At 59.8% G+C, this 57,671-nt stretch carries 49 protein-coding genes and 3 pseudogenes (2 of these 52 running past the window's edge); 22 read left to right on the top strand and 30 right to left on the bottom strand.

Annotated elements, in window-relative coordinates; all coding sequences use genetic code 11:
• Positions 1 to 585, bottom strand: the 5' portion of a protein-coding gene (locus tag LOZ77_RS02350; RefSeq protein WP_230280614.1) for a flavin reductase family protein. 372 nt of this gene lie to the left of the window's left edge; 585 of the gene's 957 nt are visible here — the first part of the coding sequence; it begins with the start codon at positions 583 to 585; its stop codon lies beyond the left edge, outside the window.
• A gap of 419 nt (positions 586 to 1,004) precedes the next feature.
• Between LOZ77_RS02350 and LOZ77_RS02355 the strand changes: the two genes are divergently transcribed.
• Positions 1,005 to 2,450 carry an amidase gene (locus LOZ77_RS02355; RefSeq protein WP_230280615.1) on the top strand — a complete coding sequence of 482 codons (1,446 nt, stop codon included), beginning with the start codon at positions 1,005 to 1,007 and terminating at the stop codon, positions 2,448 to 2,450.
• 327 nt (positions 2,451 to 2,777) lie between these two features.
• Here the strand turns inward: LOZ77_RS02355 and LOZ77_RS02360 are convergent, their stop codons facing one another.
• From LOZ77_RS02360 to LOZ77_RS02400, 9 genes are all read right to left on the bottom strand, one after another.
• Positions 2,778 to 5,315, bottom strand: a complete 2,538-nt coding sequence (locus LOZ77_RS02360; RefSeq protein WP_230280616.1) for a TonB-dependent receptor — start codon at positions 5,313 to 5,315, stop codon at positions 2,778 to 2,780.
• Positions 5,316 to 5,412: 97 nt separating this feature from the next.
• Positions 5,413 to 5,727, bottom strand: a complete 315-nt coding sequence (locus LOZ77_RS02365) for a dienelactone hydrolase family protein (protein WP_230280617.1) — start codon at positions 5,725 to 5,727, stop codon at positions 5,413 to 5,415.
• Positions 5,728 to 5,753: 26 nt separating this feature from the next.
• Entirely contained in the window at positions 5,754 to 7,004 is a 1,251-nt protein-coding gene (locus LOZ77_RS02370; protein ID WP_230280618.1) for an MFS transporter, read from the bottom strand.
• A 103-nt stretch (positions 7,005 to 7,107) separates the two neighbouring features.
• Positions 7,108 to 7,464 (bottom strand): nuclear transport factor 2 family protein, encoded by a 357-nt coding sequence (locus LOZ77_RS02375; RefSeq protein WP_230280619.1) that lies wholly within the window; start codon positions 7,462 to 7,464, stop codon positions 7,108 to 7,110.
• A gap of 199 nt (positions 7,465 to 7,663) precedes the next feature.
• On the bottom strand, positions 7,664 to 10,090 hold the full coding sequence (locus tag LOZ77_RS02380; protein WP_230280620.1) for a TonB-dependent receptor: 2,427 nt from the start codon (positions 10,088 to 10,090) through the stop codon (positions 7,664 to 7,666).
• A 326-nt stretch (positions 10,091 to 10,416) separates the two neighbouring features.
• Complete coding sequence (locus LOZ77_RS02385) at positions 10,417 to 11,373, bottom strand: zinc-binding dehydrogenase (protein ID WP_230280621.1); 957 nt, start codon at positions 11,371 to 11,373, stop codon at positions 10,417 to 10,419.
• On the bottom strand, positions 11,373 to 12,740 hold the full coding sequence (locus tag LOZ77_RS02390) for a phosphotransferase (protein WP_230280622.1): 1,368 nt from the start codon (positions 12,738 to 12,740) through the stop codon (positions 11,373 to 11,375). Before LOZ77_RS02390 ends, LOZ77_RS02385 begins: the two co-directional genes overlap by 1 nt.
• Positions 12,741 to 12,824: 84 nt before the next feature.
• Complete coding sequence (locus tag LOZ77_RS02395; RefSeq protein WP_230280623.1) at positions 12,825 to 13,262, bottom strand: limonene-1,2-epoxide hydrolase family protein; 438 nt, start codon at positions 13,260 to 13,262, stop codon at positions 12,825 to 12,827.
• 17 nt (positions 13,263 to 13,279) lie between these two features.
• Entirely contained in the window at positions 13,280 to 14,092 is an 813-nt protein-coding gene (locus LOZ77_RS02400) for an SDR family NAD(P)-dependent oxidoreductase (RefSeq protein WP_230280624.1), read from the bottom strand.
• A gap of 291 nt (positions 14,093 to 14,383) precedes the next feature.
• Between LOZ77_RS02400 and LOZ77_RS02405 the strand changes: the two genes are divergently transcribed.
• The 3 genes and pseudogenes from LOZ77_RS02405 to LOZ77_RS02415 all read left to right on the top strand — a co-directional run bounded on the left by LOZ77_RS02405 (position 14,384) and on the right by LOZ77_RS02415 (position 18,701).
• A complete protein-coding gene (locus LOZ77_RS02405; RefSeq protein ID WP_230280625.1) occupies positions 14,384 to 15,607 on the top strand; it encodes a cytochrome P450 in 1,224 nt (407 codons plus the stop codon).
• Positions 15,608 to 15,699: 92 nt separating this feature from the next.
• Positions 15,700 to 15,957, top strand: a pseudogene (locus LOZ77_RS02410) (ATP-binding protein); the annotation flags it as partial.
• Positions 15,958 to 17,351: 1,394 nt separating this feature from the next.
• Positions 17,352 to 18,701: an IS1380 family transposase gene (locus tag LOZ77_RS02415; protein ID WP_230279774.1), complete on the top strand. Its 1,350-nt coding sequence runs from the start codon at positions 17,352 to 17,354 to the stop codon at positions 18,699 to 18,701.
• Between the two features lie 104 nt (positions 18,702 to 18,805).
• On the opposite strand, the gene LOZ77_RS02420 is transcribed toward LOZ77_RS02415, so the two are convergent.
• Positions 18,806 to 19,189, bottom strand: a complete 384-nt coding sequence (locus LOZ77_RS02420) for a hypothetical protein (RefSeq protein WP_230280626.1) — start codon at positions 19,187 to 19,189, stop codon at positions 18,806 to 18,808.
• A gap of 39 nt (positions 19,190 to 19,228) precedes the next feature.
• Here LOZ77_RS02420 and LOZ77_RS02425 point away from each other — a divergent pair.
• Positions 19,229 to 19,357, top strand: a pseudogene (locus LOZ77_RS02425) (ATP-binding protein); the annotation flags it as partial.
• Between the two features lie 184 nt (positions 19,358 to 19,541).
• Here the strand turns inward: LOZ77_RS02425 and LOZ77_RS02430 are convergent.
• The 16 genes from LOZ77_RS02430 to LOZ77_RS02505 all read right to left on the bottom strand — a co-directional run bounded on the left by LOZ77_RS02430 (position 19,542) and on the right by LOZ77_RS02505 (position 39,386).
• The gene (locus tag LOZ77_RS02430; RefSeq protein ID WP_230280627.1) at positions 19,542 to 19,931 is read right to left on the bottom strand and encodes a type II toxin-antitoxin system death-on-curing family toxin; all 390 of its coding nucleotides are present in this window, start codon (positions 19,929 to 19,931) and stop codon (positions 19,542 to 19,544) included.
• A gap of 1 nt (position 19,932) precedes the next feature.
• Positions 19,933 to 20,160 carry an AbrB/MazE/SpoVT family DNA-binding domain-containing protein gene (locus LOZ77_RS02435; RefSeq protein ID WP_185885927.1) on the bottom strand — a complete coding sequence of 76 codons (228 nt, stop codon included), beginning with the start codon at positions 20,158 to 20,160 and terminating at the stop codon, positions 19,933 to 19,935.
• A gap of 502 nt (positions 20,161 to 20,662) precedes the next feature.
• Positions 20,663 to 21,925, bottom strand: coding sequence for a chromate efflux transporter (chrA, locus tag LOZ77_RS02440; protein ID WP_230280628.1), 1,263 nt, complete (start codon positions 21,923 to 21,925; stop codon positions 20,663 to 20,665).
• 233 nt (positions 21,926 to 22,158) lie between these two features.
• Positions 22,159 to 23,493 carry an MFS transporter gene (locus LOZ77_RS02445; protein ID WP_230280629.1) on the bottom strand — a complete coding sequence of 445 codons (1,335 nt, stop codon included), beginning with the start codon at positions 23,491 to 23,493 and terminating at the stop codon, positions 22,159 to 22,161.
• Positions 23,494 to 23,575: 82 nt separating this feature from the next.
• Positions 23,576 to 24,184, bottom strand: a complete 609-nt coding sequence (locus tag LOZ77_RS02450; RefSeq protein ID WP_230280630.1) for a transmembrane anchor protein — start codon at positions 24,182 to 24,184, stop codon at positions 23,576 to 23,578.
• Between the two features lie 24 nt (positions 24,185 to 24,208).
• Positions 24,209 to 24,865, bottom strand: a complete 657-nt coding sequence (locus tag LOZ77_RS02455) for a HupE/UreJ family protein (RefSeq protein WP_230281952.1) — start codon at positions 24,863 to 24,865, stop codon at positions 24,209 to 24,211.
• A gap of 136 nt (positions 24,866 to 25,001) precedes the next feature.
• Complete coding sequence (locus tag LOZ77_RS02460) at positions 25,002 to 28,157, bottom strand: efflux RND transporter permease subunit (protein WP_230280631.1); 3,156 nt, start codon at positions 28,155 to 28,157, stop codon at positions 25,002 to 25,004.
• A gap of 14 nt (positions 28,158 to 28,171) precedes the next feature.
• Positions 28,172 to 29,410, bottom strand: coding sequence for an efflux RND transporter periplasmic adaptor subunit (locus LOZ77_RS02465; RefSeq protein ID WP_230280632.1), 1,239 nt, complete (start codon positions 29,408 to 29,410; stop codon positions 28,172 to 28,174).
• 2 nt (positions 29,411 to 29,412) lie between these two features.
• Positions 29,413 to 30,636: a TolC family protein gene (locus LOZ77_RS02470; protein ID WP_230280633.1), complete on the bottom strand. Its 1,224-nt coding sequence runs from the start codon at positions 30,634 to 30,636 to the stop codon at positions 29,413 to 29,415.
• Positions 30,637 to 31,186: 550 nt separating this feature from the next.
• Positions 31,187 to 32,188 (bottom strand): ImmA/IrrE family metallo-endopeptidase, encoded by a 1,002-nt coding sequence (locus LOZ77_RS02475; RefSeq protein ID WP_230280634.1) that lies wholly within the window; start codon positions 32,186 to 32,188, stop codon positions 31,187 to 31,189.
• 18 nt (positions 32,189 to 32,206) lie between these two features.
• Positions 32,207 to 32,923 (bottom strand): cupin domain-containing protein, encoded by a 717-nt coding sequence (locus LOZ77_RS02480; protein ID WP_230280635.1) that lies wholly within the window; start codon positions 32,921 to 32,923, stop codon positions 32,207 to 32,209.
• 60 nt (positions 32,924 to 32,983) lie between these two features.
• Entirely contained in the window at positions 32,984 to 33,775 is a 792-nt protein-coding gene (locus LOZ77_RS02485; RefSeq protein WP_230280636.1) for a PepSY domain-containing protein, read from the bottom strand.
• Positions 33,718 to 34,431: a PepSY domain-containing protein gene (locus tag LOZ77_RS02490; RefSeq protein ID WP_230280637.1), complete on the bottom strand. Its 714-nt coding sequence runs from the start codon at positions 34,429 to 34,431 to the stop codon at positions 33,718 to 33,720. The genes LOZ77_RS02485 and LOZ77_RS02490 overlap by 58 nt, the downstream gene beginning before the upstream one ends.
• 27 nt (positions 34,432 to 34,458) lie before the next feature.
• Complete coding sequence (locus tag LOZ77_RS02495) at positions 34,459 to 37,275, bottom strand: TonB-dependent receptor (RefSeq protein ID WP_230280638.1); 2,817 nt, start codon at positions 37,273 to 37,275, stop codon at positions 34,459 to 34,461.
• Between the two features lie 57 nt (positions 37,276 to 37,332).
• Positions 37,333 to 38,025, bottom strand: coding sequence for a UTRA domain-containing protein (locus LOZ77_RS02500; protein ID WP_230280639.1), 693 nt, complete (start codon positions 38,023 to 38,025; stop codon positions 37,333 to 37,335).
• Entirely contained in the window at positions 38,022 to 39,386 is a 1,365-nt protein-coding gene (locus LOZ77_RS02505) for a formimidoylglutamate deiminase (protein ID WP_230280640.1), read from the bottom strand. The genes LOZ77_RS02500 and LOZ77_RS02505 overlap by 4 nt, the downstream gene beginning before the upstream one ends.
• Before the next feature lie 92 nt (positions 39,387 to 39,478).
• On the opposite strand from LOZ77_RS02505, the gene hutI reads away from it, so the two are divergent.
• Genes hutI through hutU form a run of 4 tightly spaced genes read left to right on the top strand, consistent with a single transcriptional unit; the run spans position 39,479 to position 44,693 of the window.
• Entirely contained in the window at positions 39,479 to 40,678 is a 1,200-nt protein-coding gene (gene hutI, locus LOZ77_RS02510) for an imidazolonepropionase (protein WP_230281953.1), read from the top strand.
• The gene (gene hutH / locus LOZ77_RS02515) at positions 40,675 to 42,204 is read left to right on the top strand and encodes a histidine ammonia-lyase (RefSeq protein WP_230280641.1); all 1,530 of its coding nucleotides are present in this window, start codon (positions 40,675 to 40,677) and stop codon (positions 42,202 to 42,204) included. Before hutI ends, hutH begins: the two co-directional genes overlap by 4 nt.
• A complete protein-coding gene (gene hutG / locus LOZ77_RS02520) occupies positions 42,201 to 43,025 on the top strand; it encodes an N-formylglutamate deformylase (RefSeq protein ID WP_230280642.1) in 825 nt (274 codons plus the stop codon). Before hutH ends, hutG begins: the two co-directional genes overlap by 4 nt.
• Positions 43,026 to 43,028: 3 nt before the next feature.
• Positions 43,029 to 44,693, top strand: coding sequence for a urocanate hydratase (gene hutU, locus LOZ77_RS02525; RefSeq protein ID WP_230280643.1), 1,665 nt, complete (start codon positions 43,029 to 43,031; stop codon positions 44,691 to 44,693).
• Positions 44,694 to 44,813: 120 nt separating this feature from the next.
• On the opposite strand, the gene LOZ77_RS02530 is transcribed toward hutU, so the two are convergent.
• Positions 44,814 to 45,095: a hypothetical protein gene (locus tag LOZ77_RS02530; RefSeq protein WP_230280644.1), complete on the bottom strand. Its 282-nt coding sequence runs from the start codon at positions 45,093 to 45,095 to the stop codon at positions 44,814 to 44,816.
• Positions 45,096 to 45,115: 20 nt separating this feature from the next.
• Positions 45,116 to 45,586 (bottom strand): DUF411 domain-containing protein, encoded by a 471-nt coding sequence (locus LOZ77_RS02535; protein WP_230280645.1) that lies wholly within the window; start codon positions 45,584 to 45,586, stop codon positions 45,116 to 45,118.
• 99 nt (positions 45,587 to 45,685) lie between these two features.
• On the opposite strand from LOZ77_RS02535, the gene LOZ77_RS02540 reads away from it, so the two are divergent.
• The 9 genes and pseudogenes from LOZ77_RS02540 (at position 45,686) to LOZ77_RS02580 (ending at position 53,992) form a co-directional block, all read left to right on the top strand.
• Complete coding sequence (locus LOZ77_RS02540) at positions 45,686 to 45,970, top strand: hypothetical protein (RefSeq protein WP_230280646.1); 285 nt, start codon at positions 45,686 to 45,688, stop codon at positions 45,968 to 45,970.
• Positions 45,967 to 46,407 carry a periplasmic heavy metal sensor gene (locus tag LOZ77_RS02545; RefSeq protein WP_230280647.1) on the top strand — a complete coding sequence of 147 codons (441 nt, stop codon included), beginning with the start codon at positions 45,967 to 45,969 and terminating at the stop codon, positions 46,405 to 46,407. Before LOZ77_RS02540 ends, LOZ77_RS02545 begins: the two co-directional genes overlap by 4 nt.
• Before the next feature lie 6 nt (positions 46,408 to 46,413).
• Entirely contained in the window at positions 46,414 to 46,968 is a 555-nt protein-coding gene (locus LOZ77_RS02550) for an RNA polymerase sigma factor (RefSeq protein ID WP_230280648.1), read from the top strand.
• 33 nt (positions 46,969 to 47,001) lie between these two features.
• A complete protein-coding gene (locus LOZ77_RS02555) occupies positions 47,002 to 48,810 on the top strand; it encodes a copper resistance system multicopper oxidase (RefSeq protein ID WP_255671159.1) in 1,809 nt (602 codons plus the stop codon).
• Positions 48,810 to 49,910 (top strand): copper resistance protein B, encoded by a 1,101-nt coding sequence (locus LOZ77_RS02560; protein WP_230280650.1) that lies wholly within the window; start codon positions 48,810 to 48,812, stop codon positions 49,908 to 49,910. The genes LOZ77_RS02555 and LOZ77_RS02560 overlap by 1 nt, the downstream gene beginning before the upstream one ends.
• A 112-nt stretch (positions 49,911 to 50,022) precedes the next feature.
• Positions 50,023 to 50,768: pseudogene (locus tag LOZ77_RS02565) on the top strand (IS5 family transposase).
• Between the two features lie 217 nt (positions 50,769 to 50,985).
• Positions 50,986 to 53,316: a heavy metal translocating P-type ATPase gene (locus tag LOZ77_RS02570; protein ID WP_230280651.1), complete on the top strand. Its 2,331-nt coding sequence runs from the start codon at positions 50,986 to 50,988 to the stop codon at positions 53,314 to 53,316.
• Positions 53,313 to 53,738, top strand: coding sequence for a Cu(I)-responsive transcriptional regulator (gene cueR, locus LOZ77_RS02575; protein ID WP_230280652.1), 426 nt, complete (start codon positions 53,313 to 53,315; stop codon positions 53,736 to 53,738). Before LOZ77_RS02570 ends, cueR begins: the two co-directional genes overlap by 4 nt.
• Positions 53,739 to 53,857: 119 nt before the next feature.
• Positions 53,858 to 53,992 (top strand): DUF411 domain-containing protein, encoded by a 135-nt coding sequence (locus LOZ77_RS02580; protein WP_230280653.1) that lies wholly within the window; start codon positions 53,858 to 53,860, stop codon positions 53,990 to 53,992.
• Between the two features lie 25 nt (positions 53,993 to 54,017).
• Here the strand turns inward: LOZ77_RS02580 and LOZ77_RS02585 are convergent, their stop codons facing one another.
• Positions 54,018 to 54,605, bottom strand: a complete 588-nt coding sequence (locus LOZ77_RS02585) for a DUF305 domain-containing protein (RefSeq protein WP_230280654.1) — start codon at positions 54,603 to 54,605, stop codon at positions 54,018 to 54,020.
• 467 nt (positions 54,606 to 55,072) lie between these two features.
• Here LOZ77_RS02585 and LOZ77_RS17910 point away from each other — a divergent pair, with 467 nt between their 5' ends.
• From LOZ77_RS17910 to LOZ77_RS02600, 4 genes are all read left to right on the top strand, one after another.
• Positions 55,073 to 55,174 (top strand): DUF6538 domain-containing protein, encoded by a 102-nt coding sequence (locus tag LOZ77_RS17910; protein WP_370638094.1) that lies wholly within the window; start codon positions 55,073 to 55,075, stop codon positions 55,172 to 55,174.
• Positions 55,175 to 55,627: 453 nt separating this feature from the next.
• A complete protein-coding gene (locus LOZ77_RS02590; protein WP_230280655.1) occupies positions 55,628 to 56,140 on the top strand; it encodes an RNA polymerase sigma factor in 513 nt (170 codons plus the stop codon).
• Positions 56,137 to 57,132, top strand: a complete 996-nt coding sequence (locus tag LOZ77_RS02595) for a FecR domain-containing protein (protein ID WP_230280656.1) — start codon at positions 56,137 to 56,139, stop codon at positions 57,130 to 57,132. Before LOZ77_RS02590 ends, LOZ77_RS02595 begins: the two co-directional genes overlap by 4 nt.
• 126 nt (positions 57,133 to 57,258) lie before the next feature.
• On the top strand, positions 57,259 to 57,671 hold the 5' end (the start) of the coding sequence (locus tag LOZ77_RS02600) for a TonB-dependent receptor (RefSeq protein ID WP_230280657.1). Its footprint extends 2,773 nt past the window's final position; only the first 413 of its 3,186 coding nucleotides appear in the window; it begins with the start codon at positions 57,259 to 57,261; the stop codon falls past the right edge of the window.

Here is a 57,671-nt window from a genome sequence, read left to right on the forward strand (position 1 = left end):
GACCTGAGACAGGCCAAGACCGCTAGCCTCGAGCCGGACATCATCGGTGAGCATGAAATAGGCGCGCGCGATAAGATAGTTGAGATCGCGGCGATTTTGGCCGTCGCCGCCGCCGGGGAACGTCTTGCGCGCATATTTCCCGCGGTGGAACAACAGAGGTTCCTTCTCCGACTGCTCGAGATCCAGGACTTCGCCGACAAAAATGATGTGATCGCCGCCATCGTATCGATAGGCCGTCCGGCATTCGAAGCGCGCAGCACAATCTTGCAGGAGAGGAACCCCACCTGCGCTCGTTTCGAACTCCACTCCCTCGAACTTGTCGATCCCGGGAGTGGCAAACCGGTTCGATAGCGCTTCCTGATCGGCCCCGAGAATATGTACTGCGAAGGCATCGACACTCGTGAACGCCTCGATGTTTGACGACTTCTTCGCCAGGCTCCACAGCACAAGAGGCGGATCGAGTGACACGGAATTGAAACTGTTCGCAGTCAGCCCGACATTTCGCCCGTCGTGGCTGGTTGTCACGATGGTCACACCGGTAGCGAAATTACCCAGTGCATCTCTCAATGATTTCGCTTCGATCACTGTTTGCCTCTCGACTCGTGGAAGGTCCATGCCGCCCCGTAGTTGGCCTTATTCTACAGAGGCCTCCCGATCCTTTACCTTCCGAGCGATAGGAACAGAGCTGCCGAAAAATTCCGCGATACCGCCCTTTTAACAATCGCCCTGCCTGTCGACAGGAAAGGCTATCCGAACTCTCTGACAAAACAACAGCTGTTCATTGCGATGACCTGTCGATCGATGTGCTTCGAAGTCGAACGGGTGCCTCGCTAAATAGCTCGGATTGCGATGCGTCTCCCGCTCGTCGCTCATTGCTCGGAGAAATCATGCGTAAGCTGCCCGCACATCTCACCCGCCGCAAAGCGCTTCACGGTCTGGCCGCCGGGACCGGTGCCTTGGCACTTTCCAGTTCAACGGCCGCACTGGGTAAGGCAACGGGCTTAATGAGAACAGAGCAAAGCCTGGCCTGGACGCCGGCATGGCAGCTTCGGGAAATGATGGCCGACAAGTCGCTGTCGCCGGTCGAACTGACGCGCTATTTTCTTGATCGGATCGACCGTATCGATCCACTTATCCACGCATACATAACCGTCGATCGCGAAGGCGCGCTTGCGCAGGCCGCATTGGCCGAAAAGGCGATATCGAACGGCGACACGCTGGGTCCGCTTCACGGAATCCCGATCTCAATCAAGGATCTTTACGCGACCAAAGGCCTCGTCACCACACAGGGGTCGATGGCGATGAAGGACCTTGTCCCTACCGTTGACGAGATCCTTGTCGAACGCCTCCGCAATGCAGGGGCCATCATCGTGGGCAAGACGAATGCGCCAGAATTCGCAACTTTCCCGCGGACGAAAACGCTCCTTGCCGGCGAAACGCTCAATCCATGGGATCGCAAGCGTATTTCCGGCGCGTCAAGCGGGGGTGCCGCCGCATCCGTTGCTGCCGGAATTACGCCCTTTGCCATCGGCAGCGATGGAGGCGGGTCGACAAGAATACCTGCAGCACTGAATGGCGTGTTCGGGTTCCAGCCCAGTGCCGGGCGCATTCCTTCGCGCAGTCCGGTAAGCGTCCACATGTCGTCGGCGGGTCCCATCACGCAGGATGTCCGCGACGGCGCCATCATAATGCAGGTGCTGGCAGGCCGCGATGCGCGCGACCCAAGCGCCATCGACGAGCCGTCGCCAGACCTTGTGTCTGCGCTTGGCGCCGGTGTGGCCGGAAAGCGGATTGGGTGGAGCCGGGACTGGGGCGTCGTTACCGGCGGCGATCCGCGCGCCATCGATGTGGCGGAGAAAGCTGTCAGGCTGTTCTCTACCGCAGGCGCAAATGTCGAAGTCGCGGACGTTACGCTGCCCGATTCCGCGGCCTGGCCCGTGTTCATCGGGATGAATGAATATTCCTATCGACGCACGGGCCGGCTGCTTGGCTTCAGTGCTGAAAAGCAGGCGCTTTTCACGCCGCCGGTGAAGGCCATGCTTGCCCAGATCAAAGCGATGGGTGGAGAGCTGTTTTCGGCTGACGATTATATGCGGCTGTTCGAGACGCGGGCAGAACTGGTGCGTTGGATTGATACGGTGTTCGAGCGCCATGATTTCATATGCACGCCTACGGTCGGGATGATTGCTCCGTTGATCCCGGATGGTGAATGGGACCAGCCCTACACTGACAAATACTCGATCGACCACATAAGCACCAACTACACATATATAGCCAATGTGCTGGGCTTGCCTGCGGCATCGGTGCCATGTGGGTTCGTCGACGGCATGCCCGTCGGACTGCAGATCATCGGGCCGAGGCTGGCCGACGCGGAAGTATTCGCGGCGGCCCATGCTTTTTCCCGGATTCAGCCCTGGGCTGGGCAGCATCCCTCGATTGCGACAATTTAACACGGCTCACTAGACCGGCGGTGTAAATGGGCATGGCCGGTTTAGTGACCTAACGCTGGCTCTTGCTGAAAGGTCGCCGAATGGCGGCCTTTTATGCGTTTTACGGCTCGCGAGAACGTGATCGAGGCCGGGGCGGTGAGTGCTTGCGCCAGAAGAGTCCCCCGTTGGTAGTTTCAGCGGGACATGTTCTGAACCGCTTGCGCCGAGCGCGCACTAGCACAAAGATATTGCCGCTTTGGGAAGTCGATTTTCCAGAAAGAAAGGGAGCGAACCGAAGTCCGCCCCCCTGCCGGTCCGCTTAAAGCCGGACCGCTTACATGTCAGTGATCAGAAGCTGTACTTGGCTTCCACGCCCCATGTGCGCGGCGGCCCCAGATAGAGGCTGTTGTAAGGTGCAGCAGGCAGAATCACGGAAACGCCGGCCTGATATTCAACATCGAACATGTTCTTGAGATAGAACCCAAGGTCGAAGCCGGAACCGCCGATACCCTTCAGGTCAATGCGGCCATTGGCCAGCGAATAGCCTTCCAGCTGGAAACCCTGCTGCCCGCCGTAATCGGCGGTCATATAGAGATCTCCGCTAAAGATCAGGTCAGCATCTGCCGGCTTGACCGGTGCGATCCAGCTTGCGCTGAACGTACCGGCGAATGTCGGGGTCAGCTTGTTGATCTGCCCCCTGCCAAAAGAGCCCACATTGGGTCCAAGTTCTCCATTGGTGTTTACTGGCAACTGCTTGTCGATGTCAGTCTGGGTTATCGCGCCGTTGAAACCGAGGGTGAAGTTGCTGTCGGGCGAGACGCTGGCGTCGATCTCCACACCATAGATGCTGAGGTCGGCGGCGTTGATGATGAGCGACGACGGCGGCGCATCCAGTGTTCCACGTGGGAAGGTAAAATTGCCCGAATTCGACAGGAACTGCGTTGCATTCTCATACTTCGAATAGAACGCAGCCACGTTGATCCGGCCGCGCCCGCCGCCGAGATTGAAATTCAGCTTCTCGCCGATTTCCACGTCGGTCACGCGTTCCTGCTTGATCGTCTGGTACCCGGTAAGATCGACACAGGATGTCGAATAGTTCCCCGAAGGACAGGTCACCGGATCGGATTCGAACAGCGGGAAGTTCAGGTTCTTCGGACGGACGCCGCGACGGCTGGTAATATAGACCATGAAGTCTGGATTCACCTTATAGTCGAAACCGACGGTCCAGGTGGGATAATCGTCCTTTACCGAGGAGCGACCGAAACCATCGCTGAATTCGGTCGGCGTGCCGACACGGTCCGCAATATTCTGCTTACACTCGTCGAAAGAAACCGATTCAAACGTCGCCGCGTTGCCCGGATTATAGCAGAACTGTGCCTTGTCCCAGCTGTAGCGACCACCGACGTTGAAATTCAGCTTTTCGCTAAGCGGAATCGTGAACTGGCTGTAGATCGCAAAGCTCTGGTTCTTGACGTGCGTCGTCGTGGGCGGAATGCGGCCCAGCGAAGAGAAGGTGGTGAACTGATCGCCTGAAGGACCGGCCGGACCATCGACGCTGTAATATGCGCCGAGAATCCCGTTGAAGCCGCTGTCACTATCGTAGATGAGCTGAAGGTCGTTATCGATATAGTCGCGCACATAGCGCTGTTCGGCATAATAAACGATAAACGGTTGGGTGACGAGCCCACCCAGAAACGGATTGGAAAATCCGCCTTGGTCGAGGATCGGCACGGCGCCCGTGTTGATCCCTTGATCGTTTGTATTTTTGCGATAACCGAAGATGTTGCGGATCGAAAGGCTATCGCTCAAATCCACATCGGTCGTGTTCACGACAGCGATCGACTTGCGATAGGCGCGGCCGCCGTTGATGCCGCCATCAAATGCCCCGCGCGGATTTTCTTGAGCGTAGTCGGCTGCCAGATCAGCGAGAGCGACAGCAGTAGCTGCCCGGGCCGGATCACCCATCAGGGGCAGGAAGGCCGTGTTCTGGAATGGCGCGAAGTCGGCCTTGTAAAGAAACAGGCCTGCCGCTCGTTCATCCGCTTTAAAATATTCGACCACGGTGGTATTCGAAATTCCATCGGTCGGCTGGATCGTCAGCGAAGCGCGGACGCTGTCATTCTTGATGTTATCGAACCCTGGGTAGCTGTCTGCATTCGGGTCGGTGACCCCCAGCGCCTGAACCTCTGGAAGGGCGAAGAAATCGGCGTCGAGTGAACGAATTCGTTCATCCTGCCGGCGAATCTGCCCCGCGACGCGCAGTGCGACGGAGCCGGGGATGATCGGGATATTGAGCGCGCCTTCCAGAGCGCGATAATCATACCGGCCATAGGTGCCACGGACATAGCCTTCGAAGTCGTACAGGTCCGGCTGCGCAGTGTTGACAAGGATCGCGCCGCCAAGCGTCGATTTCCCGAAAAGCGTTCCCTGTGGCCCTTTCAAAACCTGGATATTCGCGATGTCGTATGTCGGGATGCTCGAGCCGAGGCTGGGGATCGCGATATTGTTGAAATAGGTGACCACGCCGGGTGTCGTGAGTCCGACGGGAAGCTGCCCGATGCCGCGAAGGCTGACGTTGGTCGTGCTCTTGCCGCCTTCGGAATTGAAGTTCAGACCCGATGCGATCGATCTGACTTCGGCCAGTTCCTGCACGGTGCTGCGTTCCAGCGCCTGATCGTCGAACGCCGTCACAGCAACTGGCACGTCTTGCAGTCGTTCAGCGGTACGGCGCGCGGTTACAATGATTTCGCCTTGCCCTGCGGGTGCAGATTCGGCGAGTTGCACCTCGGCAATGTCCTGATTTTCAATGTCCTGCGCGTGCGCGGGAAGCGCGATTGCAAGGGCGGCGCTAGACGCCAACAGAGCAGGATGAAGTAATTTACTCATTGACCATCTCCCATGGAATTAAGATTTCTGTGTCTGTTGCGGTGGTAGATAGGTCGAATGTCTCGGCGTTGACCTATCTTAAGGTGGGGACCCTTTTTTATTGGTCATTGGGGGGGATTTGCGTGAACTCGCGGCTGATGCAGGCGCGCGCCACGGTCAACATGGCCTTACCGGCGCCGGGCATCTCACCGTCGCGTCCGAACAAGGAGGGCATGTACACGGTCAGCCCCGCATCGCGGACCCAGCGAGCAAAACGCGCCACATAGAGTGTGATCCCGGGAATTTCGGAGATCACGATCACGGCGGGACTGCTTCCGGCCACATACACGGTCTTGGTCTTCCCCAGGAGCGTCAATTGACGCTTGTAGAAATCGTCTAGCGGGTCACCGATCTCGGGAAGAAATTCTCGCATGTTTCCCTTCCCCCTTGCGGAACCTGCTAATCTGCCACAGGCAATTCCGTGCCCTGTTGTCCGATCCGGATGGACCGCGTAGCCAGCAGAAGGTGCAATCCCCCCCAAGCTACGAAGATCATCGCAAAACCGATGCCCCAAGCAACGCCTCTCGTCCCGCCTACCGCTTCACTTACGGCGCCAATCAGATATGTGCCGGCGCCCACCCCGATAAGGTTGGCCCCCAGTTGCACCAGCGATACAGCCAAACCGCGCAGGCGCGGTCCGGCCTGGTGTACGATCACGGAATAGACCGGCCCGTTATAGGATGCGCTGAAGAAGCCGCACATCAGCATGGCCGCGATGACCTGCGCCAGATTGCCGAAATACACCGTTCCAAGTCCCGTGAGCGCGGTGGCAAAGGGGATCATCGCCCCGAACAGAGCGGTCCGCACGGGATTGAAACCGCCTTTATGCCGGTTCAGCTGATCCACCGCCCATCCAGCTGCAAGGCCGCCCGCCGAACCGAGCACCCCATATGATATCGCGATGAGCAGTCCCGCATCGGCAATCGGAAAGCCATGCACACGAATGAGAAATGTCGTCAGCCATGTACTCATCCCATAGATGCCGGTGGCGATCAGGATGATTGCGAAGATGCAATGGGCAAGTCCCGGTCGCGCCAGCAATTCGCCAACGCGGGAACGCAGACCGGCCTCCGACGCAAGTTCGTTGCTGGCCGGATCTTCGCTGGCGTCCATGCCCCCACGCACCGGTTCGCGCACGCCGAACAGCAGGACCGGTGCCAGCAGGATCCCGGGAATACCAGCCGCGATGAATGCCCAGCGCCACCCGAAATTCTGTACGATCGCGCCGCCCGCGACGAAGGCTATCGCCAAACCAACACCCGAACTGAGATACCAGATGCCGATTGCGGTAGCGCGGCGGTTCTTGTCGAAATAATCGCTCAGGATGGAAATACCCGTGGGTGATCCGGCCGCTTCAGAAACCCCAACCACGGCCCTGCTGGCGAACATCGACCAAAATCCGACCGCAAGACCACATAACGCGGTCGAGGCGCTCCAGATGGTCAACGCGGCGGCCATGATATTGCGCCGATTGAAGCGATCGACCGCGACGCCGAACGGAATCGCGGCCATCGCAAAGAAAATGCCATATGCAAATCCCGCAAGAACGCCGAGCCGGCCATCGCTCAATCCGAACTCCCTACCCATCGGTTCAAGGATCAGGCCGATGATTGCCCGGTCGATGCCATGGGTCGTCTGAACCGCCGTCAAAATGGCAAGAACGCACCAGCTATATGCGGGGGAAGGGGCCGCCGACTGAGGTGGCTCTCCGGATTTCATCGAAGTTCGCCTGTCGTTCGCTTTCCTTGGGCACTCACTTCGCGGGATCCCTGTGGAAATATCTTACGCGCAGACTATCCCTGTCGGTATGATAGGTTTCGATGCTGGGCAGAACCGTTTGGCCCGTCTCGCCTGCAATGATGTTATGCACCAAGGCCGCGGCTTCGTTGCCGTTGACCAGCAAATGCACGAGTTCGGTTGTGCAGCTTGGGCCGTATGTTTCCCACATCTCTTGGACAGCCGCTGTGCCTTCAATGGGTTCGCTGCCGACATATTCGACCGTGAAGCCGCCAGGACCCAAAGCCTCGAATGCAGCTAACACGCCGCCAAGGTTCTTGGAATTCCACTCGCTATAGATCGCGCGTATATGCGGTTCCATCTCTCTATTCATTGGACACTCCACTCCAAACTACTCAAGCCGGCATCGCGCTCGCCGGTGCAAATCGCGGTCGTATTCTTAATTTTTATTCAGGATGGATGGCACCGAGCGGCGATGAACCTTTCTTAAGAAAGGCACATCACTGCGTTCGATTCCTGCGAGAACCTGGGCGGGCGTTGCAATAGCAACCGTACGCCTAGGCCAAGCGATGCTAATTTCCGAAGGAAACCCGCAGTTCGACACCATACGTGCGGGGCGCGCCATAGAACCCGCTATTGATCCCCAGCGCGTTCGATCCGACGTTTGAAGAGGCCAGATAGTCCTTGTCGAAGACATTTCGCATGAAGAACGCGGCATCGATCGAGCTACCGGCAATGCGTTCAACGTCCAGACGGGCGTTTACGAGGTCATAGGCAGGCAGGATCGCGTCAGAGGAGCTTACCTTGCTGGAGTGGTAGTAGTCTGCCCCCAACTTGAACGTGCCGAACGCGTCCGGAACCGGCAGGGTCCAGTCTAAACCGGCGGTCACCGTGGTCGTCGGCACAAGGTTGAAAGGCACTTCCGGGGTAGCGAGATAGGCGGCGAGAAATGGCTCGACGGTAAGCGAGCGCGACTTCAGGTCGAGGAATGTGGCTCCGATATCGAAGGAGAGGGACCGGCTGGGCGCGGCCCGAGCCGACAGGTCGATACCTGCCACACGTGTCTTGCCCGCATTAACTAGCAACGTGCCGCCACTGGGGTCGTTAGAGGCATCGCAATCGCCATCCGGCGAAGAGAAGGGGGGATTGGTTCCACCCGGCCCGGTACCGCATGCGGCATTGGTATTCAGGCCGGAAATCGGCACCTGTACGTTGTCGTACCAACCGATAAAGGGTGACGCGTTCAGTCGGACGCGCAGGTTTCCCGCTTCGAAATCGGAACGAACGCCCGCTTCGAGGTCAGTAACTTTTTCCGGCGCAAAGGACTGGTAAGGCGTCAGGAGCCCCGCAAGTGTTGGCGTGTTAATGCCGCCTGCGCGGTAACCGCGGCGGGTGACTACATATAAAAATAGATCCGGGTCGATCTGCCAATCCAGACCCAGCGTCCACGTCGGTGCCTTGGACGAGGTCTTGTTGATACTTGAATTGACGATATCGCTCGTTCCGGTACGGCATTCCGCCGGAGAGACTTCCGGCTGGTTCGTGGTGCCGCCGCCGACGCAAGCCTCGATGTCGTCCCAAGTGTACCGGAACCCCGCGTTGAGACGCAGCCCATCTGTCACACCATCCAGCGACAGGCCGAGATTGGCGAAGAGCGCCTTGCTCTCTTCTGTGTAGAAGCTGTAGTTGAATGGCGCGTCCGTAATGCCCGGAAGGATAAACACGGGAATATAGGATCCGCTCGGCCCGACCGGCTTGCTTTTCAGATAGAAACCGCCAACCAGCCAGTCCAACCGGTCGTCGATCAGCTTGCCCTTGAACTGCACCTCGTTGGAGAACTGTTCGACGTCAGACGTTTGTCGCCCCCCGACCACGGTAACGGGAAGTCCGGCCGGAATTGCGCCTGAGCCGTCCGAAATAAGAGTTGGCAGGCCATCGACACTGGAGAAATAGTCGACATCGGTACTGCGGTACCCGAAGATGTTCACGAAACTGACGTCAGGTCCAAATTCGACTTCCGTCCGGTTGGTCACGCCGATCCGCTTTACGCGTTCGAAGGCATCGACATCCGAATTGATAACCCGCGGCCCGCGAGCCTCTTGCAGAGCCAACTGCTCTTGTGCGGCCGCCAGTGTACCAGTGGCGGTCAGCGCGTTGGGTCCATCCAGTACGTTGTAGAGCACCGACGCGCCGCCGGTGGAACGGTTGCGGTAGTAATCGAAAATCGTAGTGTTGCTGAATCCGTCAAAAGGTTCGAGCAGGAGGGACGCGCGGAATGCGCGCGAGTTTAAATCGTCGGCATCGTCGCCGATGCCGATGTTCTTCGTCCACCCGTCACGCTTCTGGTACTGCCCCGCCACGCGCAACGCGGCGATGTCGGCGACCACCGGAATGTTCAGAGCGCCTTCCAGGATGCGCGAATCGTAGTTACCGTAAGTCGCGGTCACGTAGCCGCCGATGTCGTAATTCGGAGCTGTCGGGTAATAGAGGATCGCGCCGCCGGTAGTGTTACGGCCGAACAAGGTGCCCTGAGGGCCCTTCAGCACCTGCACCGACGAGAGGTCGTAAGTCGGGATGCTGGACCCAAGCGTTGGCGCGGGCACCTCGGCGAAATAGCTGATTACCCCCGGCGCGCTGTTCCCCGCGAGCGCCTTTGATTGACCGCGGATCGAAAAGTTGGTGTTTTCGCGCCCTCCCGAACCGGCAAGAAATATGCCAGGGGTTTTAACCAGCAGATCCTGTGTGTCGCGGATCGTGGCGCTGCGCAGGGTATCGGCATTAAATGCCGTGACTGACACGGGTACCGACTGGATGTCCTCTTCGGTACGGCGAGCGGTAACGACGATCTCGTCCCCGTATCCTAATTCTTTGGCAGAGCTGTCGTCGTCCCTTGCCTGATCGTCCACCGTCGCGTCTTGCGCGAAAGCCCCTTGGGCGGCGATAGTGGTCGAAAGCAGAACGGAAACGACAGTGCGAGTGGATAGGGTCCTGATGCGCATCGATACCTCCCTTTGGCGGTCGCTATCGCCGCCTTGGGTTTGATGTGCACGGGGCGGCTACCATTCTGACCTATCGGGGGGAGGGGTTGTCCCCGGCACGATCAATCGGCGCCATCATCGTCGAAATTGTAGACAGTTACGTCGGGAAGGGCGCGGATCGCCTGGTACGTCAGGCGCTCTGGAGCTACAGCACCTGTAGCTTCTATTGGAATGTTCTTGCGGGCAGCGTCTCGCGCAGCTTGGGCGTATCGGCGATCCGAAAAAGGAGAGCCAGCACATCGACACCGTGGGGCTTCAATTCGGCCCAGGCATGGGGTTATTCCTGTTTATTGGGCGATGGAATTGCTGTGCGATCGGGAGGCTTGGTCCACATGCAGCACCACCTTGCCGTGAGAACTGTCACTCAGCAGCGCCCAGGCTTCGGCAATGCGTTCGAGTGGGAATGACCGAATTGACACCGAAAGCTTTCCTTCTCGATGCCATGCAATCAAACGGTCGAAAGCGGCGCGGCGCTCGGCGACCGGTCTCTGCCCGGTGCCAATTCCGTGAACCGACTTGCCGACCAGTTCGGCCAGCGAGACGTTGAGGTGCATGCCGGCTCCGACGCCGATGCTCATCATGCGCCCTCCCGCCGCCATCGCGCGCACCGCCGCTTGGGCAGGAGCGCCGAATACGCAGTCGAGAACAATTTCAAATGGACCGGCAACGCTCAGTGCGGCGTCGTCATTCCCGGTTCCTATTTGGACGACCGCGTCGGCGATACCGCGGTCGATCAGGATGGACAGCGCATCGGCGCTACGTCCCGCGCCCACAACTCGCCCTGCACCCAGTTGCCTCGCCACTTGCAATGCGATCTGGCCAAGCGGGCCGGTTGCGCCCAGCACCAGTACGGTTTCCCCGGGCTTCACCTTGGCCTCTTGGAGGGGGATCAGCGCGCCGGTTCCCGAAATGGCTAGCGAAATAGCCTGCTCTGCTTGGACATCTTCGGGCAACGGCCAGATTTCCTCGTCAGCTACTGCAGTCCACTCGCAGGCCGAGCCATAGCCCGCGATCGAGTGCCCGAAATAAACGCGTCGACCGTACTCAAGAAAACCGACGCCTTCGCCTCCGATAACATAGGGGGGACTGGGCGGATTATAGTCGCCCTTCGACCGCATGATGTCGGTCGGCTGTAACCCGGCCGCAAGAACGCGCACAATCGAGGTGCCCGGCTGCGCGGGGGGAGCCGGAAACTCTCTGATTACCGGATCGCCGCCCAATTCACTGATGATCGCTGCCAGCATCAGCGGGTCTGCGGCAGTCGAACGTTCAGCGCAGCTTCGCCGATGGAAGTCGGCCCGAACACTTGAAGCCGCCGTCCCTCGATCCGGGCTATCAGTTGGATCAGCGCCATGTCTTGATCAGGTCCGGCTTCCAGAACGCGATGTTCCAGCGCAGCCTCTGCGCTGGGCCAGTCGGCGAAGTCTTCTCCCAACAACTGCGTTACATCGGCAATATCCTGCCTGACGACCTCCGCCCCGTAGGCATCAGCACGCTCCGCCCACTCCACAAGTTCGAGGGCTTGAGCCCTTTGGGACCCCGCGAGCTCATCCGACGGGGTGATCGAGCCGACTGTATCGGCAAGCTTGGCCATCAAGGCAGCATGATCGCCCTTGCGCCCTGGAAGTTCGGGGAGATCCGGCAAGGGAACGTCGGCGAGCTTCGACAGGGCCAACAGGATCGAACGGCGCAGGGCGAGATCGAACTGCAGGTAGACGGAGTGGGGATCAGCCGGTTCAGGGCTTGCCACCGTGCCGGTGAACTGCATCGTACCGAGCAGCGAGAACTGAAGCACATGGAAAAGGATCGCGTCGTGATCCACCGGCTGTCCGCTCGCTTCCTCGTAATATCGCACGAGTTCGGGCAGCGGTGCGCCTAACGGCTCAATGGTATTGCGCATGCCCATTGTGGCAAGGTCGACCATGGGGTCGCCGATCATGCTGAATTCGAAATCGTAGAGCTTGGTCATCTTGCCGTCCTCGACAAGAAACTGGCCCGAATCGAACTGGATAAAGCTGGCCTTGTCGCGGTGGCGAGGGACGTTGCGGCGGATCCACTGGATGACGAACTCGAGCAGCGGCTCGGGCCGTGCTTTCGTGCGCCTGTACTGCGGCATATATGCCTCAAGCCCAACCAAAGCGATGGCTTGAGCGTCTTCCGGTCGGTCCATACCGATAGCGACAAATGGCTCAAGGGGCAGGGCGTGCATGGCGGCCACGGCCTGCATGTATTCACGTCCGACGTTGCGTTTCTCATCGTCGGTCAAATCGGATAGGTCCCGTGTGCCCTTGATCGATTCCATAACAATGCATGGCGGGTCAGCGACATAAGCATAGACCTGCGGCACGGGGATGCCGTGATCATAGAGCACCTCGATTATGTCGGCCTCCCGCTTCAGGTCCGGAAAGATCGCGACATTGCCGCCCCGGTCTCCGCGGAGGTGGATGGTCTCGGTCGCTCCTTCCTTCTCGACCGTCACAAACCACGCAGGCCGCCAGCGGACTTGCCGCTGGGAGGAAACAATGCGACCGCCGACTGCCTCCTCCACCACAAGGTGAATGCGCGCCAATGCGTCATCACTGTAGGCCGGATCGCCATGCGTAGAGCTCATGTCGCTGGGTCCTTGGATAAGCTGGGCAATCCGGCACAATTCGCTGCAGCTTAGCGTTCATGCCGGCGCCGTATCATGACGAACCTAGGCAGAAAGTTCGTCGGTTCCGGCAAAATCCTGACTCACGCCCATCTTCTTCGTCAGATCGGCCATGTCGAGATACTCGCGCCACTTCGCGATCTTGCCATCGTCGTCGAATTCGTAGATCGCGACCATCTGGTGCGGGCACCAATTTCCCATGATATAGGCGGTATCCGAACGTTCCTGCATCACCATGCGTTCGTTAGACAAGATGTTGACTTCGTTGCATTTATTATGCGTGGCGACTCTACTTTGCTGCTCGATCTCCTTTCGAAGCGCTTCCTGTCCTTTGATGACCGGTCCCCCCGGCACCCATAGTTGCCACTCGGCATCATCGGACATCATCGACAGGATCTTATCGATGTCGGGCTTGGTTTCCGCCGTGCCATCGCCCCATGCGGCGTGGAATTCGCGGACATAGTCTTCCTGCTTCTTGCCCATGAGGCGATCTCCCGGTTTCAGGCCTTTGCCTGCATCTTGCGTGTAACGCTTATGAAAGGAACGGTGCAGCTCTGGCCGCCGTCCACCGAATAGAGCTGTCCATTGACATATCTCGACTCGTCGGAGGCGAGGAAAAGCGCCATGGCGGCAATATCCTCTGACTCCCCGATGAAAGGTGTATTGAGTACATCCATGAAAGCCTCGTCCATTTCGGGCGTGGACCATTTTATCTTGGACGGGGTCTGGGTAGGGCCAGGCAAGATTGCGTTGCTTCGGATCCCTTGTTTGCCATAAGTCGCGGCGATTGCCTGAACGAACCAGTTCAACGCGGCCTTTGACGATCCGTAGCTGTACGCCGTGACGTCTCCGCCGAGCGAACTGCCCGACGACGTCGCGATGATGGATCCGCCGCCCTGTTCCAGCATATAGGGAATGGCGAACTTGCTGGCCATCACCGCGCCGATCACGTTCACCCTTAGATTGGCGAGAAATATCTCCGGGTCGAAGGCCAGAAAGTCGGCATCGCGCATCGCCATTTCGGAGTTCACGAACAGGGCGTTGTTGAACAAGACGTCGACCCGCCCAAATTGCGAAACGGTTGTATCGATCATAGTCTTGGCAGCTTCGGTATCACTGATGTCCACCGTCATCGCCATCGCCTGACCGCCGTTGGCAACGATCCTATCGGCAACGCGCCTTGCACTTTCCGCGACGATGTCGGCGACAACGACGGTCGCGCCTTCCGAAGCGAACATCGTGGCGCTGGCATCGCCGATTCCGCTGCCACCGCCGGTCACGATCGCGACCTTACCTTTTAGGCGATCCATCATCCTCTCCGTATGCCGCTCCTGCTTATCGCGGAAAGTGCGTGCCCTTAGATGGTATGCAACCTACCCGATGGCCGGTTGCTGTTGGGGCTGAACGACGATGTTGGTGCAACGGCACGATGTGGTTCGGCTGCGCATACCTATCTTAAGAGAGGTTTTTACCTGGGGCGTGAGGGCACATCGTCGGCCGCTATAGGACGCGTCAATCTTCAGTCGCGCAGGCCCGCAAGATGTCGGCAGGGTTATCGATGACCCGAAGCGGCGGCAACAAAACAAGAATGGTGGAGAACTCGGATGGCTAGCGCTGCAACCCAGGAAATCCCGGCCCATGTACCCGCCAAAAAGGCGATGCGCCTTCCGTTTTTCGCACGTGAGGAAGTCAAGGACTGCCCACAGGAAAAGATGATCCCCGAAATGCACAAGTCTCTGGGGCCAATCACCTATGTCACGAACATTTTCCCCGGCGACAAGCCGGGATGGCTACTTACCGGCTATCAAGACACGATGGCACTTCTGCGCGATCCCGAAAATTTTACCAAGAACGGGATGGGGCAGTGGTCGCAAAGCATCGATGAAAACTGGCTGGTGGTGCCTACGGAAATTGATCCGCCGAGCCACAACTTCTATCGAAAGGCGCTCAACCCCCAATTCTCGCCGCAGAAGATGGCGGCAATGAAGGACGATCTGCGTCGCCGCGCGCATGACCTTATCGATGTATTTAAGGGCCGCGGGTCCTGCGACTTCGTCAAAGAGTTTTCGGAACGCTTCCCGATCTTCATCGTGCTCGATCTTCTGGGTTTGCCGCAGGATCGGATGGCCGAATTCCTCGTCTGGGAAAAGGACATGCTGCACACCAATGACTGGGAAGTGCGTGTCGCCGCGGTAGGGCAGGTGGTCGATTATCTTCGCGGCGAAATCGCCGACCGCCGTGCCAATCCACGAGACGATTACATCACCCGCATCTTCGATTTCGAGGTCGACGATGGCCGTAAATGGAACGACGAGGAAGTGCTTGGCCACTGCTTCAACCTGTTCCTCGGCGGCCTCGACACGGTTACGACGATGCTTGGCAACATCTTCTGTCATCTCGCACGCCACCCCGATCAGCAGAAGGAACTACGAGAAAATCCGGACAAGATTGTCCTGGCGGTCGAGGAGTTCCTGCGGGTTTATGGTCCAGTTACGGCATTCCGCATCGCCACGCGCGAACTGGAAATACATGGTCAGAAAATTATGCCGGGTGAATATGTATCGGTCTGCACCCCTGTCGCCAATCAGGATCCCGAACAACACCACAACCCTTCCGAAGTGCGCTTCGACCGTAAGGCTCCTCACATTGCACTTGGCGGAGGCATCCACAAATGCCTCGGCATGCATCTTGCCCGGTTCGAGCTTCAGACGGCGCTTGAGATCTTTCTCGCTGAAATTCCGCAGTTCCGGTTCAAGGACGGGTTCGAGCCGTCCTACTTTGTCGGCAATATAACCTTTGTCCCGCGCCTCGAACTGCAGTGGAATTGAACAGATTGATCAAGCGTCTGCCTGCCTAAGTACTCATCGAGTTCTGTGAGCACTACGTTCATGCGATGCGTTCTTTTTCAGCATCAGCTTGCTCAGCTGTCGTTTCTCCAAGCCAGCCCTTCGGCGAATGGAACCGCGTCTTCCCGGACCCGGCAATGACGCTCGCCGCAGTCGACAGGCTCGTGCATCACGCCACGATTTTCGAGATGAACGTCGAAAGATACCGCCGGCGAACGGCTTAGGCCCGCCGCACCGGGGCTGGACGTCCTGCCGCTTATACCACGTCCAAAGTCCTCGAGACCATCCGCGACAATCAGGATAAGAACGAGGCCCTAGCCAGCGATAGTTAAAATCGGCACTAAATGACGCGCCGCGACAATCACATTCTCATCCTGATTGACGCGCAATCCTCATCCTGTTTGTCGCGCTACCGTTCGCTATCTGTGCGTCGCTATCGACGATGCTCTCACCCTATCGAAGCGAACTGAAGTTAAGCGAGGATGCTGGCCCTTTGCGCTGCGTCCCAAGAGGTCAGTAGAGCTTGTGAACGAAGCAAGCTTTTAGTTACGTGATTCTGAATCCGAACATCCGCTTAGTCGGCATCGCGGCCCTTCGATCGATCAACGGTCGGACGAGAGACTTCTAGGACCTTTGGGGCGATCCGACTGTCCTTAAATGTACATGGACGTCCAAAAACTTTGGGGGCATATTTGGGGGCAAACGCGGGGGCTGAAATATAAAAAATCGTTGTTAATCAGTCTATAAATTAAAGTTTTCGAATCCCACCCTCTCCGCCAGTTAACATATTGAAAAATAAGTATAATATTTCTTACTAGAATTGACAGTTAAAAAGTCGGATCTGGTAAGGAGAGAAGTTCATACTTTAAGTCAGTATGTTAACCATGTTCGGCCAATCGGCACCAGTTGGGGGCACATATGGGGGCATCAAATTGCAAAAATGGGGGCACTGGCAGTTTTTCCATAGCTGCTCGTTATCTCAGGTTGCATTGCCGAACCTTATACAGACCAAAATCGGCTTAATCGCGTGATGTGGGTTCGAATCCTGATCGGGATTCGAATTGAGATGCTTGGGAAAGACCTGCACCGAGTCACATCTTTCGCTCGCTTTTGCGGCAGGGATGACCGCTATGTTGGAAGTTCCGAAACGTCTCCTCTCAGGTGCGCAAATCAGGAGAGCGGACGTTTCCGACGGACAATCGGGGAATCAGCTTCGCGCCCGGTTCCGGTCATGAGATGCGGCTCTTCGGTCGCCCTATTGAGGGCATCAAAATGCAAGGTCGGAATGGCCTCTTTCAGGATTGCAAAACGATAAAGCGAAAGTTCCGGTCGGAATCGACTATGGCAGCTCAACTCTCTATTCGCAGTCCCAGACGCGGATTCGAATGCGCTTAGCCTTTAATCGTTTGCAGCCAATAGCGTCATCTTGCGCCCGCTGTTATGCGCGCCAACGCTGGCAGAGGTGACGAGAACTGTCGTTCCTTCAACCATCCGGTCCCTCAACAATTCGTGAAACCCCGACGGAAGGCGAAGGCGCTGCAGTGCCAAGGCATCGAGAGCGTGGTTTGCTTCACCTTCATGGCCGGGAACGCCGATTAACCCGTCGTATTCACCAAACCGGTCCTAAAGGGTTAGCGGGAGTGGCCTAAGCCTCTGATCTGAATTAGGAACTGGGTGTCTAAGCCGAACCTGCCGCAGGGCAGAAAATGCCACAGGTCACCCCCGCATGAACAACGATATCGCAAGCGCATTTGGATTCCCAGCAGTCGGCCGCAAGAAAGTCACAGCCGCTTTCGACGGCGGCCGGCTTACCTCGGATGGCGGCGTGTTGCTGCTGGCACAGGCCGAACGAGCGATGGGGATCTGCCAGCGGCTTGCAGCCTGCATTTCCGATCCGCGTGACCCGGGCAGAGTGGTGCATCACCTCGACGATATCCTGCGCGCCCGCATCTTTGCGATCAGCTGTGGCTATGAGGACGCCGATGATCTCGACGCTCTGCGCGACGATCCGGGCTTCCGCCTGGCGCTGGGCAAGCTGCCGGGATCGGGCGTGGGGCTTGCGAGCCAACCGACCATGAGCCGGTGGGAAAATGCGCCGACTACGCGCGAGTTGGCCAGGATGATGGCCGCGATGATCGACATCTACTGCGCCAGCTATCCCGCCGCGCCGGCGGCGGTGACGCTGGATATCGATGACACCTGTGATGTCGTGCACGGCTATCAGCAACTCTCGTTCTGGAACGGTCATCACGGGGAGCGCTGCTTCCTGCCGATTCATGTCTACGACACCGCCACCGGTCGGCCGGTGGCAATGCTGCTGCGCGCCGGCAAGACACCGTCGGGCGCCGAGGCTGCCGGACACATTCGGCGCCTGGTGCGCCATCTTCGGCGGCACTGGCCCGATACCCACATCACCATCCGCGGCGACGGGCACTATGGGCGGCCCGAGGTCATGACGTTGTGCGAGGCGACCGGCGTCGATTACGTATTTGGTCTGCCGACCAACGCCGTGCTGCGTGCCCATCCCGAAATCGTCGTTGCCGCCGATGCCTGTGCGGTCAAACGCGCTCAGCGCCAGTACCCGGTCCTGCGCACCTATGCCGAGACCCGCTACGGGGCCAAAAGCTGGAAGTGCCAGCGCCGCGTCGTCGCCCGGATCGAGGCCAGTACGATGGGCATGGACATCCGCTATGTCGTCACCTCGCTGACCGAAGGCTCGGCCGAGCACATCTACGACACGCTGTACTGCGCCCGCGGTCAGGCCGAGAACCTGATCAAGCGCCACAAGAGCCAGCTCGCCAGCGATCGCACCTCGTGCCGCTCGGCGGGCGCCAACCAGATGCGCCTCATCCTGCACACCGCCGCATACTGGCTCCTGTGGCGAATCCAGCAGGAAATCCCAAGAGCCACCGCACTCGCCACCGCCGAGTTCGCCACGCTGCGCCTGCGCCTGCTCAAGGTCGCTGCCCGCGTCATCGAAACCGCCACGCGTATCCGCGTCGCCTTCGCTTCGGCTTGCCCGGATGCCGGTGTGTTCAAGGCCATCACCACCAGTCTGCGACCAGCGCCCACATAGCAAGAGCGGCGGTGCCGCCGAACCCCTGAGCCCCAGTCCATCAACCTCGAAAAGCCCATTGCTCCTGCCGCGGTGAAAAACGCCGGTGGAGGCGTGCGCCTTGATCAATCAGGCACCGCCACATCGCCGTCCGAACAACACGAAGCGGTAGCCTCATGAATAGGACGGGTTAACACCCAGTGGGGCATGCCGTCCTTGCCGGTGTGCAAGGTCGCAACATGCGTGCCGACGTGGTCGTCGATTACGGCGCGTGCGCGCCCTACCTCGGCCCCGTTACGCAGGACGACAATTCGCTGGTCACTTGTTGATATAATGATCGATAATGGCCCTTCATCCGGAACTGTCCAATCCCATTCCCATGTTTCGTTTTCGGCGAGCGGCCTGTGCGGCGCCTGCCCGCCGAATTCGTCCAGCGGCGCAAGCACCCCGCCGGCAAGCGTGCGAATTGGCGCGCCGGCTTTTCCAGTCACGACAACGGTGCCGCCCATGCTGGTAATTTGGAAGAGTTCCTTGGCGAATGCATAAGGAAGATGACCACCACGCTGCTCGATCGGTTAACCCGCCACTGCCACATCCTGGAAACCGGAAACGACAGCTTCAGCTTCCGCGCCAGCACCGCTGCGCCCAAAGCCAGAAAGGAGAAGCCCGCATCTTGAACCTGCCAAGAAACGGCAGCACATAAACCATACCCACCCGGGTCACTTCTCAGTGGCAATCAACAGCGTGGGACCTTTTCGCAAAAGGTCTTTAGAGACACCAACCCGTCGTCCAGTGATGGGGTGGTGGAGAAGATTATAAAGAAGTCGATTTCTCCTCGCGAAACGCGGCCATGTCGTCGGTCTAAGCTCGTCTGTCAGTCAACCAATCCGAGATGGCGGCTTCATCAAGTTCACCAGTGGCAAGCTGCAGGACCATCCGAACAGCATCTACTGGCGCATAGGCAATCTCAACACCGTTCATAGCAAGAAACAGCCGTGCAAGCACCCATGCGGTCCGCTTGTTGCCATCCGCAAAGGGATGATTGCGCGCCAGGCCATAGGCATAGGCAGCAGCGAGCTTGCAAAGATTCGTTTCACCGTAGGCCCACTGATTGCGAGGGCGGGCCAATGCAGATTCCAATGCATCCGCATCGCGCACGCCTATGGGGCCGCCATGTTCAGCCACTTGCCGATCATGGATGGCAAGCGCCAACTCGGTCTCGATCCAGACCGGTTCGGGTGATGGTGCCATGTTACTTCGCTAGAGCGCGCAGGATATCCCTGTCTTCACGCATGATCCGTTCTGCCAATGCCATCTTTGCTTCGAATGAAGGATCGGCAGCGGTAATGCGAATACCTTCCGGCGTTTCCGAAACGTAGAGCGTATCACCCACGCCTGCGCGCAGCTTCGCAAGAAGCTCCTTGGGGAGGACAACGCCGGCAGAGTTGCCGATCTTGGTGATCTTTAGGCTCGCGTTCATACGGTCGTTATAACATACGTTGCGCCAAGCTCAAGCAAGCTATCATCCCGCTGGTCAATATCGGCCATCGGAGAAGTGCCGTGGAACATTCAGATCTAGACCCCGCCATTCACGATCGGCGGCCTTGGAATGCAGGACAGACCATGGACCTAAACGCCCGCTGAAACCGAGAGACATCTGGGCCATCCGGTTCTTCCAAGATGGGCAAAGACCAATATCGAGAACACCGTTCGCTATCTGGGCGTCGCTCTGGACGATGCTCTCACCCTATCGGAGCGAACTGAAGTTAACGAAAATGCTGGCCCCTTGGGCTGCGTCCCAAGAGGTCAGTAGAGCCTGTGAACGAAGCACAGCTTCTAGTTACGTAATTCTGAATCCGAACGTCCGCTTAGTCGGCGTCGCTGGCTGTGCCTGCGCTTTATCGACGAATGCCATCCCGGTTGCGCCCAGCGCTGCTGTTCCAATTGCACTGCGCCTCGTGAGTCTGCCCATGATCGTCTCCTCATGCCAGTACCTCGATCAGCAATCCGCCCGCTGCGCATGCTGCGAGGACGCGAATTACCGGCCAACGCAAAACAAATACCAGAACCAGTGCCACGGTCGCCAGCACGCCGGCACGCCAATCGAAACTGACCCAGTCCGGCCATTGCAGTCGCAGCGGCCCGCACTGGATGTCGGCAACACGCGAGAACAATACGTGCAAGGCGAACCACAGGCTGAGATTGGCAATCACGCCCACCACCGCCGCCGTCACCGTGGCAAGTCCGCCCTTCAATCGCGTCACATTGCCCAGCCGGTCGATCCACGGGGCCAGCGCGAAGATCCACAGGAAGCATGGCGCAAATGTCACCCATGTCGTCAATCCTGCGCCGAGCAATCCGGCGACCACCGGTGAAAACGGCTCAGGGGTGCGATAGGCGGCGAGATAGCCGACGAATTGCGTGACCATAATTAGTGGCCCCGGCGTCGTTTCGGCCAGACCGAGCCCGTCAGCCATCTCGCCTGGTCGTAACCAGCCGAAGCCTTGCACCGCTTCCTGTGCCATATAGGCGAGCACAGCATAGGCGCCGCCGAAGGTGACCACGGCAAGCTTCGAGAAGAACGCGCCGATGTCCCACAGCACGTGGCCACGCCCCAAGGTAAGCGCGATCACCACCATCGGCAGTGCCCAGATCGTCCCCCAGATCACGACCGAGACGAGGGTTTCGCGCCACGGGCGAGGCCCAACGTCAGCGTAGGCGGTGCCCTGCTTGAGTGCGAGCCAATCGGGCCGGAGTTTTACGACGATCATTCCGATCCCGCCTGCGCCGAGCACCACCAGTGGGAACGGAAGTGCCAGCATAGCCAGCGCGACAAACGCGGTGACAGCGACCATCCGCTTGAACCCCGTATCAAGTGGCCGCCCCGCGATGCGTAGCAATGCTTGGAGAACAATCGCCAGAACGGCTGCCTTCACCCCGATGAACAATGCCGCGAACCAGTCGAGGTTCGCCGCCACAGCATAGAGCATCGACAGCAGCAGGATTACAATCGCTCCGGGGATCACAAAGAGCAGTCCCGCGGAGAGCCCACCGCGCCATCCGTGTAGCCGCCATCCGATCCAGGTTGCGAGTTGCTGCGCCTCCGGTCCGGGCAAAAGGTGGCAGATGTTGAGTGCGTGGAGGTAATCGGCTTCGCTGACCCATCCACGCTCCTCGACCAGCTCGCGATGCATCAGCGCGATCTGGCCTGCCGGACCGCCAAAGCTGAGCAATCCAATCCGCATATAGACGCGAAGCGCCTCTCGGAAAGAAGGATGGTAAGCACTAGGGTCGGTCACAGGCACCTCGCAACAAGGACCGCGCCAAGGGGCACGGCGACGAGGCAACTCTTGGGCACATGGCCTGACCGGGAGGTTGCGATATCCCGCTTGGCAAGGCTAGCAACGATTTGATTGTCAGGGAAGCGTGAACGGGAGCGCGTGTGTTCGCGGCTCGCAATCAAAATGCCGGATGGCTATCAAACCCTGCCCGGCCAACTGCTATGCAGATCGTCGATGACGAAATCATGCCGATGTTCGGTCTCACCATGTTCCAACAGGTGTGGATGCCCGGCCGCAAGTTCCGGATGTTCGTGCGGCAGATCGCTTTGGTCATGGACAGGCCAAAGCCGGAAACCAAGCGCCAACCCGATCCCTGCAATTGCGGCAAGCAGCAGGAATGCCGCCGTCATACCGAAATGCGCGCCGATCTGGCCCGCGACCGGATAGGCGATCAACCAGCAGACGTGGCTGAGCGCGAATTGGGCAGCAAACAGTGCAGGCCGATCCTCCTCGCGGGACGAACGTCGCAACAACCGTCCACCGGGAGTGACGCATAATGCATAGCCAAAGCCCATCACCAGCCAGCCGGATAGCAGGAATGTCCAAAGACCGGACTGGGAAAGTGATGGCAGCGCCACGCCGAATGCCAACAGCACCACAAACAGAGCTGCGGCACCCGCAAGCATTACGGACCGTTCGCTGATCGACTTGAGGACGCGCGGCAAGAGCAGGGCAGCAATCATCGACCCACCGCCGTAAGCTGCCAACGCCAAGGCGACATCCTGTTGCGAACGCCCCATACCCTTCACGATCACCACGGTGTTGACGATGACCATGGCGCTGCCCGCAGCTGCAGCCAGTGTGATCGCGAGCAGGCAGACCAGGCGCGGTGTCTTCAAATATATGCGCGCGCCGCGCGTGGCTTTGTGCCACGCACCCTCTACTGCCCTCGTCACGACATGCCGGTGTGGCAGTGAAGTCGTGACGACCAACGCGGCCGAGGTGAAAAATCCAATGGCGGTGCCGCCGAACAGCCAATGGAAGCTGATCACTGTCAGAAGCGCTGCGGCCAGCATCGGGCTCAGCAGGCTCTCAAGATCATAGGCCAGACGTGATAGAGAAAGCGCGTTCGTATATTCCTCTTCATCGGGCAGGATATCGGGGATCGTGGCCTGAAACGTTGGCGTGAATGCGGCTGATGCTGACTGGAGCAGGAAGATCAGTACATAGATCTGCCAGATCGCATCCACGAACGGCAGGACCATCGCGACAGCGGCCCGCAGCAAGTCCATCGCGCCCAGCAGCCCCTTGCGCGGAAGGCGGTCGGCATAGGCTCCGACTAGCGGCGCTATGCCGATATAGGCGATCATCTTGATGGCGAGCGCCGTGCCGAGGACCGCCCCCGCATCCGCGCCGGCAATGTCATAGGCAAGCAGGCCCAGCGCCACGGTGGCAAGCCCTGTCCCCACAAGGGCGATGACCTGTGCCAGAAACAGATGGCGGTATGTCCGGTGGCGCAGGATCGCAAGCATCACATAATCCTTCCGAACGGAAACGATTGCCGGGACCGGATGATCCGGCCCCGACCGTGTGGTGATGCACCGTACGCGCCGGTCAGAGCACCTTGCTGATGTCGCTGTATGCTCCGTCGGTGCGAAGCGTGATGGTGACGGTGCTTGCCGAACGGTTGCGCCAATACCAGCCGTGCTTTCCGTCAAACGCAGCAACCAGAGTGCCTTCCTCGCCTGTCGAGTTCCTGCCCTTGCCATAGCCGTGGTAGTCGATGCCCGGCGCATCTGCATGGGTGTCGAAATTGACGGCACCACCGGCGGTCGACCATTCGAACGCCATGCTCGCATCCTTGGCCATGGACGCTTTGATTTCAGCCGCCTGGCCGGGAGCAAGCGTCAGTTCCGTAACATCGGAACGGCTGCCGACAGTTGCCGGTTCAACATCGGCCGCTGGCGCTGAGCTGGCAGGGGCAACGGTAGCCTCAGCCAAAAGCGCGTCCGCTGCGGCTTCTTGTGCAAGCTGCTCCTTGATTTCGCCCATCTGGGTGAAGCCAAGGGCCTCGCCGATACCAGTCGGATCGATGGCATATTCAGCCGGCAGGACAACCGTAACCAGGATTGCTCCTGCGGCGACGAATGCAAACGCAGATGCGCGCAGAAGCTGGTTTGTGGTGGGCAGATCGTCCGCCGAAGGGCGCTGTGAATTGAACATCAAATTTCTCCGAAAAATTCTGAATTAGGCGACGGCGTAGCCGACGAGCTGATAGCCCGCGAGAATCAGACCGGCGGTCATCAAAAGGGTGTTGGCTGCAAAGGCATGCCGCATGAAGCTGCTGGTCTTGCGCCAATATCCCATGATGATGAGGATCGCGCCGAGAGCCAGCAACTGGCCCATTTCAACGCCAACATTGAACGCGAGAAGGTTGGGGATCAGACCATCCTGCGCGATCTCGAATTCGATGATCTTGGTGGCGAGGCCGAAGCCGTGAAAGAAGCCGAAGACCAGCGTGGCGATCTTTGTGTTCGGCTGAAACCCGAACCAGCGCTGGAACGCGCCCAGATTGTCGAGAGCCTTGTAAACGACCGACAGGCCGATGATCGCGTCGATCAGATAGGCATTGGCCGATATTCCAGTCAGCACACCGAACAGCAGCGTGGTCGAATGCCCGATAGCAAACAGCGTCACGTAAATGCCGACGTCCTTCAGGCGATAGAGGAAGAAGATCACGCCGAACAGGAACAGCAGGTGATCGTAGCCCGTCACCATGTGCTTCGCGCCCAGATAGATGAACGGCAGGATCTGGGTGCCGCTCGTTTCCTGAATATAGCCCTTGTCGCCTTCCGCGACATTATGGGCCCATGCATCGACGCCAGAGCATAGCAGCAACAGCATCACTATGGCGGCGAACAGATATCGTCCTCTGACATCGTTTACCCTGCTGAGTATGGGTATTTGCATCAATCAAATCTCCGTTTGAATTTGGGTACGAGCCTGCGCGCTAGCGGGCGCAGGCTCGTCGAATGAAAGTTTAGCTGGCCGGGAACTCGGCCGTTTCGGATGATGAAGTGGCGGCAGGTTCCGCGTCGCGCCCTCGTACCAAGCGATAAAGGGCCGGCAGGACGAGCAGCGTCAGGATCGTCGAGGAGATGATCCCGCCGATCACCACGGTCGCAAGTGGCCGCTGGACTTCAGAGCCGAGGCCGACATTGAGCGCCATTGGCACGAAGCCGAGGCTGGCGACCAGCGCCGTCATGAGCACCGGCCGCAGACGCGCCAGTGCGCCTTCCCTGATGGCATCCTCCAGCGGCTTTCCATCATCCAGCAACTGGCGGATGAAGGTGAGCATAACGACTCCGTTCAGCACCGCCACGCCAGACAGCGCAATGAAGCCCACGGCTGCGGAGATCGAGAACGGTATGCCCCGCAGCAGCAGTGCCGCAACCCCGCCGGTCAGCGCCAGCGGCACGCCGGAGAACACCACCGCCGCATCGCGGGCCGAGCGGAACAGCGCCACCAGCAGGCCGAAGATAAGCGCTAGCGCCAAGGGCACCACGATCTGAAGGCGCGTGGCAGCGGACTGCAATTGCTCGAACGTGCCGCCGTAATCGATCCAGTAGCCTTCGGGCAGCTCGACCTGGGCGTCCACCTTCTCGCGCAACTCGGCGATGAAGGAGCCGAGATCGCGCCCACGTACATTGGTCGTGACGACCGCGCGGCGCTTGCCGTCCTCGCGGCTGATCTGGTTCGGGCCTTCGATCCGCTCGATGCTGGCAACCTCGGCAACCGGCACCGAACCGCCACCGGGCAACGGGATCGGCAGGCGTTCGAGAACCTGTGCGTTCTCGCGCAGATCCTCCGGCAGGCGAACGACGATATTGAAGCGCCGGTCGCCTTCGAAAATCTGCCCCGCAGGCGTGCCGCCAATGGCGGTGGAAACCACACTCTGCACATCATCTACGTTTAGGCCAAGCTGGGTAAGCCGCACCCTGTCCGGCACAACCTGAATAAACGGAAGACCTGTGACCTGCTCGGTCTGCGCGTCCTCCGAACCTTCGATCGAGGTGACGACACCCTCGATTTCGGCAGCGGTGGCGGCAAGCTGGTCAAGATCGTCGCCATAGACCTTGATCGCCACATCGGCGCGCACGCCAGCGATCAGCTCGTTAAAGCGCATCTGGATCGGCTGGATGAACTCGTAGCGCGAACCGGGCACCTTCTGCACCGCCTCGTTCAGTTCGGACACAAGCTCAGCCTTGGGTTTGCGCGGATCAGGCCACTGATCGCGCGGCTTCATGATGATGAAGGTATCTGCCACCGATGGCGGCACCGGATCGGTCGCCACATCGGCGGTGCCGATCTTGGCAAAGACCTTGTCCACTTCGGGGAAGGTCTTGATCGCATCCTCCACAGCCGACTGCATCGAGATCGCCTGCGACAGGCTGGTGCCCGGAATGCGCAGCGCGTGCATGGCGACATCGCCCTCGTCGAGGTTGGGAATGAACTCCGACCCCAAGCGCGTTGCCGCAAGCCCCGACAGCACGACCAGCGCCGCTGCCCCTACCAGCACAAGCTTGCGCTGCCGGATCGCCCAGTCGAGCAAAGGCACGTAGCGCGATTTCGCTGCGCGCATGACCCGGTTTTCCTTCTCCTCGACCCGCCCTGTCACGAAGGTGGCGACCGCGGCGGGCACGAAGGTGAGCGAAAGGATCAGCGCCGCGGTCAGCGCCATCACCACGGTCAGCGCCATGGGATGGAACGTCTTTCCTTCCACGCCCTCCAGCGCGAAGATCGGGACATAGACGATGGTGATGATGAGGATGCCGAACAGGCTAGGCTTGATCACCTCGGCAGAGGCGCTGGCGGCCAGTTTGAACCGCTCGTCGCGATTGAGCAGGCGGCCCAGTGAATGCTGCGCCTGCCCGAAACGGCTAAGGCAGTTTTCGACGATGATGACCGCGCCATCGACGATCAGGCCGAAGTCCAATGCGCCAAGGCTCATCAGATTGCCCGACACATCGCTCTCGACCATGCCAGTGATGGTAAGGAGGAACGACAGCGGAATGACCGCCGCCGTGATCAGCGCCGCGCGGATATTGCCTAGCAGCACGAACAGCACGACGATGACCAGCATCGCCCCTTCGGCCAGGTTCTTCTCGACCGTGCCAACCGTAGCCTCGACCAGTTTCGATCGGTCATAGACGGTGTTCGCGATTACCCCGCCGGGAAGCGAGCGATTGACCTCTTCCAGTCGCTCGGCGACCGCCACGCTGACATCGCGGGCATTCTCACCCACCAGCATGTAGATCGTGCCTAGCACGACCTCCTGCCCGTCCTTGGTGGCTGCGCCGCTGCGGATTTCGGAGCCGATGGAAACGTCGGCCACATCGGCGATCCGCACCGGCACGCCATTGCGCCATGCAACGATGATACCCGCAAGATCGCGCTCGCCCTCGGCCTGCCCCGGCACGCGGATGAGGAACTGCGAGCCTGACCGCTCGACATAACCGGCACCGACATTGGCGTTGTTCTTTTCGAGTGCAGAGATGACATCCTCGACGGTGATGCCGAAACCGGCCAGCCGTTCAGGCAAAGGCGAGACGACATATTCCTTGCGATAGCCGCCGACCGAATTGACCTCGGTCACGCCCGGCACGGTGCGAAGCTGAGGTCGCACCACCCAGTCATGCAGCGTGCGCAGGTCTTGTGCAGTATAGCGCGTGCCATCGGGCTTCACCGCACCCGGTTCGGCCTCGATCGTATACATGAAGATTTCGCCAAGCCCGGTAGCGATGGGGCCAAGTTCAGGCTCGACCGCTTCGGGCAGGTTCGACCGCACGGCCTGAAGTCGCTCGTTTACCAGCTGGCGCGCGAAATATATGTCGGTCCCGTCCTCAAACACGACGGTCACCTGCGACAGGCCGTAGCGCGAAACCGAGCGGGTGTATTCCAGCCCCGGCAAACCGGCGATGGCAGTCTCTACCGGGAAGGTGATGCGTTGTTCTGCCTCCAGCGGCGAGAAGCCGGGTGCGGAGGTGTTGATCTGCACCTGCACATTGGTGATGTCGGGCACGGCATCGATTTTCAGCCGCCCGAAATTCCAGATGCCAAGGGCCGCGAGCAGAAGCACGGCCACCAGCACGGCGATACGCTGCCGGATCGACAGCTCTATGATTTTCTCAAGCATGGTCGATCTGCCCCTCAGTGATCGTGGCTCGCGCCGGACTTCTCGATGTCGGCCTTGATCACGTAACTGTTCTCGGCGGCGTAAACGGTGCCCGGCTTGATCCCGCCCAGCACCTCGGTCCACTCCGGCCCCTCTTGCCCCAGTTCGAGCATCCGCACCTCATAGGTCTCGCCGATTTTGGCGAAGACGACGCGGAAATCTCGGAACTGCTGGATCGCATCGGTACGCACGGCCAGGGGCACGGTGCGCTGGTCGATTGTGACCATACCGCGCACGGCCATGCCGGGACGCCAATATCCGTCCTGATTGGGAAGGGATGCCCGCGCGGTGATCGACTGGCTACTGATGTCGGCCAGCGGCAGGAAATCGCGGATCGTGCTGCCCTGCGAACGCTGTCCTTCAAGCCCGCTGATCTGCACCGGCTGGCCGGATCGGATCTTTTCCATGTCGCGCGGGAACACCGGGAAAGTCGCCACGGTGCGCGAGGGGTTGGCGATCACGAACAGCGGGCTTTCACCGGCAATCGTGCCGACATTGGCGTTGCGCTGGGTAATGACGCCTGCAATCGGCGCATAGATCGAATAGGTCTGAAGCGAATAGCTGCTCTCAACCTTGGCCAGTAGCGTGCCCTTCGCCACCGCGTCGCCGACGTTGCGATGGACCGAGACGACGGGGCCGGGAAACTTGGCGCCCACCTCGGCGCTGCCCGATGGGTCGATCTCGACCCTGCCGATCAGTTCCACCGTCTCGCCCACCCGCTGCGAGCCGACGGTCTCGGTCGTGATCCCTGCGGCTTCTGCGGTGGCATTGGAAATGTTCACCCGACCTTCATAGGACGCGAAGTCCCATTTGTGATTGCGGCCACCCTCGCTCGCTGCGACGGAAACATCGAAGCTGTGCGGTTCGACCAGCACCGACTGTCCGCGAAGGAAATCGTCCTGCGGCTTGAAGCTGAAGTTCGTGACCTCGCCATCGAGGCGCTTGATCGTGACGCGCGCCTGCACCTCTTCGGGGACGACAGGCTGGTCGTCGCGATAGGCATAGAGGCGATATTCGGGCGGCACGCCATCCTCGAAGACTGTCACCTCGATGGCGAAATTTTCGTCGCGCAGCATGCGGCCGTTGTGCGGTCCGCGCTCGTAATCGGCGGCGGGTGCTTCCCCTTCCGCTTCGGTCGGCGTTTCGGCGCTGCCGCCGCATGCCATCAGAGGTGTGGCGAGCAGCAGGGCGGAAATCAGATGGAACTTGCGCATGGTCAGTAACCCCCAACAAGATCCGCAAACCGGCCGGTCAAGCGGTCCAGTTCGATCTTGGCAATATGATATTCGGTGAGTGCATCCACGAAGCGAATGCGAGCATCGTGCAGAGTGGTCTGCGCGGTGGAGACATCGAGGAAGGTGAAGCCGCCGCGATTATATCCGGCGCGCACTTCCTTCAGCGTCTGTTCCGCGCCGGGGACGACCTTGTCCCTGATTGCCTCGGCCTCGTGACGGGCTTCCTCCACCCGCTCTACCGCAAGGGCGAGGTCGCGGCGACGCTGGTAACGTTCAACCGCGAGATCGGCTTCCACCTGCCGCTGCTCGGCCGCTGCGCGCTCAATGTTGGCCCTGTTCAACGCGCGGTTGGCAAGAGGCAGCGAAACACCGGCCACCACCGCAACATCGCCGGTGCCGATATAACGAGGCCCTGCGAACACGGTGGGATCGGTGGAGCCGTTCGCCTCTTGAAGACGATAATTGGCATCGGCGCGCTGACGCTTAGCCTCGAACAGGGCGAGGTCGATAGAACTGAGGTCCGAACCGGCACCGACGGGGGAGGACATGTCCAGAAACCCCTCCGACACGATCTCCGCATTTGCGGCATCCACTCCGCTCAGCAGGGCCAGACGCGCCCTTGCCGCATCCAGCGCGTGTTCCGCCAGTTCAAGATCGACTTCGGCCTCGGCCAATTCTGTCCTTGCGCGGGTTCCGGCAAACAGCGGATCGCGTGCCTCGTCAACGCGGCGCTGGACTTCCTTGCGCAGCGTTTCAGCAATCTCGACCCGGCTCTTCGCAAGTTCGATGTTCAGCGTGGCAGCCTGCGCCTCGACATAGAGTTCCTGCACGTCCTGTGCGAGGTCGAGCCGCCGGATCAGCGCCCCGGCCTGCGCGATCCCGATCTCGCCCTCGGCTAGCCGGATGCGCGCCTGACGTTTGCTGCCGCGTTCGAGCCGTTGGTGATAGGTCGCATCGACCTGGAACTGGTCGAATCCGGCGGTGCCGATATTCTCGACCGTACCCTCGATGGTGGGGGCAGGACCGGTATCAGCCGCATCGCGCGCGGCGTTCAAGCCGTCGATAGTCGCAGCCGTCGCCTCGCCCTGCGGCGAGCCGGCGATTGATGCGCGAATGGCCTCTTCAAGTGTCAACTCCTGAGCCTGAACGGCACTGGTCGACAAAAACGTGACCGCCAGCAAAGCGGCACGCGTGATCGCGTTCATTATGGAAACTCCTGAACTTTCCGAAACAGACGCACCGGACAGATTCCGGGCGTGAAGAAGGAAAGGTCAGGCTAAGGGTGGCTGGGTTAGCGGGGCCGAACTGGTGCCCATGAGGGGAGCGGTGGGCAAAGGCACGGGAAGGGTCCGTGCATATTCAACCGAAGCGAAGTGCGCTCCGGTTTCCGGCATACCCAGAACCGCGTGGCCGTGTGGTGCAGGATGGGAAGCTGGTTCTTCACTTTTTGCAGCGTCAGCCGCAGCCATCTGCGTGACCACTGGGTGGTCGGCTTCTGCAGTGGAATGGTCTGAAGCGGGCAGATGATGGCCCGCTTCGGAATGTTCATGCCCATGCTCATGCGAATGGTCCACATGCGGCATCGCACCCGAAAATCCGCCGTGGGATACGAGCATCAAGACTGCAAGAAGAAGGCCAAGAGCAGTGCGCATGAAGGTTAAGCTTATGACGCTTGTAAAATCGTTGCAACGCTGAACATTGCCTCAGCTCAATCAAATGTGATCAGAACGGACATTGTTCAGCGTTGCCAGATTCTTACCAGTCGGGGTCCATCTCGGAAACGCCGGGGAAGTGCACGACCTTTTCGCCATACAGCGGATCGTAGTAGTGCCCGCCTTCCTTATAGTCCGGGTTCCACTGCTTCCGACCCTGCTCGTCGAGGCGATAGACGAACGGCGACATCAGCAGCCGTTCAAGGTGCCAGCGACCTTCCTCGCCCGAAGGAATATCCTCACCAGCGCCGTAAAGCATCAGCCCGCCTTCGGCGTAGATTTCGTGCGCCGGGTTAGTGGTTTTGTACTCGTGGCTGACGTTCATCACCTTGTGCCCGATCTCATGGGCGATCGTCCGACGCTTGCGGCTCGGCGTCGAGAGATTAGTGATGCTGATGATCCCCCGCAGACGCTCAGGAAGCGTGTCGTGATAGGAATAGGTCGGGAAGGAAAGCCCGCCCGTCCGCACCATCTTGACCGTCCAGTTCCGGCCCTCGGCCACTTCCAGGAACGGAAAGATCACGTCCTGAAGCGCAACGAGATAAACGGTGCGCGAATTGGCAACGTCAGGTTCGACAATGCTCTCGAACGCTGCTTTCGCCATATTCGTCATTTCCGAAGGGTGACGCTTCGAAGCCACGTAGGAATTGACGTATTCCGTGTCAGGAATGCGCGGAATCTCGTTCGATTGGATGGCGAGAAAACGTTCGTCAATCTCACCCGTTTTCACGAACAGCAGGTTCAGTTGCACACCTGTGGGAGCGTAAATCTCCTTGGCGGCCTGAAACGCCTCCATCATCGAGGGCAAGGTTACCTTCTCGAACCCCTCGTCGAAGTTCGAAGGAATATAGATGCCGATATCCACCGTCGGGCGACCCGCAACCAGGTCTGAATTGATGGCGGCAACATCCACGCCTTCAGCCATGCTCCACGAAACTGGTGAAGTGGCTGCGCTCTCAGTCGTTTCAGCCGCCGCAGGGCTGGCCCCCGCGCCGCAAAGCGCGAGAGCCAGGAGGGCGGCGGAACAGATCGTTCTGCCTTTCATGATCCTCGATCCCCCCGATCAGTCGATTTGTGCGAGGACGGAGTCGAACTCGGGGTTCACGCTGCGCGCGAACTTGATCGCGGGGTGATCTTCTTCGAGCACATCGTAGTAATAGGCACCGCCCTTCTGGCGGTCGGCTTCGACCGTCTGCTGCATGTCCTTGATGCCTTCGTTGAAGACCTTGTAGTCGGTGGAATCACCCTTCGGCTTCACGATAAGCAACAGAGCCGGCTCGTTGAACGGTGCTTCCCATCCGGTGGGCATGCCGTCGCCGAAACGGAACAGCGAACCCGCTTCCATCACCTGGCGCTTGCCTTCGCTGGCCAGAACCCACTTGCCGCGAACGGTATAGACGATGCTGCCGATGGGGTGGGGATGCTCAGCAAGGAACATGCCGGGCTGAAGTTCGATAAAGAACGCACGCGTTTCTTCAGCGAACAGCAGCGGACCGAACAGGCCCTCGTGGGTCATGACCGTAGCCGGCGACTTTACGGCCGCCTCAAGGCTGGGGATGACTTCAACATTGGTTGCCAGCTGAAGATATTCGGGCGAGATATCGGTGGCAGCGACGAGTTCCGCGTCCTTGATATCGCCTTCGGCAACGGCGTCGACATCATGCGTGTGACCGCCTTCGCCGTGGGTGTGGCCTGCCTCTTCGGTCGGAGCTTCTTCAGCGGTGTTGCAGGCCGCAAGCGGAATGGTCGCGCCAAGCAGAAGTAGTGCAGCAAGTCTCATCAATCGAACCCTCCATATCGGATTTTTGAAATTGCAGATGATCGCCGGGGCAGCTGGGGCTTAACCGGCGGAGGTCAGAGGTGGCTTGGACTTCTTCGGACTCGATCGCTTGAGCCATTTGAAATCGCGACGGGTGAATGATTTGAACAAGAGGTAAAAACCGGTGCCGGACAGAAACAGGACGCCAAAGGCCACCGCGATGATCAGCGGGTGGTTGAAACTGGTCCTGTTCACGTAATCCATGTTGTGGAGCATCCAGAAGAAGTCCCACAGCCGCCAGCCATCTCCGCGGGCCACAAGAAACTGGCCGGTGTCCGCAGCGAAATAGGCGCTGGTGTTTTCGGTGTCGGCGAAATCGACGCGCCACATGGGGCCATCGAACTCGCGTGCCTCAAGATTGGGGGCATCGAGCAGGGATACCGACCGGACCTTAGCCCCGTGGATCAGTCTGGCGCGCTGCCGGATAAGTGCTTCGTCGACTATGATTGCATCGCCGGTGCTTCCGTCGATCAGACGGACAAGGCCGCTCTCGACAATCTCATAAATCGGACGTCCATCCGACATGTGCAGCCGAATGGATTGGACCGATTTCCCCAAATCCAGTTGATCAGGGGGCAGCAATCCTTGGGCGGCGATGGCGTGGTAGAAAACCGGCGGCTGCGCGCGGACATCTTCCATATCGATGAACGCCATCATCGCGCCGCTCAGCGACCAAAGAAGGAATTGGATGCCCAACACCAAACCCACCCATTTGTGGATGCGCCGGAAGAACAGGGGCGTGAACCTTATACGCTTCATGCGCTTTTCTTCTTTTTTTTGCGGCGGCGGGGGAAGGCCCAGATCAGCAGCCATGCGCCGCTGGCCGCCATAGCAGTCGCGAGCCACGTGCTGGTGCGCAGCAGTAGATTGTTCACATCGCTGCGGTCGTCATAATCCATGATGTGCAGCATCCAGGCGAAGTCGAAGATGCGCCAGAGCGAGTGGCGACGTGAAATAAGCTCGCCGGATTCGGGGGAAATATAGAGGGTGGGGCTGTCCCACCGATCGAAACTGACCTGCCAGTACGGCGGCTCGCGACCTTGCATTTCGATTGGAGCCTCGGTCAGCAAGTCGACGGATTTCACGTCATCATTGGAAGTGTACAGGCTGCGCGCAATGGCTTCCGCCTGTTTCGCATCGATTTGCTTCAGCCGCTCTCCGCTTGCTGCGTCGAACAGTTGAGTGCCCTCGGAATCTGTCACGCGCCAGACTGGGCGATCTAAAAGGGTTGTACTGCGAATGTCGGTCGCACCCGGCACAGCCGCAAGGACCGTGCCGGGTGCAACTACAGATGAAATGTCCAGAGTAGGTCGCTCAACCGTCTTGACGAGGTGATCGCCATGAATCCGGTCGATATGGACGACGACCATGTAGAAACCGGTCGCCGTCCACAACACCACCTGCAGGCCAATGACCAGCGCCAGCCACTTATGCAGGCGACGGACAAATAGTGGCCAACGGATCTTCATTATGCTTTCCAATCAGAATCAGACCGATCAGAAACCGGTGCGAACGCCAAAGTAGAACCTCCGGCCCATCAGGTCGTAGGTCATCGTGTCGGTATTCGCGTCCGTGTAGCTTTGGATATAGGGAGCCTTACGGTCGAAGATGTTGTCGACGCCGATGGAGAACCGGGTTGTGTCATTTACTTCGAAGGCGACCTGCGCATTGTGATAGAACACGTCAGGGGTCTCATAACCGATGTCACCCGGATCGGCATTAAAGTCGGTTGCCGAGCCGATCCACTGGGTGGACCATGTACCGATCACCGGACCATTCGCCACAGTCAACACGCCATAGCCGCGCCAATCCGGATAGCCGCCATTGCCGCCGCCGATATAGCCGTCGAAGTTGATCGGATCGCCGCCTTCGAACGGATAGACGACATATTCGTTGAGCCATGTCACATTGAGGTTAAGCGAGACCTGGAAATCACCGATCGAGCGATCATAGATCATGCCCAGATCAAGCCCGCTCATCTTCTCAAGACCCGCGTTGACCGACTGCGCCTGCAGGTAGGTGACCTCGCCAGTCAGCGAACTGCGCGTGAAATCGTCGCAGAACTGACTGCTGAGGTTTTCGCTCGCATAGCAGACAGCCAGCTTGGTCGATCCAGGGATCGTCCGGATAGCGTCCTCGATGTCGATGTCGAACCAGTCCGCCGTCAGCGTCAGGCCCGGAACGATACCACGAGGCTGGAACACTGCTCCCAACGTCCAGGTGGTTGAGCTTTCGGGCTGCAGATCGGGGTTCCCGCCAGTGGTCGTAAGCACGGTGTTGCCGAGTTGGACATATCCGGCGGGAACGCCCGATGCCTGACAATTGGCGATCAGCGTTGTGTTCCCACTTGTGCTGTAACCGCTACACGGATCGGTGGTCGTCAGATTACCTTCCGAAACCCCGCTGAACAGTTCAGGGACGTTGGGAACGCGGAAGCCGGTGCCATAGGTTGCACGCAGTCGCAGGCCACCGGTGATTTCCCAATCCGCACCCAGCTTGTAGTTCCAGTCGGTGCCGAACAGGTCGTAATCCGACAGACGCAGCGCGCCGTCGATTGTGAAGGCCTCTGCGAAGGGCGCGTCGGCGAACACGGGGATCGATACCTCGGCGTAGGCCTCCTTCGCGCTGATCGAGCCTGAAATCGGATCCTGCTGGTTGGTGTTGGCAATGCCTGCCACCGTTAGCGGATCGGGATTACGCCAGCCTTTTTCCTTGCGATAGGTAACGCCCGACGCGAAGCCGACCGGGCCTGCGGGAAGCTGGAAGAGTTCGCCAGTGACGTCTGCAGTCACCGAGAACAGCTCGTTTCCGCCGGTTCCAACCGAGGTGAAGAGCAGATAGTCGAGAACGTCAGGCGTCAAGTCGCCATAGCCGAGGATGTCCGCGCAAGGGATACCGCCGGTGCCGCAAGTGGACGGGTCGAGAGCGAGGCCAACGTTTTCAAGATTGGCGACATTGGTCTGCCCATCTTTCGCGGTATTGCGACCCCAAGTTGCGGCAACTTCCCAACTCCACTTGCTGGACAAGTCGCCACGGAAACCGCCCGTACCCTGATAGGTCTTCGTATCCTGGAAGAATTCGCGCGGTCCAGCTTCGGCCAGACGACGCTGAACCAACAGGATGTCTTCGCCAGTGGGGTTGATGGGATTGTCCGCCGCAATCGCGATATTGCGAAGCGTGCCGGGTGTTGCGATCTGATTTGTGTCGCGCTTGGTATAGAGGAATTCACCGAATACCTGAATGGAGTCGGTCAATTCCCAGTCGGCAAATGCCGCGATGCTGTAGCGTTCGATCGGATTGACAGCATTGAGCGCGGGATTGCCATTATAGTTGTGCTTTGCCGCGCTGTACGGCTCGTAAAAATCGCCGTCGCCGCCGAGTTCCTGGTTGAAGTTGATCTGTGTGCCATCCGGCAAGGCCGCACGCCCCCCGATCGTGGCTGCGCTATTGCGGCAGACCAGCTGCCCATTCGATTCCGAAAGGCCGCAGGGCGCACGGGTCGCCATGTTGATCGGGTCAGTGTTCTGGTAGCTGGCCGCCACCATGATGCCGCCACGCTCGCCGCGCAGGCCGCCCATGAAGTCGAGCGTGAGATCGCCGCCATCACCTTCATCGGTAATACCATATCGTCCACCCGCGGTAATACCCTCGAAATCCGTCCGCGTGATCAGGTTGACCACGCCAGCCACGGCATCCGCGCCATAAACGGCCGACGCGCCGTCTTTCAGTACTTCGGTGCGGGCTAGCATGTTGACGGGGATCATGTTGAGATCGGGCGATGAGTTGGCGCCGGTGCCGCCAGCGACAAGCCGGCGGCCGTTCAGCAGCACCAGCGTACGCTTGATGCCAAGGCCGCGCAGGTTGACCTGCGAAGTACCCCAGCCGTTGCCCGTCCAATAAGCGGCAGTCTGGTTGCCTGCCTGACCGGCATTGGAGGGAAGGCGTTGCAGCAGCGTCTCGACATTGACGATGCCGGTATTCTCGATTTCCTCGGCCGTTACGACGGTTGTGGGACCGACGCCTTCGACATCGGCGCGGCGAATTCGCGAGCCGGTGACGATAATCTGACCAGTTTCTTCGGTCGAGGCCACTTCAGTCTCAGCATTGCCATCCTGCGCCTGAGCAGGTGCAGCAACCGCTGCTGCAAGCGCGCTACCAGTGAGCAGGATAGTCTTGAAATGCATGTGGTTGCCTCCCTTGGCCTGAATTCCGGCCGTAATGAAACAGTCACATGAGAGGCGGTCAACCGTTTTTTTTGTATATACAACATTTTCTCGCCATATTGTTGTTTTGAAAGGGGCTTGAGGACACATTCCAGCATATCTGGCGAGAGCGGCGCGGAAAAAAATTATAAATGTGTAATATTATTGCTAGTTAGCGCCAAAGCGAGCAACCAGGCTGTACGAATCGCCGAGGAACAATTGCCGCACTGCGGTAATGTGCTCACCCGCTCGCCATGTGCGTCGAATGACGCATAGGCATGGCGTGTTTTCCGGCACTTTCAGATATTGCGCTGCGCTATCGACCGCACCGGTCGCTGTTATGTGCGTTTCCGCTTCGGTCCATGGCACGTGCCGCAGCAACCATGTGCCGGGTCCTTCAGGATCAAATACCGCATCGTCGATTTCCGGCACGGCGGTTAGACTGACTGCGCGACTTTCATGAGCGAACGGCTTGCCGTCTGCAAGGTGCACGCCCACGGTCCAGAGAACGTCGCCTTCGATTTCCAGTGATGCTTCGACTTTGGCTGCATCGCAAATTTCCCGATGGAGCAAGCGATAGCGATATGTCTGGCCACGCTCGCGCACTTCATTGGCGAGATCGGGAATGTCCAGAACCATGGCGTGAGCACTGGGGACAGCGACAAAGGTGCCTGCCTTGCGGCGACGCTGTACCAGGCCTGCGGCTGCCAGCGCGGAAATCGCCTTGTTCACCGTCATCCGCGAACATTCGTATTGCTCCATGAGATCATGCTCGATGGGCAGCCTGTCGCCCGGCTGCAATTCTCCTTCGAGAATACGGCTCTCGATATCGCTTCGGATACGTTCGTGGAGCGACGTCATGCCATTAATTCCGTCAGCACTTTTCGATAATCCCCCTCGATCCTGTCGCGCGCGACATGCCTGCCTTCGCGGACTACGCATCGACCATGGCGCCACACCCGGTCAATCGCATCTGATCCAGCGGCGAAGATAAGCTGATCGAGGACCGCGTCGTCACTGACAACGGATCTGTGCACGGCGTTCATGTTCACTGAAACAATGTCTGCAGATGCGCCAACGCGTAAAGCGGCCACTATACCCAACGCCATCGAACCGCCTTTTATCGCAGATTGATAGAGAGAGCGTCCGGTCGACCGGATATCGCTCGACGCCATAATGTTGCGGCTTTGCCTGCTTAATCGTTGCCCGTACTCCAGCAGTCGCAATTCCTCGCTCATGTCGATGCGGACGTTGGAATCGGATCCTATGCCGAATTCCCCTCCTGCCTCGATGAACTCCCTGGCCGGAAAGATTCCGTCACCCAGATTGGCTTCGGTGATGGGGCAGAGACCAACGCTCGCACCTGTTCGGGCAATTCCTGTTACCTCGTCATCGGTCACATGGGTGGCATGGATCAGGCACCACCTTGCTGACAGTTCGGCGTTATCCAGCAGCCACCGGACAGGCGTGGTGCCAAGAGCAGAGCGGCAATCTTCAACTTCGCGCAGTTGCTCGGCGATATGAATATGGACCGGCGCGTCAGCGGCGAGTTCCTGCAGGCTAGCAAGTTCGTCAGGGGTCACTGCGCGCAACGAGTGGGGCGCGATACCGACAATTGCATCCGGCAGCCCCTTTGCAGCCACCTTGCACGCATCCAGCAACCGATCAAACCGCTCCAGATCGCAAATAAAGCGGCGCTGCCCTTCCTTAGCGGGCTGCCCGCCAAATCCGGAATGGGCATAAAATACGGGCAAATGTGTTATACCGATGCCGGTCTGTTCGGAGGCCGAGAGGATCGCTTTCGACATTTCGGCGATGTCGGAATACTCATGCCCGGACGCCGCGTGATGAAGATAGTGAAACTCGCCAACGCGCGTGAATCCGCTTTCCAGCATTTCCATCTGCGCCATTGCGGCAATTACACGTAACTGCTCCGGCCCGATTGAACTGGCAAGCCGGTACATCGAATCGCGCCAGCTCCAGAAATTATCGCCGTCGGGACCACGCGTTTCCGCCATTCCGGCCATGGCCCTCTGGAAAGCGTGACTGTGAAGATTGGGCATGCCGGGCAGGGCAATCGCATGGCGCTCCGCTCCATCGGGCGGCGGACTGCCGTTCTCGATCGCGGAGATAGCGCCATCCGTGATGGAGATAGTGACGTTCGAATGCCAGCCATCGTGAAGCAGCGCGCTTTGGAAATGGAGCGTCGAGTGTTGGCTCATTCTATCACCGCTAGTCAGTAGGAGTTATTTTTTGTCTATACATTAATGCAGCCCTATGCAACAGAATGGCGGGCGAGGAGATGCTGCTCATGCTGCAATGCGAAACGATCTGGACCGGAGCCAGGCTATTCTTGATGGCGGAAAGTAGTCCGCTGGTAATCGAGCGGGGGCTTGTGGCCGCCAAGAACGGCCAGATCGTCTATGCCGGATCGGAGGCGGAGGCGCCTGACCTCTCGGCCACGAAAGTCGTCGAATGCGAAGGCCGGCTGATTACGCCGGGGCTGATCGATTGCCATACCCATCTCGTCTATGCCGGCGATCGCTCCGCCGAGCACGAAATGCGCCGAACCGGCGCGTCATATGAGGAAATTTCGAAGGCCGGAGGCGGCATCAAGTCGACCATGCGCGCAACTCGCATGGCTAGCGAGGACGAGCTGCTGGCAGGAGCCTTGCCTCGACTGGATGCCCTGATCGCAGAAGGCGCGACGACGGTTGAGGTGAAGTCTGGCTATGGTCTCGATCTCGATAGCGAGATGCGCATTCTGCGGATCGCACGACGATTGGGGGAAAATCGACCCGTAACGATCAGGACGACATTCCTTGGTGCCCACGCGCTTCCGCCGGAATTTGCGGGACGGGCTGATGATTACATCAGTCTTGTCGTCGAAGAGATGATTCCCGCTGTTGCCGAGGCTGGTCTTGCCGATGCGGTCGATGGCTTTTGCGAGAATGTCGGTTTTACTCCTGCGCAGATCGAGCGTGTCTTTGATGCAGCCAAAGCGCATGGCCTGCCGGTGAAGCTCCATGCCGAGCAGCTTTCGAACCAGAATGGCAGCGCCTTGGCTGCACGCTATCATGCGCTTTCGGCCGACCATCTCGAACATCTCGACGAGGCTGGTGTGAGGGCAATGGCCGAAGCGGGCACCGTCGCAACCCTGCTGCCCGGCGCATTTTATTTCATGCGGGAAAGCCAAAAGCCGCCCGTCGACTTGCTGCGAACTGCATCAGTGCCGATCGCTCTGGCGACCGACTGCAATCCGGGCACCTCGCCGCTTACTTCAATACTGTTGGCGATGAACATGGGATCGGTGCTGTTCGGCCTGACGGTCGAGGAATGCCTCGCCGGAACGACTTTCAACGCCGCCCGCGCATTGGGGCTGGCCGGCACTGTCGGCTCGCTGGCGGCAGGACAGCAATGCGATCTTGCAATCTGGAATGTCGGTGATCCGGCAGAACTCGTGCATCGGATGGGTTTCAACCCGCTGCATGCCCGGGTGTGGAAGGGACAATGAACAAAATTACACTAATCCCCGGTGCCGTCACCTTGGCTGACTGGCGGGCAATCTATCGTGGCGCACGGATTTCGCTCGACCCTGAATGTATGCCGGCTGTCGTCGAAAGCGCGGCGGCCATCGAGCGCATTCTTGCGCGCGGCGAGCCGGTCTATGGCATCAACACGGGCTTTGGTAAGCTGGCCAGCGTGCGGATCGAGGACGATGATCTGGCCACGCTTCAGCGCAATATCGTTTTGAGCCATGCAGCGGGCGTCGGCGATCCTTCACCCGAACCCGTAGTGCGACTGATGATGGCGTTGAAGCTGGTCAGCCTCGCAAGGGGGGCATCGGGCATAAAGCCTGAAACGCTGGCATTGCTGGAGGCGATGCTTGTCAAAGAACTCACCCCGATCGTGCCCTGCCAGGGATCGGTCGGTGCCAGCGGCGATCTCGCTCCGCTATCGCATATGGCGGCAACGATGATCGGCGAAGGCGAGATTATTCTGGGCGGCGAGCGCATGCCTGCGGCGGAGGCCCTGTCGCGTGTCGGACTAACCCCTTTGACCCTTGGCCCCAAAGAAGGCCTCGCGTTGCTTAACGGTACGCAATTCTCCTGCGCAAACGCGCTGGCAGGCCTGTTCGAAGCGGAGAACCTGCTGCGCAGCGCGCTCGTGACCGGCGCGCTTTCGACCGAAGCCGCCAAGGGGTCAGACACGCCATTCGACGCGCGCATCCATGAATTGCGCGGTCATGCGGGGCAGATTGAAACCGCCACTGCCTTGCGCCAATTGATGGCCGGTTCCGCAATCCGCGTCAGCCATTTGCAAGATGATGAGCGCGTGCAGGACCCTTATTGCCTTCGATGCCAACCGCAGGTGATGGGGGCCGCGCTTGATCTTATGCGACAGGCGGCGAACACTCTGGCTGTCGAAGCGAATGGCGTTTCCGACAATCCCCTGATCTTCGCCGATACGGATGAAGCCTTGTCGGGCGGTAATTTCCACGCTGAACCCGTGGCCTTCGCCGCCGACATGCTGGCGATGGCAATCTGCGAGATCGGCTCTCTGTCCGAACGACGTGTCGCCATGCTGGTTGATCCGGCGCTGTCGGGACTGCCGGCGTTCCTGACGCCCAAGCCCGGCCTCAATTCCGGCTTCATGATTCCGCAGGTGACAGCGGCGGCGCTGGTCTCGGAAAACAAGCAGCGCGCCTATCCGGCGAGCGTCGATTCCATTCCGACTTCGGCCAATCAGGAAGACCATGTCTCGATGGCGGCGCATGGGGCGCGGCGCTTGGCCGAGATGGCGGTCAATGCCGCCAATGTCATCGCGATCGAAGCGCTGGCCGCGGCGCAAGGCATGGATTTCCACGCATCGCTTAAATCCAGCACCGCGTTGGAGGCTGCCCGTGGGTTGGTGCGAAGTGAAGTGCCCACACTCTCGGATGACCGATATTTCCATCCCGATATGGAAAGAGCCGCAACACTGGTGCTTTCCGGTCAACTCGCTGCCGCGACCGGAATGGAACTGCCGGGGGTAGCATGACCGACTGGCTGGAGATTCATCGCGGCCATGCGCCGCTGTTGGTGGCGTTTCCCCACACCGGCATGGATCTGGCAGATGTGGAGGGCGAGTTTCGCTCCCCTTGGCTGGCCCGGCGGGATGCGGACTGGTGGGTGGACCGGCTCTATGGGTTTGCCCGCGATCTGGGCGCGACAACGGTCCGTACCTCGATCTCCCGCAGCGTCATCGACGTGAACCGCGATCCTTCAGGCGCGTCGCTCTATCCAGGACAGGCGACCACAGAACTCTGCCCGACGACGACTTTTGATGGCGAGGCCCTTTACGTTGGCGAGGGTCCGAACGAAGTCGAGGTGATGCGCCGCAGGGAACGTTGGTTCGCGCCTTATCATGCGGCGATTGCGGAAGAGTTGGCGCGACTGCGGGGGACGCATGTCAATGTCGTCCTGTTCGACGCCCATTCAATCCGCAGCGATATCCCGCGGCTGTTCGATGGAGAGCTCCCGCAGTTCAACATCGGGACGAATGGTGGAGAAACCTGCGATCCGGCTGTTGCCGAAGCGGTCGCGGCGATCTGCACGGATAGCGGCCGCAGCCATGTGCTGAACGGTCGCTTTCGCGGCGGCTGGACGACGCGCCATTATGGGCAGCCTACCAAGGGTATCCACGCGATCCAGATGGAACTCGCCATTCGCGGCTATGCCGACGAACCGGTAGAACCGACGCCAGCGAATTGGCCGACTCCATACGATGCAGACCGTGCCGCTCCGCTCGCCGCAATCCTCACCGAAATTCTGAAGGCATGCATTGCCTTTGCCCAAAACGATAAGACGCAGGAAGACTGATTAATGACCCGTATCGACAATTCGCGCGTGATCCGTCCCGCGACCGGCACCCAGCTATCGGCGAAAAGCTGGCTGACCGAAGCGCCGATGCGCATGCTGATGAATAATCTGCACCCCGACGTTGCCGAGCGGCCCGAGGAATTGGTCGTCTATGGCGGCATCGGCCGCGCGGCACGCGACTGGGAAAGTTATGACAAGATCGTCGAAACGCTGAGGCGGCTTAAGGACGACGAGACGCTGCTGGTCCAGTCGGGCAAGCCTGTCGGCGTGTTCCGCACCCATGCCGATGCGCCGCGCGTGCTAATCGCCAATTCCAATCTCGTGCCCAAATGGGCGGATTGGGAGCATTTCGGCGAGCTCGATAAGAAGGGCCTCGCCATGTACGGCCAGATGACGGCCGGATCGTGGATCTACATCGGCACGCAGGGCATCGTTCAGGGCACCTATGAGACCTTCGCCGAAATGGGCCGCCAGCATTACGATGGCGATCTTGCGGGGCGCTGGCTGCTGACGGCGGGGCTTGGCGGCATGGGCGGCGCGCAGCCGCTGGCCGCGGTGATGGCGGGCGCGTCGTGCCTTGCCATCGAATGCCAGCCCAGCCGGATCGAGATGCGACTGCGCACCGGCTATCTCGACCGCAGCGCGGAAACCATCGATGAGGCCATGACGATCATCGGGGAGGCCAAGGCGGCCAAGAAGCCCGTGTCGGTCGGCCTGCTGGGCAATGCGGCAGAAATCCTGCCGGAGATGTTCAGGCGCGGCATCCGGCCCGATCTCCTGACCGACCAGACCAGCGCGCATGATCCGGTGAACGGCTATCTGCCTGCTGGCTGGACTGTGGCCGAATGGATCGAACGCCGCGAGCGCGAGCCCGAAGCCGTCGCCAAGGCCGCCAAGGCATCGATGGCGGTGCATGTGCAAGCGATGCTCGATTTCCAGTCCGCAGGCGTGCCCACGGTCGATTATGGCAATAATATCCGGCAGGTCGCCAAGGACGAGGGCGTGGAAAACGCCTTCGACTTTCCCGGCTTCGTCCCCGCCTATATCCGCCCGCTGTTCTGCCGCGGCGTCGGCCCCTTCCGCTGGGCCGCCCTGTCTGGCGATCCCGAGGACATCTATCGCACCGATCAGAAGGTGAAGGAACTGATGCCTGACGATGCGCATCTTCACCGCTGGCTCGACATGGCGCGGGAGAAGATCCATTTCCAGGGGCTGCCCGCGCGCATTTGCTGGGTGGGGCTGGGCGACCGGCACCGGCTTGGCATGGCATTCAACGAGATGGTGGCTAAGGGCGAACTGAAGGCCCCCGTCGTAATCGGACGCGATCACCTCGATAGCGGATCGGTTGCCAGCCCCAATCGGGAAACTGAGGCGATGAAGGATGGCAGCGACGCGGTCAGCGACTGGCCGCTACTGAACGCCTTGCTCAACACCGCGAGCGGCGCGACATGGGTGTCGCTGCACCACGGTGGCGGCGTCGGCATGGGCTATTCGCAGCATTCCGGCATGGTCATCGTTGCCGACGGGACCGAGGCAGCGGCCAAGCGACTTGAACGCGTGCTCTGGAACGATCCGGCGACCGGCGTGATGCGCCATGCAGATGCGGGCTATGATATTGCGATCGATTGCGCGCGCGAGAAGGGGCTTGATCTTCCCGGCATTCTCTAAGGGGTTTGGCGAGAGCCTGCTTCTTGCAAAGCCAGCGCAGCTTAAAAAGACCTGACCACTACCCGGCATCGCGACACAAGATTCGATGCCGGGGAATGCTCAATACTCGGACTGAAGACCTTAATGGGGGCCGTGGCCTGCGTGCGGATCATGCGCGCCCTGATCATGCCCCATCGCACCATGATCCATCGTCGAATGGTCCATCATCTGGCAGACCAACTTGCCGTCCTTACCCTTGACCATCACGCCTTGCATCTTGGTCGTTCCGTGCATCATTTCACACGTCTGGGGTTTGGGAGCGGGTTTTGCGGTTTGGCTGGGCTGTGCAGTAGCGGTCGGCTGGGCATAGGCCGATGTCGCAAGTATTGCGGCGGCGGTGACTGCCATGAAACTACGGTACATTGTTGTTCTCCAAGTTTTGATCAGTTGTAATTGCTGAATACGGACAGCCCGTTCGCTCCAAAGGCGATGACCTGATAAGGTTGCTTGTGATCGCCCATTTCCATTCCGGGCGAACCGACGGGCATCCCGGCTACAGCCAGCCCGGCCACGCCTTCGGGCTTTTCGCGCAATAACCGCGCGATGTCGGTTGCAGGGACGTGCCCTTCGATTACATAACCCTCGACGATCATGGTGTGGCATGAACGAAGATCGCGCGGCACTCCGTGCCGATCCTTGATCGCGGTCATATCGGTACTGTCCTGCACCGACACTTCGGACTGCATGTTTTCGGTAAAGTGCTCTGCCCAATCCTTGCAGCATCCACAGTTGGGATCGCGAAACATCGTGCTGCCAGCAGCCTGTGCAGCGCCCGAACAGGCCGCCAATGCCATCAGCAATGCTGCGCCGACGTAGGAAAGCTGCGGAACGCGATGTTGTTTTGACATGTTCATATCGGCCATTACGCTTTGGCCCCGTGCACCCCTCAAATATTTTTGAGGGTTCGTCGGAGTGTCGGCGTAAGGAAGGGCAGCAAGCAGGATCGAGGCAGTATGCAGGACGACAACCGACTGAACATGGCCCTGAAGGGAGTAAGTGGCTCTGACGAAGCCGCGATAGCCGATGATTTCATGGATGGGGTCTGGATGCAGGCGGGCCGGTTGAAAGCAATGTCGGCTCGTCGCCGTCGTCTTGCGTTGATGGGGGTTATGATGTTCGTCGGACTTGGCGCTGGCTTCTCAACCACGCATACGCCTGCTCGCGCGGAAGCCGCCGGACATCGCCTGATCGATGGGACCGATCTCTCTCCCGCCGCTCTATTGCACGTCGAACCGTGAAGCTCGGCGGTCTTCAGCTTTTGCTCGCCATAGCGCTGGCGCTGGCGGCCGGCGTTATTGGCGCGTTCGCCGCCGGTGAATTGCGCCAGACAACGCAGCCGCAGACGCTCCATCACTTTGTGCATGATGAGTTGGACCTGACCGACCGGCAGAAAGCGCAGATGGAACAGCTTGAAGATAATTTCGCGGTAGAGCGACAGGAAATGGAACTCTCATTGCGCGCCGCGAATGCAGGGCTCGCGGCCGCGATGGAAGACGAGCATGAATACGGCCCCAAGGTCGTCGGCGCGATCGACGAGGTTCACGACCGCATGGGCGATCTGCAAAAGGCAACGGTTCGCCATGTCTTTGCCATGCGCGCCCTGCTCGATCCGCAGCAGCAGCTGCGCTTCGACCGACAGGTGGCCAGTTCGCTGACCAGCGAACCTGGTGAATGACCCGCGGTGCAGGTCGGGCCTGACAAGGATGAGCGTGATCTGATCGGCAAGGCGAAAGAAGGCAACAGGTCCGCTTTCAGCCAGCTTGTAAGGCCGCATCTGCCGCCCCTGATGGTGTTAGCCCGCCGCATGCTGGGATCGGCGGAGGATGCCGAGGACGCCGTCCAGACGGCGCTAGCGTCAACGTGGATGGCACGGGCGAGGCTCGATCCCGAACAACCGATCGCACCATTCTTGACTACGGTCACGCTGAACAAATGTCGCGACAGGATCAGGCGGCGCAAGGTGGCGCGGCTTGTTGGCCTGTCCGACGCGATTTATGCCGTTTCCTCTGACGATCCGGACCAGTTGCGATCTGCGGCAGGCCGGGAATTGCTGACGCGAACGGCGCGGGCAATCGAGAGGCTACCCCTGAAGCTGCGTGAGGCGCTGGTGCTAGTCGCCTTGGACGGACGCAGTCAGGCAGAGGCGGCCCAGCTATTGGGCGTGACCGAGAAAACGATCGAAACACGTATCTATCGCGCTCGGCAAAAATTGCGCGAGAAACTGGATTTTTCCTGAGGGGTGTTTGCTGCCTGCGCGTAAGCAAGGGTTATGACATTCAAGACCGTTCACAAACCTCTCTCACTGCAACGTCGGCGCTTCCTGGCCAGTAGCGCTGGTGCCGCCAGTCTGATCGGCATGGGCCATGCCGTACCCGCATGGGCGCGCGGCGGACATGGTGGCGCGATGGCGCGCAAGGGCAGCGATGTTCTGTCGGGTGAACATCTCTCCATGACGGTCAGGGATGCGGCCTTCGCCACCGGCAAACGCCATGGTCCGGCGGTAACGGTGAATGGAACACTGCCCGGTCCGCTGCTGCGATTGACAGAGGGACAGAACCTTGTCGTCGACCTGCTGAATGAAAGCTCGGGGGAAACTTCGATCCATTGGCACGGGCTGCTGGTGCCCTTCCTGATGGATGGCGTTCCGGGCGTATCGATGACTGCGGTTCAGCCGGGAGAGAGTTTCCGGTACGAATTCCCGATCCGGCAGGCAGGCACCTACTGGTGGCATGCGCACACCATGCAGGAGCCGATGGGCCATTACGGGCCCATTATTATTGATCCAGCCGGTGGCGATCCGCACGGCGTGCACCGCGACTATGTGGTAATGCTGTCGGACTGGTCGCCGATGCATCCGCACACGCTGATGAAGAAACTGAAGGTGGGCGAGGCGCCGTTCAACTTCCAGAAGACCACCGCCAGCGACGATTACGCTCTGTCCGGCGTGGATCGCCGGATGTGGGCGCGGATGCGTATGATGCCGACCGATATTTCGGACGTTTCAGCGCCGCTCTACAGCTATCTCATCAACGGTCATGGTCCCGAAGACGGGCTGGAATTCGCTTTCAACCCCGGTGAACGCGTGCGGCTGCGCTTCATCAACGGTTCGGCGATGACTTTCTTCAATGTGCGGATTCCGGGCGTGGCGATGCAGGTGGTCGCCGCCGACGGTCAGGATGTGCGTCCGGTCGAAGTGGACGAGTTCCAGATCGGCAATGCCGAGACCTATGACGTGATCGTCGAGCCTCGCGGTGCGGATGCGTTTGCCATCGTGGCAGAGGCGATGGACCGCTCTGGCATGGGGGTCGCGATGCTGACCGCGCGGCAAGGCGCCAGCGGCGCAGTCCCGCCGCTGCGCGATCCGCCGCTGCTGACCATGGTCGACATGGGAATGAACCATGGCTCTGCGGATGGCGCGATGGATCATTCTGCCATGGGGCATGGCGGTATGGATCACTCCGGTAGCGGCGCCATGGACGGCATGGAAATGCGGGACATGGACATGAGCGGCATGTCGATGCGCGATACCTCCCTGCTTCCACCCGAGGTGAAGGTTGGCCCCGGACTCGACATGGTGTCGATGAACCCTGTGGACCGCATGGGCGATCCGGGCATCGGTTTGGCCGACGTCGGACACCGCGTGCTGAACTACCGGCAGCTTGTTGCCGCGCGCATGAACAGCGACATGCGTCAGCCGACGCGGCTGAAGGAGATTCACCTGACCGGCAATATGGAACGCTATATGTGGTCGTTCGACGGCAAGAAGTTTTCTGCCGTTACCGATGATCCGATCCGCTTTGCGTTCAATGAACGGGTCCGCGTGAAGCTGGTGAACGACACCATGATGGCGCATCCGATCCACCTTCACGGCCATTTCTTCGAACTGGTGAACGATGCCCCGCATGGCCACCAGCCTTTGAAGCACACTCTGATCGTGCAGCCCGGTGGCAGCGCGCAATTCGACCTGACCGCGAACGAGCCGGGCGACTGGGCGTTTCACTGCCACCTGATCTACCACATGCATAATGGCATGTTCCAGGTCGTCACCGTCCGCCCACTGCAGGGAGGGGAGGGTTGATGCGCGTCGCCTCTATTCTCGCTCTGCCTATGATGGGTCTGTCGGCTCCCGCGCTGGCGCAGGATCACGATCACCACGCCATGCCGCAGAGTGAGGCGGAAGCCTGCCCGCCTGCCGAGCACGACCACGGCGCCATGCCGATGGCACCATGCCCCGAACAGTCGGGCGAGTCGGTCAGCGATCATTCGGCCATGGCCCACGGCACGGTCGATCATTCATCGATGGACCATGAGGCAATGAGACACGAGGCCCCGCAGCACGTGGATGATCATCCTATGGACCACAGCGCGATGGACCACCAATCCATGGATCATTCCGCGATGGGCCACGATGCGATGGCGGGTGATGCCGAAATCCCGAAAGCGCCGCCGCCGCCCGAGGCCTTTTCCGGTCCGCTCCATGCCGCCGATGCATTCGTCGGAGCAGAGGTGATGGCCGCATCGCGCGCATCGGTGACGCGCGAGGTAAGCGGGATGACCGTGTTCTGGCTTCAGGGTGACCGGTTGGAATATCGGGCGCGTGGCGGAGATGACGGCTATCTCTGGGACCTGCAGGGCTATTACGGCGGCGATATCGACAAGCTCTGGCTGAAGAGCGAGGGCGAAGGCAGCTTCGGTGAAAGTCCGGAATCGGCAGAGGTTCAGGCCCTGTGGAGCAGCGCGATCGGCCCGTGGTGGGATGTACAAACGGGCATCCGTCAGGACCTGACCGGCCCGAACCGCACCCACGCGGTCATCGGCGTGCAGGGGTTGGCGCCGTATCTGTTCGAAGTGGATGCAGCGGCGTTCCTGTCGAACAAGGGCGACCTGACTGCCCGTATCGAGGCAGAGCTCGACCAGCGCATTACCCAGCGGCTGATCCTGCAGCCGCGCATGGAGGTCGGCTTGTCCGCGCAGGGCATTCCCGAACTGGGTGTTGGTGCCGGTTTCGACAGTTTCGAGGCGGGCATCCGCCTGCGCTACGAGATCGCCCGCGAATTCGCGCCCTATGTCGGTGTCGAGCAGGAATGGAAATTGGGCGATAGCGTCAAATATGCCCGTGCCGACGGCGAGGATGCGAGCGTGACAAACTATGTGATTGGTGTGCGGTTCTGGTTCTGAAAAGCTAGGTTTCGTGGACAAAGCTTGACTGTGGACTCGGACCTTGATTCAAGGCTGGCTTTTGGAGGCAGCCTTGGGCGAGCGGATTGGCGTTACGGACGAAGAGTGGGAAGTGATCGGGCCGCTGCTGCCACCTGAGCGGGGTCGTGGCTGCCGTCCGGCGCAGGACAACCGCCCCTATTTCGAAGGCATGATGTGGATCGCGCGGACCGGAGCGCAGTGGCGTCACCTGCCGGATGAGTATGGCAAGTGGAACAGCGTTTTCCGGCGCTATCGACGATGGGTTACGACCGGCGTGTTCGATGCCATGCTGGAGACGCTGGCGGAACTGGCGGGGCGCGACACAGCCGCCGACATGATCGATAGCACCGTGGTCCGGGCACATCATTGTGCCGTCGGCATAAAAAGGGGACTCAGCAAACCGAGGCGCTTGGCCGATCGCGCGGCGGCTTCACCACCAAGCTCCACGCAAGGTGCGATGCCAGAGGCTTGCCCCTCGGCTTCGTGCTGACACCGGGGCAAGCGCACGATGTGCAGGGCTTCGCACCGCTGTTCCGCATGATAACTGACCGGATCGAGGCCTTCCTGGCTGATCGGGGATACGATGCCGATGCGATCCGCGAAGAGATTGAGGCGGCGGGCGTCGAGGCGGTGATCCCGGCCAAGGCGGGCCGGCGTAATCCCGCCGCGCATGATCGCGCGAAATACAAGTGGCGCAACCTGATCGAGCGACTGTTCAATAAACTCAAGAACTGGCGACGCGTTGCGACCCGCTACGACAAAACCAAGGAATCCTATCTCGGCTTCGTCGCGCTCGCCTCAGTCAAACTCTGGATACCCTTTGTCCACGAAACCTAGGAAGCGAATATCTGACTGGCTAAAACCAAAGCTTAAGCCAATTGGTGGCCAAATTGCCCAGAAAGGCAAAGATGGGCGAACGGCAGATTTAAGCTAATGAACTTTTGAGCAGGAATGACCGGTTTGTCGGCGACAGCGGTTAAAATGATAAGAATTTCCTCCTTGACCCTAACATGATGTCAAGCCTTAGATGATACGTCGGCAAGGAGATAAGCCGATGGATGAGCATCACCACTGTAATCACGATCATGCCGCGGCAGGCAGGGCGGAAGTCACCGATCCCGTGTGCGGGATGATGGTCGATCCGGAGGCGACGGCACATCACGCCACGCATGACGGGCATGATTATCATTTCTGCAGCGCCCGCTGCCGCACGCATTTTATTGAAGATCCGGATCGCTGGCTGAACCCGGCGGACGAAGTACCCGCCCCCGAAGGAGCAATCTGGACCTGCCCGATGCACCCCGAGGTGCGTCAGGACCATCCGGGGGCATGCCCGATCTGCGGCATGGCGCTTGAACCTGAGATGGTGGACCCTGATGCCGGCCCGAACGAGGAACTGGTCGCCATGACGCGGCGGTTCTGGATCGGCCTTGCGCTCGCGCTGCCGGTGTTCCTGCTGGAAATGGGCGGGCATGTGTTTCCCGCGATCCACCATCTGGTGCCGATGGATGTCTCGGTCTGGGTGCAGCTGGCGCTGGCGACACCGGTTGTGCTGTGGGCGGGCTGGCCGTTCTTTACGCGGGCCGCGGCATCGGTTGCCACGCGCAATCTCAACATGTTCACCCTGATCGCGCTGGGGACCGGGGTGGCTTGGACCTATTCCATGGTGGCGACACTTGCCCCCGGCCTGTTTCCCGATGCGTTTCGCGCCGCCGATGGCTCCGTCGCGGTCTATTTCGAGGCGGCAGCGGTTATCACTGTGCTGGTCTTATTGGGGCAGGTTCTTGAGCTGCGCGCCCGCGAGCGGACTTCCGGTGCCTTGAAGGCGCTGCTCGGCCTTGCGCCGCGAACTGCGCGCCGGATCGGTGCCGATGGCGACGAGGAAGTCGCGCTGGACGAACTGCAGGTCGGCGATCGCCTGCGCATCCGGCCGGGTGAGAAAATTCCAGTCGACGGCACTGTGGCAGAGGGGGCCTCTTCCATCGACGAATCCATGGTGACCGGCGAATCCATGCCCGTTTCCAAACAGGTGGGCGACCCGGTGATCGGCGGCACGATTAACACCATCGGCTCGCTGGTGATGGTGGCGGAAAAGCTTGGCAGCGAGACGCTACTGTCGCGCATCGTGCAGATGGTGGCGCAGGCCCAGCGTTCGCGCGCGCCGATCCAGCGGCTTGCTGACAAGGTAGCGGGCTGGTTCGTGCCGCTGATCCTCTTCGTGGCGCTGCTTGCCTTTGCCGCGTGGAGCCTGTGGGGGCCGGATCCGCGCCTTGCCCATGCGCTGGTGGCAGCGGTGGCCGTGCTGATCATCGCCTGCCCCTGTGCACTTGGCCTTGCGACGCCGATGTCGATCATGGTCGGCGTGGGACGAGGTGCCGAGGAGGGTATATTGGTCAAGAATGCCGAGGCGCTGGAGCGGATGGAAAAAATCGACACGCTTGTCGTCGACAAGACCGGCACGCTGACTGAGGGCAAGCCTTCCGTCACCCGCATCGTGACGCTGGGCAATCTGGCGGAGGACGAGGCGCTGCGCCTTGCCGCAGGGGTCGAACAGGCGTCGGAACATCCGCTCGCGCAGGCGATCATGGCCGAAGCTGCGCGGCGCGGCCTTGCTGTGCCCGCAGCCAGCGACTTTGTTTCTCCCAGCGGCAAGGGCGCGCGCGCGATTGTCGAGGGGAAGCGGATCCTGGTCGGCAATGCGACCTTCCTGCGCGAGAACGGCGTCGATCCCGATCTGGCGGCGCAGGACGCCGATCACCTCCGGCAGGATGGCGCGAGTGCGATATTGATGGCCGCCGATGGCAAGGTCGCCGCCGTCATCGCCATCGCCGATGCGGTCAAGTCGACGACTCCTGAAGCGCTGAAGGCCCTTCGCGCAGAGGGTATCCGCGTGCTGATGCTGACCGGCGACAACCGCACCACGGCTGAGGCGGTGGCAAGGTCGCTCGGCATTGACGAGGTCGAGGCCGATGTCCTGCCCGACCGAAAAAGCGCGGTGGTCGAACGGCTGCGCGCAGAAGGGCAGGTCGTCGCCATGGCGGGCGACGGGGTGAACGATGCCCCGGCGCTGGCAGCGGCGGACGTGGGCATCGCCATGGGGTCGGGCACCGATGTCGCCATCGAAAGCGCAGGGATCACGCTGCTGGGCGGCGAGCTGACCGGCATCGCCCGCGCCCGGACGCTGAGCCGCAAGGTCATGTCAAACATTCGGCAAAACCTTGTCTTCGCCTTTGGCTATAATGCGCTGGGCGTACCGGTGGCTGCGGGCGTGCTCTATCCGCATTTCGGCATATTGCTGTCCCCCGTGATCGCAGCGGCGGCGATGTCGCTGTCCTCTGTCAGCGTGATCGGCAATTCGCTGCGGCTGAAGGCGGCAAGGCTGTGAACATCGGCGATGCAGCGCAGCGCACCGGCGTGACGCAGCGGATGATCCGCCATTACGAAAAGATCGGCCTGATCCCCGCGCCGCTGCGCCGCGACAGCGGCTATCGCGATTATTCCGATGCCGACGTCAACCGCTTGCGCTTTATCGCCAATGCTCGCGACCTCGGCTTCTCGATCGAGGAGATTGGCGAGCTGCTGGCACTGTGGAGCGACGAGCATCGCGCAAGTGCCGAGGTCAAGGCGCTGGCGCTGGCCAAGGCCGACGAGCTGGGCCGCAAGGTCGAGGCGCTGGCCGCCATGCGTGCGAGCCTCGTTCATCTCGCCCAAACCTGTCACGGTGATGACCGGCCTGACTGCCCGATCATCGACAGCATGTCGGAAGACAGGAGGGCCATTCACGTCAATTCGGTCGAAGATGATTGACAGCGGCCATCTCACGGCAAGTGCCACACGCTAAGCTCGCAGACCTGCTATGGAAAGACGCTCATGACACGGGCGATGGCGAACCGCAGTCTACCGGTCGCAGTTGCATGGTGCACACGATGGAATTCTGCGGCCAGATCATTAAGGGACATGTTCCCACGGCCGAGATCAAACGCCTGCTTCGCGAAAGACCTCAGTGGGAAAGGGACCCAGCTGTAGCAGGTATGCCGAACGGTTCGGCTGGCATGGAGTAGAGTGGGCGCAGCCAGGCCTATCGGGTCATTCCACAGCGCGGACGCCGCCATTAGGGAGGTCTGGATCCCAATCATTCTCGTTCAGGTGGCCTTCGAACTTCGGCACAGGCCTCTCAAACCCTTCCTCGCGGGTCTGGGCAATGCCATTCGTTTCGATGTCGTCGATCAGCCATTTCATCTCGGCGATTTCCTTGCGCTGGGCGCGGATGATGCCATTGGCAAGTGCGCGAACGCGCACATCCTTTATCTGCGCCCGCTCGCTGGTCATAATCGCGATGGAATGATGCGGGATCATAGCGGACATATATTCCTCGTCATCGACTGTGACTTGGCTGCGCACGAGGAAGAGCGAGAGTGCGAAGATAGCGCAGGCAATGCCGATGATGATCCAGTTCTTTGCGGTGTTACGGTACATGCGCCACATGAAGAGCAGCATGACGACCGCCATCACCGCGCCCATGAGGAACATCATCCAGAAGCGCGTCTCGCTCCACATGACATGATCGAGCGCATAGGTATTGAGGTACATCAGGCCGAACATGATGACAGTGGATGTGCCCACCATCGCCATGAAGCGCTTGTAGTTTCCTTCGGCGGGCTTGTGGTGATCCATGGGCGCGTCTCCAGCTGCTGATGTCGCTTATTGACGTCTGCGCCCACTCTTTAGTTCCGCAGATGCGCATGGCTGACGCCAGCCATCATCGGCTTTCAGTCTGCTGCTGAAGGCGCTGAGATACCGGGAATAGGTGCGGCGCTACCGGACGCTACGTCAGTTACGCCGACAATCGAGCCCTTCGTTTAATCGAATGTCGGAATCAGAGAATTTTATGACGTTTGGGTGAGCCGATTGTCCCAAAACGTCCATCGAAGTCCAAAAACTTTGGGGACACATCTGGGGGCATAAACGCGGATTGAAATATAAAAATCTTTGTTAATCAGTACATAATGTAGAGTTTTCGAATCCCACCCTCTCCGCCATATATAGCCTAACCCGTTGAAATCGTGAAAGCCCTTGGAATACTTAGGGTTATGGCGCTATGGCCTGTTACATAAATTGTTACATTCCAAGTGCTCTCCACCATGCTGCAACGCGTTGCAAAACACCAGTATCTCTTCCGTCGCGGCGCGCGCTATTATTTCCGGCGCGCAGTGCCGAAAGACGTGACGCATGTGTGCACTTGACGCTGCATGACTTCGTTGGGGAGGCCCAATTCCCGTTCCAGCCAACCGTGACGTATCGATCCGTAAAAGTTTTCGACGTCGAAGTGGATGAAAAGGGTCCCTTCGTCGCAAACGCTGAGCGCCGCTAGAAGGGCATTGCGAACCGCCGCCGGTCCACGTCTGGTCCGGTCCTGCGCGAGCATGAACTGGGCCTCGTGGAGGTTCGCAAATGGGGAAATGGCGGAGCGCAGCATGTACTGCCTGGCGCGATCCACCCAGTGAAATGACGTGACGGGCCGGCGGCCAAATGATCGACAGTTCGCACCCGAGGCTCCAGCGAAAGTTGTTGTCCAGTTCCTTTGAAGCTTGTTCGCTGATCATCCATTCATACGTTTGTCACGAGGCCTGCTTACCGGCGCGTATCCATTCCGGCGGAAACTGACATTGCCTCAGCAAGAACTTTCAAGTGACGTGTTGGCCGATGCGCCGGACGATCGTGACTGGGCGGTCGTACAAGCCCGGCTAAACACTTTTCTGCGGGCCCGCGGTGCGCGGCCGGAATTGATCGACGATGTAATACAGGAGACGCTGGTCCGGCTTCTCACTATCAGCCGCGAGAAGGAGATCGCGAGTATTTTCGCCTTAGGCTTTCGTATTGCCGAAAATCTGCTGATCGATCAGTACCGCGGTGAGGCAAGACTGGCCGGTGAGCCCGATGTTGAATGGAATTGCGATCGGCCGTCGGCCGATCGCGTAGTTGACTCCCGTCGGGCAATGGAAGTGTTCCAACGTTGCCTGAACAATATGCCGCCGCTGCGACGCGAAGTGCTGGTGCGCAGGCGCGTTCGGCAAGAAACCTGCCGCACTATCGCTGACGATCTTTCCATGAGCGCGAAGGCGGTGGAAAAACATATCACGCGCGGACTGATCGATCTGCGCCGGGCTATGGACAAGGCGGGTATCGATCCGACAGGATGGTCTGAATGAAGACGGAAAAAGCCCACGATATCGACAGCGAGGCTGCGGTCTGGATCGAGCGGATGAGCCGTCCGGTACAGGATAGCGAAATTGCCGCTGCATTCGACTGCTGGATCGTCGCGGATCCGCGCCATGCCGAAAGTTATGCGCGCCTTTCGGCCCTGTGGCATGCGGACGCGTTGGAACAGGCGCTGTATTCCGGTGTCCCGCTGAATGACAATGATCTGTCGGAATCCGCAGATACCGGCGCGGCTATATCAGCACCGCCAATCGTTGGCGCGGTGCGCAGGTGGAGCGGCAATCGGCTGGCCGGAATCGCGGCTGCTTTCGCCGCCGCCATCGTCGCCGTTCCGCTGGCGCAAGGCGTGATGGCTCCCGATATTGCCTATAGCGCGCCGCTTGGAGAGAACCGCACTATCAGCCTGCCCGACGGGTCGACGGTTACGTTGGCGGGCGGCTCGCGGCTAAGTGCCCGGATCACGCCATGGTCCCGCCGCGTGACGATGGAGAGTGGCGGCGCTTTTTTCGATGTCGCGCATGAAAATCTGCGCGGCTTTAAGGTAGATACAGGCACGGCCCGCGTCGCCGTGCTGGGTACTGCATTCGATATCGATCTTGTCGAAGACGGCGAGCGCGAAGTCCGTGTGTTCCGCGGTGAGGTGAGCGTTGAGGCGGGCAATGGTGAATGGCGACTTCCGGCGGGCAGTGGTCTTGCCATTGGTGCCAATCGCGTCCGCAGCCTCGATGATGTAGAGGGCCAGCGCCCTGCATGGATCGACGGCTGGTTCGACGCGCAGGACACGTCTTTGTCCCGGCTGGTCGAACGGCTAAACCGGAATTCCCCTCATGCCGTACAACTGGCCGAACCGGAGCTGGGCGAATTGCAGGTTACAGGCCGCTTCCGCTTGAACCGGCCCGAGGAAATGCTGGAAACGCTGGCGACCATCCACGGGCTGACATGGCGTGAAGAGGGCGACCACTATATTCTTTCCCGTCGCTGAGGTTGTCCACCGCCCGTCTTAAAAATAACATAGAAAATTCATATATTTGTAACAAAACTTTTTTGTCGGGTTTTGTGTTGCAACTGCGTCTTCCCCCTGCTTTCGAGCTTTCAGACGGGGAAAACCATGTTTCGCGTAGACCATATTCGCAGCGGCGTTTCGGCGCTGGCTCTTTCGCTTGCCTCTATGCCGCTTACTGCAGCCTTTGCGCCGGCCCATGCTGCTACCGCGCAGAGTTATAGCTTTGCCATTCCCGCGCAGGATCTGGCCAGTGCGCTTCGCCAATATTCACGCACGACCGGCATTCAGATCGCCGCATCGGCCGATACCTTGCGCGGCCGTCGCAGTGCGGGCGTTTCGGGAACGCTCACCGCCGAGGCTGCGCTGGAGCGGATCATATCCGGAGCGGGCGTTGCGGTGCAGCGGCAGGGCAGCACGATTATCGTTACCGAAGCTGCCGCTACGCTTGCTCAAGCCGCGCAGTCGAACGCCGCTACCGGTGCCGGACAGGTGACTGGACCGGAGGGGCAGGACATTGT

This window comes from Croceicoccus sp. Ery15 (assembly GCF_020985305.1).
In the GTDB taxonomy this organism is placed as follows: domain Bacteria; phylum Pseudomonadota; class Alphaproteobacteria; order Sphingomonadales; family Sphingomonadaceae; genus Croceicoccus.

Excerpts from the sequence above, each read along its gene's own strand:
- LOZ77_RS02355 (WP_230280615.1), top strand. The coding sequence starts at position 1,005 with ATGAGAACAGAGCAAAGCCTGGCCTGGACGCCGGCATGGCAGCTTCGG.
- LOZ77_RS02360 (WP_230280616.1), bottom strand. The coding sequence starts at position 5,315 with ATGAGTAAATTACTTCATCCTGCTCTGTTGGCGTCTAGCGCCGCCCTT.
- LOZ77_RS02365 (WP_230280617.1), bottom strand. The coding sequence starts at position 5,727 with ATGCGAGAATTTCTTCCCGAGATCGGTGACCCGCTAGACGATTTCTAC.
- LOZ77_RS02375 (WP_230280619.1), bottom strand. The coding sequence starts at position 7,464 with ATGAATAGAGAGATGGAACCGCATATACGCGCGATCTATAGCGAGTGG.
- LOZ77_RS02380 (WP_230280620.1), bottom strand. The coding sequence starts at position 10,090 with ATGCGCATCAGGACCCTATCCACTCGCACTGTCGTTTCCGTTCTGCTT.
- LOZ77_RS02385 (WP_230280621.1), bottom strand. The coding sequence starts at position 11,373 with ATGCTGGCAGCGATCATCAGTGAATTGGGCGGCGATCCGGTAATCAGA.
- LOZ77_RS02390 (WP_230280622.1), bottom strand. The coding sequence starts at position 12,740 with ATGAGCTCTACGCATGGCGATCCGGCCTACAGTGATGACGCATTGGCG.
- LOZ77_RS02395 (WP_230280623.1), bottom strand. The coding sequence starts at position 13,262 with ATGGGCAAGAAGCAGGAAGACTATGTCCGCGAATTCCACGCCGCATGG.
- LOZ77_RS02400 (WP_230280624.1), bottom strand. The coding sequence starts at position 14,092 with ATGATGGATCGCCTAAAAGGTAAGGTCGCGATCGTGACCGGCGGTGGC.
- LOZ77_RS02405 (WP_230280625.1), top strand. The coding sequence starts at position 14,384 with ATGGCTAGCGCTGCAACCCAGGAAATCCCGGCCCATGTACCCGCCAAA.
- LOZ77_RS02415 (WP_230279774.1), top strand. The coding sequence starts at position 17,352 with ATGAACAACGATATCGCAAGCGCATTTGGATTCCCAGCAGTCGGCCGC.
- LOZ77_RS02420 (WP_230280626.1), bottom strand. The coding sequence starts at position 19,189 with ATGGGCGGCACCGTTGTCGTGACTGGAAAAGCCGGCGCGCCAATTCGC.
- LOZ77_RS02430 (WP_230280627.1), bottom strand. The coding sequence starts at position 19,931 with ATGGCACCATCACCCGAACCGGTCTGGATCGAGACCGAGTTGGCGCTT.
- LOZ77_RS02435 (WP_185885927.1), bottom strand. The coding sequence starts at position 20,160 with ATGAACGCGAGCCTAAAGATCACCAAGATCGGCAACTCTGCCGGCGTT.
- chrA (WP_230280628.1), bottom strand. The coding sequence starts at position 21,925 with ATGCGGATTGGATTGCTCAGCTTTGGCGGTCCGGCAGGCCAGATCGCG.
- LOZ77_RS02445 (WP_230280629.1), bottom strand. The coding sequence starts at position 23,493 with ATGCTTGCGATCCTGCGCCACCGGACATACCGCCATCTGTTTCTGGCA.
- LOZ77_RS02450 (WP_230280630.1), bottom strand. The coding sequence starts at position 24,184 with ATGTTCAATTCACAGCGCCCTTCGGCGGACGATCTGCCCACCACAAAC.
- LOZ77_RS02455 (WP_230281952.1), bottom strand. The coding sequence starts at position 24,865 with ATGCTGTTGCTGCTATGCTCTGGCGTCGATGCATGGGCCCATAATGTC.
- LOZ77_RS02460 (WP_230280631.1), bottom strand. The coding sequence starts at position 28,157 with ATGCTTGAGAAAATCATAGAGCTGTCGATCCGGCAGCGTATCGCCGTG.
- LOZ77_RS02465 (WP_230280632.1), bottom strand. The coding sequence starts at position 29,410 with ATGCGCAAGTTCCATCTGATTTCCGCCCTGCTGCTCGCCACACCTCTG.
- LOZ77_RS02470 (WP_230280633.1), bottom strand. The coding sequence starts at position 30,636 with ATGAACGCGATCACGCGTGCCGCTTTGCTGGCGGTCACGTTTTTGTCG.
- LOZ77_RS02475 (WP_230280634.1), bottom strand. The coding sequence starts at position 32,188 with ATGAAAGGCAGAACGATCTGTTCCGCCGCCCTCCTGGCTCTCGCGCTT.
- LOZ77_RS02480 (WP_230280635.1), bottom strand. The coding sequence starts at position 32,923 with ATGAGACTTGCTGCACTACTTCTGCTTGGCGCGACCATTCCGCTTGCG.
- LOZ77_RS02485 (WP_230280636.1), bottom strand. The coding sequence starts at position 33,775 with ATGGCTGCTGATCTGGGCCTTCCCCCGCCGCCGCAAAAAAAAGAAGAA.
- LOZ77_RS02490 (WP_230280637.1), bottom strand. The coding sequence starts at position 34,431 with ATGAAGATCCGTTGGCCACTATTTGTCCGTCGCCTGCATAAGTGGCTG.
- LOZ77_RS02495 (WP_230280638.1), bottom strand. The coding sequence starts at position 37,275 with ATGTGTCCTCAAGCCCCTTTCAAAACAACAATATGGCGAGAAAATGTT.
- LOZ77_RS02500 (WP_230280639.1), bottom strand. The coding sequence starts at position 38,025 with ATGACGTCGCTCCACGAACGTATCCGAAGCGATATCGAGAGCCGTATT.
- LOZ77_RS02505 (WP_230280640.1), bottom strand. The coding sequence starts at position 39,386 with ATGAGCCAACACTCGACGCTCCATTTCCAAAGCGCGCTGCTTCACGAT.
- hutH (WP_230280641.1), top strand. The coding sequence starts at position 40,675 with ATGAACAAAATTACACTAATCCCCGGTGCCGTCACCTTGGCTGACTGG.
- hutG (WP_230280642.1), top strand. The coding sequence starts at position 42,201 with ATGACCGACTGGCTGGAGATTCATCGCGGCCATGCGCCGCTGTTGGTG.
- hutU (WP_230280643.1), top strand. The coding sequence starts at position 43,029 with ATGACCCGTATCGACAATTCGCGCGTGATCCGTCCCGCGACCGGCACC.
- LOZ77_RS02530 (WP_230280644.1), bottom strand. The coding sequence starts at position 45,095 with ATGTACCGTAGTTTCATGGCAGTCACCGCCGCCGCAATACTTGCGACA.
- LOZ77_RS02535 (WP_230280645.1), bottom strand. The coding sequence starts at position 45,586 with ATGAACATGTCAAAACAACATCGCGTTCCGCAGCTTTCCTACGTCGGC.
- LOZ77_RS02540 (WP_230280646.1), top strand. The coding sequence starts at position 45,686 with ATGCAGGACGACAACCGACTGAACATGGCCCTGAAGGGAGTAAGTGGC.
- LOZ77_RS02555 (WP_255671159.1), top strand. The coding sequence starts at position 47,002 with ATGACATTCAAGACCGTTCACAAACCTCTCTCACTGCAACGTCGGCGC.
- LOZ77_RS02560 (WP_230280650.1), top strand. The coding sequence starts at position 48,810 with ATGCGCGTCGCCTCTATTCTCGCTCTGCCTATGATGGGTCTGTCGGCT.
- LOZ77_RS02570 (WP_230280651.1), top strand. The coding sequence starts at position 50,986 with ATGGATGAGCATCACCACTGTAATCACGATCATGCCGCGGCAGGCAGG.
- LOZ77_RS02580 (WP_230280653.1), top strand. The coding sequence starts at position 53,858 with ATGGAATTCTGCGGCCAGATCATTAAGGGACATGTTCCCACGGCCGAG.
- LOZ77_RS02585 (WP_230280654.1), bottom strand. The coding sequence starts at position 54,605 with ATGGATCACCACAAGCCCGCCGAAGGAAACTACAAGCGCTTCATGGCG.
- LOZ77_RS17910 (WP_370638094.1), top strand. The coding sequence starts at position 55,073 with ATGCTGCAACGCGTTGCAAAACACCAGTATCTCTTCCGTCGCGGCGCG.
- LOZ77_RS02595 (WP_230280656.1), top strand. The coding sequence starts at position 56,137 with ATGAAGACGGAAAAAGCCCACGATATCGACAGCGAGGCTGCGGTCTGG.